At 42.5% G+C, this 57,671-nt stretch carries 50 protein-coding genes and 1 tRNA gene (2 of these 51 only partly in view); 26 read left to right on the top strand and 25 right to left on the bottom strand.

The window, feature by feature from the left end:
• The 3 genes in view from D0T50_RS02610 to D0T50_RS02600 are tightly spaced (at most 10 nt apart) and all read right to left on the bottom strand, a layout consistent with a single transcriptional unit that may run on beyond the window.
• Positions 1 to 137 carry the start of a WxcM-like domain-containing protein gene (locus tag D0T50_RS02610; protein ID WP_163221697.1) on the bottom strand. 274 nt of this gene lie to the left of the window's left edge, so 137 of the gene's 411 nt are visible here — the first part of the coding sequence; its start codon is at positions 135 to 137; its stop codon lies beyond the left edge, outside the window.
• Positions 138 to 147: 10 nt separating this feature from the next.
• Positions 148 to 963, bottom strand: coding sequence for a glucose-1-phosphate cytidylyltransferase (gene rfbF / locus D0T50_RS02605; RefSeq protein WP_163221695.1), 816 nt, complete (start codon positions 961 to 963; stop codon positions 148 to 150).
• On the bottom strand, positions 960 to 2,429 hold the full coding sequence (locus D0T50_RS02600) for an MATE family efflux transporter (RefSeq protein ID WP_163221693.1): 1,470 nt from the start codon (positions 2,427 to 2,429) through the stop codon (positions 960 to 962). Before D0T50_RS02600 ends, rfbF begins: the two co-directional genes overlap by 4 nt.
• Positions 2,430 to 2,887: 458 nt before the next feature.
• Here D0T50_RS02600 and D0T50_RS02595 point away from each other — a divergent pair, with 458 nt between their 5' ends.
• The 5 genes from D0T50_RS02595 to D0T50_RS02575 all read left to right on the top strand — a co-directional run bounded on the left by D0T50_RS02595 (position 2,888) and on the right by D0T50_RS02575 (position 10,340).
• Complete coding sequence (locus D0T50_RS02595; RefSeq protein ID WP_163221691.1) at positions 2,888 to 5,302, top strand: hypothetical protein; 2,415 nt, start codon at positions 2,888 to 2,890, stop codon at positions 5,300 to 5,302.
• A 20-nt stretch (positions 5,303 to 5,322) separates the two neighbouring features.
• Complete coding sequence (locus tag D0T50_RS02590) at positions 5,323 to 5,784, top strand: hypothetical protein (protein WP_163221690.1); 462 nt, start codon at positions 5,323 to 5,325, stop codon at positions 5,782 to 5,784.
• An 861-nt stretch (positions 5,785 to 6,645) separates the two neighbouring features.
• Positions 6,646 to 7,038: a hypothetical protein gene (locus D0T50_RS02585; RefSeq protein WP_163221688.1), complete on the top strand. Its 393-nt coding sequence runs from the start codon at positions 6,646 to 6,648 to the stop codon at positions 7,036 to 7,038.
• Positions 7,039 to 7,157: 119 nt separating this feature from the next.
• Positions 7,158 to 9,353 carry a VapE domain-containing protein gene (locus D0T50_RS02580; RefSeq protein ID WP_163221686.1) on the top strand — a complete coding sequence of 732 codons (2,196 nt, stop codon included), beginning with the start codon at positions 7,158 to 7,160 and terminating at the stop codon, positions 9,351 to 9,353.
• Positions 9,354 to 9,527: 174 nt separating this feature from the next.
• The gene (locus D0T50_RS02575) at positions 9,528 to 10,340 is read left to right on the top strand and encodes a KilA-N domain-containing protein (protein WP_163221684.1); all 813 of its coding nucleotides are present in this window, start codon (positions 9,528 to 9,530) and stop codon (positions 10,338 to 10,340) included.
• A 212-nt stretch (positions 10,341 to 10,552) separates the two neighbouring features.
• Here the strand turns inward: D0T50_RS02575 and D0T50_RS02570 are convergent, their stop codons facing one another.
• On the bottom strand, positions 10,553 to 10,792 hold the full coding sequence (locus D0T50_RS02570) for a DUF4248 domain-containing protein (protein WP_163221682.1): 240 nt from the start codon (positions 10,790 to 10,792) through the stop codon (positions 10,553 to 10,555).
• A 260-nt stretch (positions 10,793 to 11,052) separates the two neighbouring features.
• Here D0T50_RS02570 and D0T50_RS02565 point away from each other — a divergent pair, with 260 nt between their 5' ends.
• The 3 genes from D0T50_RS02565 to D0T50_RS02555 all read left to right on the top strand — a co-directional run bounded on the left by D0T50_RS02565 (position 11,053) and on the right by D0T50_RS02555 (position 12,396).
• The gene (locus tag D0T50_RS02565; RefSeq protein ID WP_163221680.1) at positions 11,053 to 11,556 is read left to right on the top strand and encodes an HU family DNA-binding protein; all 504 of its coding nucleotides are present in this window, start codon (positions 11,053 to 11,055) and stop codon (positions 11,554 to 11,556) included.
• A gap of 31 nt (positions 11,557 to 11,587) precedes the next feature.
• Complete coding sequence (locus D0T50_RS02560) at positions 11,588 to 11,851, top strand: hypothetical protein (RefSeq protein ID WP_370520869.1); 264 nt, start codon at positions 11,588 to 11,590, stop codon at positions 11,849 to 11,851.
• Between the two features lie 104 nt (positions 11,852 to 11,955).
• Complete coding sequence (locus D0T50_RS02555) at positions 11,956 to 12,396, top strand: N-acetylmuramoyl-L-alanine amidase (RefSeq protein ID WP_163221676.1); 441 nt, start codon at positions 11,956 to 11,958, stop codon at positions 12,394 to 12,396.
• A gap of 5 nt (positions 12,397 to 12,401) precedes the next feature.
• On the opposite strand, the gene D0T50_RS02550 is transcribed toward D0T50_RS02555, so the two are convergent.
• Positions 12,402 to 13,301, bottom strand: a complete 900-nt coding sequence (locus D0T50_RS02550; protein WP_163221674.1) for a diaminopimelate dehydrogenase — start codon at positions 13,299 to 13,301, stop codon at positions 12,402 to 12,404.
• Positions 13,302 to 13,500: 199 nt separating this feature from the next.
• Here D0T50_RS02550 and ruvA point away from each other — a divergent pair, with 199 nt between their 5' ends.
• Together ruvA and sprA are read left to right on the top strand one after the other, a co-directional pair.
• A complete protein-coding gene (gene ruvA / locus D0T50_RS02545; RefSeq protein WP_163221672.1) occupies positions 13,501 to 14,088 on the top strand; it encodes a Holliday junction branch migration protein RuvA in 588 nt (195 codons plus the stop codon).
• Entirely contained in the window at positions 14,088 to 21,440 is a 7,353-nt protein-coding gene (sprA, locus tag D0T50_RS02540; protein ID WP_163221666.1) for a cell surface protein SprA, read from the top strand. The genes ruvA and sprA overlap by 1 nt, the downstream gene beginning before the upstream one ends.
• A 13-nt stretch (positions 21,441 to 21,453) precedes the next feature.
• Here the strand turns inward: sprA and D0T50_RS02535 are convergent, their stop codons facing one another.
• The 4 genes from D0T50_RS02535 to D0T50_RS02520 form a co-directional block, all read right to left on the bottom strand.
• Positions 21,454 to 23,259, bottom strand: coding sequence for a fimbrillin family protein (locus tag D0T50_RS02535; RefSeq protein ID WP_163221664.1), 1,806 nt, complete (start codon positions 23,257 to 23,259; stop codon positions 21,454 to 21,456).
• Between the two features lie 29 nt (positions 23,260 to 23,288).
• Positions 23,289 to 24,191 (bottom strand): fimbrillin family protein, encoded by a 903-nt coding sequence (locus D0T50_RS02530; protein ID WP_163221662.1) that lies wholly within the window; start codon positions 24,189 to 24,191, stop codon positions 23,289 to 23,291.
• A gap of 14 nt (positions 24,192 to 24,205) precedes the next feature.
• Entirely contained in the window at positions 24,206 to 25,114 is a 909-nt protein-coding gene (locus D0T50_RS02525; RefSeq protein WP_163221660.1) for a fimbrillin family protein, read from the bottom strand.
• 106 nt (positions 25,115 to 25,220) lie between these two features.
• Complete coding sequence (locus D0T50_RS02520; RefSeq protein ID WP_163221658.1) at positions 25,221 to 26,090, bottom strand: AraC family transcriptional regulator; 870 nt, start codon at positions 26,088 to 26,090, stop codon at positions 25,221 to 25,223.
• A gap of 161 nt (positions 26,091 to 26,251) precedes the next feature.
• On the opposite strand from D0T50_RS02520, the gene D0T50_RS02515 reads away from it, so the two are divergent.
• From D0T50_RS02515 to D0T50_RS02500, 4 genes are all read left to right on the top strand, one after another.
• Positions 26,252 to 26,653 carry an FdtA/QdtA family cupin domain-containing protein gene (locus D0T50_RS02515; RefSeq protein WP_163221656.1) on the top strand — a complete coding sequence of 134 codons (402 nt, stop codon included), beginning with the start codon at positions 26,252 to 26,254 and terminating at the stop codon, positions 26,651 to 26,653.
• Positions 26,650 to 27,063 carry an FdtA/QdtA family cupin domain-containing protein gene (locus D0T50_RS02510; protein WP_163221654.1) on the top strand — a complete coding sequence of 138 codons (414 nt, stop codon included), beginning with the start codon at positions 26,650 to 26,652 and terminating at the stop codon, positions 27,061 to 27,063. Before D0T50_RS02515 ends, D0T50_RS02510 begins: the two co-directional genes overlap by 4 nt.
• A 191-nt stretch (positions 27,064 to 27,254) precedes the next feature.
• Complete coding sequence (locus D0T50_RS02505) at positions 27,255 to 29,255, top strand: DUF3857 domain-containing protein (RefSeq protein ID WP_163221652.1); 2,001 nt, start codon at positions 27,255 to 27,257, stop codon at positions 29,253 to 29,255.
• 11 nt (positions 29,256 to 29,266) lie between these two features.
• Complete coding sequence (locus D0T50_RS02500; RefSeq protein ID WP_163221650.1) at positions 29,267 to 31,150, top strand: DUF3857 domain-containing protein; 1,884 nt, start codon at positions 29,267 to 29,269, stop codon at positions 31,148 to 31,150.
• A gap of 140 nt (positions 31,151 to 31,290) precedes the next feature.
• Here the strand turns inward: D0T50_RS02500 and rseP are convergent, their stop codons facing one another.
• Genes rseP through tsaB form a run of 7 tightly spaced genes read right to left on the bottom strand, consistent with a single transcriptional unit; the run spans position 31,291 to position 37,926 of the window.
• On the bottom strand, positions 31,291 to 32,622 hold the full coding sequence (gene rseP, locus D0T50_RS02495) for an RIP metalloprotease RseP (protein WP_163221648.1): 1,332 nt from the start codon (positions 32,620 to 32,622) through the stop codon (positions 31,291 to 31,293).
• A gap of 13 nt (positions 32,623 to 32,635) precedes the next feature.
• Complete coding sequence (locus D0T50_RS02490; RefSeq protein ID WP_163221646.1) at positions 32,636 to 33,811, bottom strand: 1-deoxy-D-xylulose-5-phosphate reductoisomerase; 1,176 nt, start codon at positions 33,809 to 33,811, stop codon at positions 32,636 to 32,638.
• Positions 33,812 to 33,821: 10 nt separating this feature from the next.
• Positions 33,822 to 34,691 carry a M23 family metallopeptidase gene (locus tag D0T50_RS02485; RefSeq protein ID WP_163221644.1) on the bottom strand — a complete coding sequence of 290 codons (870 nt, stop codon included), beginning with the start codon at positions 34,689 to 34,691 and terminating at the stop codon, positions 33,822 to 33,824.
• Positions 34,692 to 34,720: 29 nt separating this feature from the next.
• Positions 34,721 to 35,263 (bottom strand): ribosome maturation factor RimM, encoded by a 543-nt coding sequence (rimM, locus tag D0T50_RS02480; protein ID WP_163221642.1) that lies wholly within the window; start codon positions 35,261 to 35,263, stop codon positions 34,721 to 34,723.
• On the bottom strand, positions 35,260 to 36,564 hold the full coding sequence (murA, locus tag D0T50_RS02475) for a UDP-N-acetylglucosamine 1-carboxyvinyltransferase (protein WP_163221640.1): 1,305 nt from the start codon (positions 36,562 to 36,564) through the stop codon (positions 35,260 to 35,262). Before murA ends, rimM begins: the two co-directional genes overlap by 4 nt.
• 24 nt (positions 36,565 to 36,588) lie before the next feature.
• The gene (locus D0T50_RS02470) at positions 36,589 to 37,203 is read right to left on the bottom strand and encodes a DUF4290 domain-containing protein (RefSeq protein ID WP_163221638.1); all 615 of its coding nucleotides are present in this window, start codon (positions 37,201 to 37,203) and stop codon (positions 36,589 to 36,591) included.
• A 33-nt stretch (positions 37,204 to 37,236) separates the two neighbouring features.
• Positions 37,237 to 37,926 carry a tRNA (adenosine(37)-N6)-threonylcarbamoyltransferase complex dimerization subunit type 1 TsaB gene (gene tsaB, locus D0T50_RS02465; protein ID WP_163221636.1) on the bottom strand — a complete coding sequence of 230 codons (690 nt, stop codon included), beginning with the start codon at positions 37,924 to 37,926 and terminating at the stop codon, positions 37,237 to 37,239.
• A 101-nt stretch (positions 37,927 to 38,027) separates the two neighbouring features.
• On the opposite strand from tsaB, the gene D0T50_RS02460 reads away from it, so the two are divergent.
• From D0T50_RS02460 to nadD, 3 genes are read left to right on the top strand one after another with little or no spacing between them, the layout of a single operon-like run.
• Positions 38,028 to 38,906, top strand: coding sequence for a YicC/YloC family endoribonuclease (locus D0T50_RS02460; RefSeq protein ID WP_163221634.1), 879 nt, complete (start codon positions 38,028 to 38,030; stop codon positions 38,904 to 38,906).
• Between the two features lie 12 nt (positions 38,907 to 38,918).
• Positions 38,919 to 39,485: a guanylate kinase gene (gene gmk / locus D0T50_RS02455; protein WP_163221632.1), complete on the top strand. Its 567-nt coding sequence runs from the start codon at positions 38,919 to 38,921 to the stop codon at positions 39,483 to 39,485.
• A gap of 2 nt (positions 39,486 to 39,487) precedes the next feature.
• Positions 39,488 to 40,066 carry a nicotinate (nicotinamide) nucleotide adenylyltransferase gene (gene nadD, locus D0T50_RS02450; RefSeq protein ID WP_203558167.1) on the top strand — a complete coding sequence of 193 codons (579 nt, stop codon included), beginning with the start codon at positions 39,488 to 39,490 and terminating at the stop codon, positions 40,064 to 40,066.
• Between the two features lie 142 nt (positions 40,067 to 40,208).
• Here the strand turns inward: nadD and D0T50_RS02445 are convergent, their stop codons facing one another.
• Positions 40,209 to 40,361, bottom strand: a complete 153-nt coding sequence (locus D0T50_RS02445) for a hypothetical protein (RefSeq protein ID WP_163221630.1) — start codon at positions 40,359 to 40,361, stop codon at positions 40,209 to 40,211.
• Between the two features lie 103 nt (positions 40,362 to 40,464).
• On the bottom strand, positions 40,465 to 41,286 hold the full coding sequence (locus D0T50_RS02440) for a metallophosphoesterase (RefSeq protein WP_163221628.1): 822 nt from the start codon (positions 41,284 to 41,286) through the stop codon (positions 40,465 to 40,467).
• 69 nt (positions 41,287 to 41,355) lie between these two features.
• Between D0T50_RS02440 and D0T50_RS02435 the strand changes: the two genes are divergently transcribed.
• On the top strand, positions 41,356 to 42,249 hold the full coding sequence (locus D0T50_RS02435) for a 1,4-dihydroxy-2-naphthoate polyprenyltransferase (RefSeq protein WP_163221626.1): 894 nt from the start codon (positions 41,356 to 41,358) through the stop codon (positions 42,247 to 42,249).
• A 5-nt stretch (positions 42,250 to 42,254) separates the two neighbouring features.
• On the opposite strand, the gene rfbB is transcribed toward D0T50_RS02435, so the two are convergent.
• Positions 42,255 to 43,394: a dTDP-glucose 4,6-dehydratase gene (gene rfbB, locus D0T50_RS02430; RefSeq protein WP_163221624.1), complete on the bottom strand. Its 1,140-nt coding sequence runs from the start codon at positions 43,392 to 43,394 to the stop codon at positions 42,255 to 42,257.
• A gap of 107 nt (positions 43,395 to 43,501) precedes the next feature.
• Entirely contained in the window at positions 43,502 to 43,993 is a 492-nt protein-coding gene (locus D0T50_RS02425) for a metallophosphoesterase (RefSeq protein ID WP_163221622.1), read from the bottom strand.
• A 52-nt stretch (positions 43,994 to 44,045) separates the two neighbouring features.
• Here D0T50_RS02425 and D0T50_RS02420 point away from each other — a divergent pair, with 52 nt between their 5' ends.
• Together D0T50_RS02420 and D0T50_RS02415 are read left to right on the top strand one after the other, a co-directional pair.
• The gene (locus tag D0T50_RS02420) at positions 44,046 to 46,103 is read left to right on the top strand and encodes an RNA degradosome polyphosphate kinase (protein WP_163221620.1); all 2,058 of its coding nucleotides are present in this window, start codon (positions 44,046 to 44,048) and stop codon (positions 46,101 to 46,103) included.
• A 64-nt stretch (positions 46,104 to 46,167) separates the two neighbouring features.
• The gene (locus tag D0T50_RS02415) at positions 46,168 to 48,417 is read left to right on the top strand and encodes an inorganic phosphate transporter (RefSeq protein ID WP_163221618.1); all 2,250 of its coding nucleotides are present in this window, start codon (positions 46,168 to 46,170) and stop codon (positions 48,415 to 48,417) included.
• 76 nt (positions 48,418 to 48,493) lie between these two features.
• Here D0T50_RS02415 and D0T50_RS02410 read toward each other — a convergent pair whose 3' ends face one another.
• A complete protein-coding gene (locus D0T50_RS02410) occupies positions 48,494 to 48,895 on the bottom strand; it encodes a response regulator (protein ID WP_163221615.1) in 402 nt (133 codons plus the stop codon).
• A gap of 99 nt (positions 48,896 to 48,994) precedes the next feature.
• On the opposite strand from D0T50_RS02410, the gene D0T50_RS02405 reads away from it, so the two are divergent.
• The 3 genes from D0T50_RS02405 (at position 48,995) to D0T50_RS02395 (ending at position 52,797) form a co-directional block, all read left to right on the top strand.
• Positions 48,995 to 50,626 carry an ABC-F family ATP-binding cassette domain-containing protein gene (locus D0T50_RS02405; RefSeq protein ID WP_163221613.1) on the top strand — a complete coding sequence of 544 codons (1,632 nt, stop codon included), beginning with the start codon at positions 48,995 to 48,997 and terminating at the stop codon, positions 50,624 to 50,626.
• A gap of 167 nt (positions 50,627 to 50,793) precedes the next feature.
• Complete coding sequence (gene uxuA / locus D0T50_RS02400) at positions 50,794 to 51,975, top strand: mannonate dehydratase (protein ID WP_163221611.1); 1,182 nt, start codon at positions 50,794 to 50,796, stop codon at positions 51,973 to 51,975.
• Positions 51,976 to 51,981: 6 nt separating this feature from the next.
• Entirely contained in the window at positions 51,982 to 52,797 is an 816-nt protein-coding gene (locus tag D0T50_RS02395) for an SDR family oxidoreductase (RefSeq protein WP_163221609.1), read from the top strand.
• 150 nt (positions 52,798 to 52,947) lie between these two features.
• Here the strand turns inward: D0T50_RS02395 and D0T50_RS02385 are convergent, their stop codons facing one another.
• Positions 52,948 to 53,250: a hypothetical protein gene (locus D0T50_RS02385; RefSeq protein ID WP_163221607.1), complete on the bottom strand. Its 303-nt coding sequence runs from the start codon at positions 53,248 to 53,250 to the stop codon at positions 52,948 to 52,950.
• A 468-nt stretch (positions 53,251 to 53,718) separates the two neighbouring features.
• Here D0T50_RS02385 and D0T50_RS02380 point away from each other — a divergent pair, with 468 nt between their 5' ends.
• Positions 53,719 to 54,240 (top strand): murein L,D-transpeptidase family protein, encoded by a 522-nt coding sequence (locus D0T50_RS02380; protein ID WP_163221605.1) that lies wholly within the window; start codon positions 53,719 to 53,721, stop codon positions 54,238 to 54,240.
• Between the two features lie 93 nt (positions 54,241 to 54,333).
• Here the strand turns inward: D0T50_RS02380 and D0T50_RS02375 are convergent, their stop codons facing one another.
• Together D0T50_RS02375 and D0T50_RS02370 are read right to left on the bottom strand one after the other, a co-directional pair.
• Positions 54,334 to 55,008 (bottom strand): hypothetical protein, encoded by a 675-nt coding sequence (locus D0T50_RS02375; protein ID WP_163221603.1) that lies wholly within the window; start codon positions 55,006 to 55,008, stop codon positions 54,334 to 54,336.
• A 99-nt stretch (positions 55,009 to 55,107) separates the two neighbouring features.
• A tRNA-Arg gene (locus D0T50_RS02370) sits at positions 55,108 to 55,180 on the bottom strand.
• A gap of 263 nt (positions 55,181 to 55,443) precedes the next feature.
• Here D0T50_RS02370 and asnA point away from each other — a divergent pair.
• Positions 55,444 to 56,481: an aspartate--ammonia ligase gene (asnA, locus tag D0T50_RS02365; RefSeq protein ID WP_163221601.1), complete on the top strand. Its 1,038-nt coding sequence runs from the start codon at positions 55,444 to 55,446 to the stop codon at positions 56,479 to 56,481.
• Between the two features lie 82 nt (positions 56,482 to 56,563).
• Positions 56,564 to 57,226 carry a uracil-DNA glycosylase gene (ung, locus tag D0T50_RS02360; protein ID WP_163221599.1) on the top strand — a complete coding sequence of 221 codons (663 nt, stop codon included), beginning with the start codon at positions 56,564 to 56,566 and terminating at the stop codon, positions 57,224 to 57,226.
• Between the two features lie 19 nt (positions 57,227 to 57,245).
• Here ung and D0T50_RS02355 read toward each other — a convergent pair whose 3' ends face one another.
• On the bottom strand, positions 57,246 to 57,671 hold the 3' portion of the coding sequence (locus D0T50_RS02355; protein ID WP_163221597.1) for a putative LPS assembly protein LptD. 2,340 nt of this gene lie beyond the right edge of the window; 426 of the gene's 2,766 nt are visible here — the last part of the coding sequence; its start codon lies off the right edge, out of view; its stop codon occupies positions 57,246 to 57,248.

The raw sequence follows: 57,671 nt of genomic DNA, 5'->3' as shown, positions 1-57,671 counted from the left end.
CCCATTGTAATATAAACTTCACCTGTATGAGAAGGTATATTATCTTCTAGACCTGTAATAGCCTTGAGAAACCAGCCACGATCGTCGGAAATAAACCGACGTGGAATAACAGTAACACGTTTTACTAGAGAATCCATAACTACGACCCTATAAGTTGCTTTTATATTGAAGATTAGGAACTTGGCGAGTCCATTTCTTCCAAGGAGCTTTGTTTTCCGCCAATAATTTTTCAAGTAAGTTCTTTTCTCGAACATTATCCATACACTGCCAAAATCCCTCGTGGAGATAAGACATCAACTCACCACGTTCTGCTAGCATACTTAATGGAGCCTTTTCAAATACGGTATCATCTCCTACAAGCAAATCGAATATTTTAGATTCGAGAACCATATAACCTGCATTAATTGGAGCACTATCACTCATATTTTTCTCTCGAAAGGACCTAACTGCATTATCTCCATCAATGTCAAGTATACCTTTCTCCTGAGCTATTTTCACTGCTGTAAGTGTAGCCATCTTACCATGTGATTTATGAAACTCTACAAGCTTATCTATCTCCACATCACAAACGCCATCTCCATAGGTCATAAGAAACGGTTCATCGCCTACATACTTTTGAATGCGCTTAATACGCCCACCGGTCATTGTGTTATAGCCGGTATCAACCACAGTCACTTTCCAGGGCTCTAAATTACTCTGATGTACGGTCATTTCGTTTTTATTATTGCGAAAATCAAAAGTCACATCAGAGTTATGCAAAAAATAGTTAGCAAACCACTCCTTTATATACTCCTGACGGTAACCTGCACATATTATAAACTCCGTATACCCATAATAAGCATACTCTTTCATTATATGCCATAAAATGGGCATACCGCCAATCTCAATCATTGGCTTTGGCTTGAATTGAGATTCCTCAGAAATCCGTGATCCGAAGCCACCAGCAAGTAGTACTACTTTCATTTCGTATTATCGATTTTTAATTTTCTACAAACATATTCTATTAATATATTTTTCTCTTCTTTATCTAATGCAACATTGTAGATTATAAAGGAAGTTACAAGTATAGATGTTAGAACAACAATAATAAATCTTAGCCAACCTGAATTTAAATAGCAATGTAAAAATATAGGTAAAGGTACAATTAATATAAAAATATAAAAGGAGGGAAGGACAACCTTGAAGAAGAATGAAGTTATATCAAAAAAAGGTATTTGCTTTTTTACAATTTTCATCGTAAAAATAGTATGTCCAAAGAATACAAGCAGAATATTCAAAATAAAAGGTGTAGTGGGACCATATCCCATTTTTAGTAAAACATAAGATAAAGGCAACACTAGTATGTAGATAGTTCCATTTATTAAACTAATTGCTTTAACTCTGCCTGTGGCTGATATTGATATGACTATAGGCCTGTATAAAATTGACACCCAGTTGTTTATCAAAGAAAGTTGAACAAATACAACAGCATATTCAGGCACTTTATCAAGCCATACATTTAAAAGGAATTCAGCTTCTATCAATAAGGGTAATGTTGTAAATAAGAGTAATAGAAAAGAATATCTAGAAGAATTAAATATCAATTTCAAAAACGAAGTATAATTCTTAGAAGCATATTGCTTAATTATTTGCGGACGTATTGCGGTAAGAAAATTTTCCGCGAAACCCATTACAGCATTTAAAACTGTATTTGCGATACCTGTAGCCGCATTTACAATGGGGCCAAAGAATATATTTTGAAGTATATTTAACCCATGGCTTCTCACCATTACACTGAAATTTCCATAAAGATCCCATCCTGAGTAGACAAGCATTGGCTTTGCAACACCCTTGTCCACTCTAAAAGAAAACTTACATTCTTCAAAATTATTCAAGCAATAAACTAAATGAATTACAATCGTAAGAAGACTAGCGAGAAAAAGTAAAAAGGCATAAAGAATCAATCTATCACAGGAACTCATAAATAACGAATAAGCAATGATAAGCTTTATCAAAGAATCAAATACACCTATATAAGCGAAAAAAGTCATACGCTCATGAGCTATGATAGAAGCGCTTAATGGCACCTGTAAAATATTAAAAAAAAATGTTACTATAGATAATTGGTATACAACCAACGTCGTATCAAATCTAGAAATCGGCACATTTAGTTTATTATATACAAACCACAAACCAATTGTTTCAGCTAAAACGATGATAAGCAAACCTAAAGCAAAGTGTATCCAAAAAGATGTCCGAAACACATTTGCTAGTTTATCTTTATTCCCAGCGCCAAGTTCATATGTAAGGAATCTCGTAGTAGCTCCCGACAATGTAGAATTAAAAAAAGAAAACATCGCCACAAGACCTCCAACGACGTTATAAATCCCATAATCCATAATGCCCAGAGACTGTAAAACAACACGACTAGTAAAGAATGCTATAAACATATTCAATAGCATTCTAATATACAAATATATTGTATTTTTAACTATACGTTTATTGTCTTGAGATATACTAGACACTAATTCCTTTCTTTTTAATACCTTTATACATATGTAAAAAACTATCTTTTTGAATTGGAACTAATACATCCTTCATTTTTGAAAAACAAATTAGTCCTCCCTCTAAAATACACTTCGTGCCATGTCCCCCACATTCCTATGTAGACACAACACCCTAGAAACTATTTTCAAGCCACAAAAATACCCCCTTTATTCCAAACATCAAAGCGATGTTAAAAATAATTATGGAAATGAGTTGAAATGAACTAAAAAGCACATATGGTATGATGTAGAAAATATGTTTCACAACATCTTAGCAATATTTTAACAAATAAACAACACCTATTCATCTATTTTTTATAGATTTGTAAAACAAATACAAACAAACATAATTTTACAACGCTATGAGAAACCCACAAGAACTAACACACAAGCCTATTGATACTACTATCAAAGCACTTCAACGTATTGAAAAAATCACAGAAAGTCTTAACCCTCATTTGTTTTCTGTTACAGAAAGAATTTCACACATAGAAAGTATCGTAAACAATGTATATACATTAACACACAATGTAGATAGCTGCTGCAAAGCCATTTCTATTTTAGAAAAGCTAACCCAAGCACTTACTCCCATACCTATCATAGGAGAAATAATACTGCCTATATCTAGAATAATTGGTACAGCCGGAGAATTTGCAAAAGCAATGCACAATACATTGAAGAGCTTGGATAATGCGCTGAAAAAGCTACGCCAACTCCTGCAAAAAGTGCACGGAGGGGTAGACGAACTAGCTCAATGCAACAAGATGATACATGACCACATTCCGGAATTTATAAAAACGATCCGTATCATAGAATACCTCATTCAACTAGCCGAAATCGCAGCACCTATATTGATGGGAGATGATATCAACAAACGATTGAACGAGTTGATTGATCACTTAAAAAAGATAGAGAACGCGGCATCAATACCTATCAATGAGTTGGATAAACTACTAAATGAAATAGACAATGTAACAAACGCTATCGAAGAGGAGTGTAACAAAATTAAAGGAAACACGAAAGAACTGGCAAGCGGTATCGAGAAAATAGGAAACGTAATAAAAATCATCGAACCTATTGCTCGGGTGTTAAATACAATCATAGATGCTATAGCGCCCATCAAATGGGTACTAAACGCGATAGGCTGTCTGATTGACAAAATACTTAAACCTATTATCAATGCCATATTGGAAGTTACGGGATTAAATAGATTACTGGATTTTTTTAAAGAAAACCTCATGAAATATTTAGGTATCACGGCCATCATCGACGCGGTAAAAAAGCACCTGACCCCCGAAGACTTTTTAAAGAAACTGGAAAAATTGTCCGCTTCATTTCAGGAAATATCCTCCGGGTGGAATGTGTTATCCGCCTCCTTGGAGGATTTCTCTCCCATGAAGAAAATAGACATGGAGAAGAAAATAACAGAACTATTGTTTTCTGTGCTCAATGGAATAGCAGACCCAACCAAGCCAGCCCCCATACCTATCTGGCCAGATGAACCGGAACTTGCAATCAATTATAAATCAAAGATAGACATACCGAGATTTCAGAAAATAGACTGGACCTTCTACGACCCATCTATCGTTTTTGAACCAAAAACAAGCATATTAAGATTAGAAAAATACACACATCCAGAGGCAAAAAAACTGGAAGATAGAGTTGTTCAAACCAATATGATTGTGTGCGGCATCCACCCCATGCTAAAGACACTTACAGCCCGATTAGACCTTTTCGCTCACACCGCCATACTGCCCGGATACTTTAATAGTGAAATTGAGATGCTGAAAATTTACTTGGTCTTTGTCGACGATCTGGTTTCTTTTCTTTCTCAATTACCCCATATTCCGAAATCTATTCAAGAAATACTCTTTTCTATACATACATTTGTAATAGAACAACTTAACGACTGTTCTACCATTTCTGGAGAGATAAACACCCTACATTGCTGTATTAATGAGGTAGAGCAGCAACTAAACAACACATTAAAAACAATTCCCGAAGAGGAAGAGCTCTCTGCTGTATTGCAACGTATCCAAGCATGGCCCATCAGCCTCGAACATCTATTGGATGGTTTTAAGTTAGCCAAACACCATAAGCCTACCGAAAATCAACTGAAAGAACTAAAGGGGATAAACAACGGACTAAAAAAAGATGCAAAAGATTTATATCTTATTCTTGATGCTATTGATAAATCATCAAAAGGGGTTATCTCCAGTTTGAAAAACTTAGATAATGAAACGAACAAAAACATAAAAGCCCTGGAGCATTTATCGCCCGAAGGATACCTGCTTCCCCAAAAATACATGACAAGCATGTCTGAAATAGCTCGAATTTTACAACAGTTGGACACCATCTTCGAGCCTCTACTTTTATTGCTAGAAGTACTGCAAAAGAAAGAAGCGCACGGTGACAACTCTATTCCAGACCTATTTCGCATGCAAATAGTTCTTTTTTCAGAGAAAATGAAGAAACAGGTTGACAAGAGTGTTTTTATTGAAATACTGGAGTCCCTATTAAAAAGTCTCTCGCCCATAAGTCTCTTATGCAAAAAAATGAAAGAGATAAACAACCAACTACAAAGCAGTGCTCAAGAAGTACTCCTATCAGAATCAAAAATTCTGATAGTGCAAATAAAAGAACTGGTGCAAATATTGAACGAGGGAAAAACGTATGAGTTCAAAGATGAAGAGACATTAGAAATAATAACGAATAGATATTTTTCGCAAGAAGAGGTGGAAAAAGCCAAAGCACTTGCGAAAGAAATTATTAATTAACAATTAAAAACAACAAAATTATGAATGAAGAAAAAATGGTATTACTGTCAATGTATCCTTCTAATGGTCCCATGGATGTTGACAAATGGATTCAGTGGACACATATGTTTTGTTTTGTAGATGGAATAGCAAAAACCGTGCATGCAAAAATAGAGTCGGAAATTGCTAAAAAGGCACTCCTATCTCTACACAAAGCGCTTTTTCATGTAGATAAAGGGTTTATTGATGTTATAGATGCATTAAAAAAAGACCCACCCGAAATTCCACCTGTTCCTATCAATCCTTCGCCAATCATACCCTGGGATGATCCCTCCGCATTGAGAGGAATAATGCAAATAGTAGAAGCCGCATTGAAAGAACTGCTTACTATTCTCTCTAAACACATAGAAAACCCTATCTTATTGAAGCTCGTTCATGCGATAGGCGGATTAATTAACAGTATTGAAGATATTATCAAAATCTTCGAACAAGAGAAAATTTAGCAATAGCAAAATGTGACGAAACGTAAAATCCCCATAGAGGCACAGGCAGAACTCCCCTACCCGTGCCTCTTTTTTCTTCGCAATGCAACCTCCCACCTAACCTCCCCCCTAACCTCTCGGAACCTCCCCACCCTTGTCCTCTTTTTTTACGAAAAATAGCAAAAATACGTTAAAATAACCTCGAAAAATAAATAATTCGGACACGAAAATGGAGGTTCAAGAGGTTAAAAAGAGGTGTTTTGGCACTAAAAAAAAAGAGCACTATATAAGAACGCGCCCGGGCGCCCGCTTTACCCCCTTTAAAGTTTCGTTTTTTGAACCTCTATAGAGGTAGGTAACCACCCTCGGAAAAGAGGCTAAAAAAAGAAATAATATATATATAGTTTAAAGGAAATGCTGTTTTAAACGCTGAGTTACGCGGAGGGGTAGGTGAAATTCAGGTTACCACGGTGTACACAGGGTTACACAGAGTTTTAGTTACGATGCCGCATGGCTAATAACCCTCTGCGAAACTCTGTGAACTCTGTGGTAAAATAAAAACATGGATACCTGCGGCATCGAAAAACTAAAACTCTAAAACTTAAACCCTCCGCGTAACTCGCGCAACTCAGCGTTTAATCTGAATTTAATCCATTGCATTATTCCCATAACTCAATGCATTAGCACCACTAAAGCATTGCATTATCTGCATAACTCAATGCTTTAAGCAGCAAACACCAGGAAGGAAACCAAAGGAGGATACCTGCGGCATCGAAAAACTTTAAAACTTAACCCCTCCGCGCAACTCGCGTAACTCAGCGTTTAACCTGAATTCAATCTGTCAAAAAGAAAACACACAAAACCCACCCAACTTCACTATTTTTGAAACTTTTTTCACTCAAATATTATAATTATGTCAAAAAAACATCTAAAACGGTAGAAATCGTACAGACAGAAGATGCGAATTGCATCATTGTGGTAAACAAGCAAACAGAAGAGGTAAAGAGAATACTTCGGATGGTAGAACATGGTAGCCAACGGATAGTGGTAAGTGCTGATAGAGAGTTGGTTATCGAACTGTTCCTGCTACTGACACAAAACGAACCGGGCAGGGAAAAACCACGAAGCGTAAGGGAGATAACACGGATCATAGAGCTGGTATTCGACCTGAGGGTACGAAACGCACCCCAACAGAGCCTCGGAACGCAATCGCTTGAAACCATGATACATAACTACATCAGGGAAAAGGCGGAGAGAGAGCAAGACGCTCAGTAACAACACCTTAGACAAACAACGGCAAATATCTCTATTTGAATATGTCAATTCTAAAGGGGATATTTGCCGTCGCATTTGGTAGAGCGTTTCTGCCAAACTAGAAAAACATATAAATTGAGATGACACAAGAAACTAAAAATGAGGTTCAAGTAACTTCCTATCGTGGTTTTACAAAGGTAAATGGGTATCTATCCATCAAAGAGCTGGCAGAGATGATTAAGTCCGAAAAGTATGCCAAGAACGTCGAGAAAATAAACCGGCTGATGGCACTCGGGAAAAAAGAAGAGGCAAACAGGGTGAAGAGACAACTAAGCTTTTTTACAGTCACCACCACGTACCGCGAAGAAAGGCTGCCGCACAGCATAACTGCCTACAATGACTTGATAACAATAGACATTGACGGACTGAGCGACGAGGATGTCCTACGCCTACGCCCTATCATAGAACAGGACGAAGCCACCCTCCTCGGCTTCCTCACGGTGAAAAGGCATGGTTTCAAAATCATAGCATACCTGCGCACACCTGCCGCCAGCAGACTAAGGGATATGTACCTCAACGGCACAGAAATTGGTTACAGCGAGCTGGAGAGGTATCACTACGAAATGTACCAACTCACGCGCCAATACTACGAGCAGATAACGGGTGTAAAGGTAGATACCTCGGGCAAAGACATCTCCAGAGGGACGTTCGCCTCTTACGACCCGCAGGTATTCTTCTCGCCGGAACGACTGCAACAGGCTACCTTACGCAGAATACCTACCGTAACAGAGCTGCCGGCACGCAATAAAAGCAAGAACAACGAAGATGTATCGGGAATTATGCCCAGCAGCGTGCCGCAAACAACCGACTACATAGATCCTGCCATACGAATGGCTTACAAAAAATGCGTGAAAGCCATTCAGAAGGAATACAGCTACACCGAAGGAGAATACAACACGTTTCTCTTTGCACTGGGCAACAAATGTATGTCGCGCAAACTGCCCATAGCAGCCGTATTGCAGCTTGCCGCCGAAGAGTTTGGCGAAGGAGGACGATGGAACACGCACGACCCCATACGCAACGCCTATACCTACAACGACAAAACCGAAAAGGCCGAAAAAGAGAAGTTACCACCCACGCAACGAACAATTCAGTACCTGGACAACCATTTCTCTTTCCGCAGAAACTCCATTATGGAACGGCTGGAAATGAAAGAAAAAGCACAGGAGCACGAACCTTACAGAATCATGCGGACGAAAGATTTCAACAGTATCTACCTGCACATCTGCCAAGCGGGAATCTCGCTTTCGCAGCAAAACCTCAAAGCCATCATCGACTCGGAATACACAGCCGACTATAACCCGATTACCGACTACTTCGCCGCCCTGCCGCCTTGGGATGGAGAGACGGACTACATAGGCGAACTGGCAAAAACCATCGAGACGGACGACCCCGACTTCTGGGACGACGCGCTACGCCGCTGGATTACCGCCATGACAGCCTGCGCCATGGGGATACAAGAAGCCAATCAGCAGGTGTTGCTACTGCATGGCGGACAGGGCAAAGGAAAAAGTACATGGATACGGCATCTGCTGCCACCCACACTCAAAGAATACTACCGCAACGGCATGGTAGACCCACACAACAAGGACGACATGATGATGCTCGCCACCCGCCTGCTCATCAACATGGAAGAGTTTGAAGGGGCGAAGCAAAGCGATGTGGCAGAGCTTAAACGCATCATCGCACTGGAAAGCATCAGCCTGCGCAAGCCCTACGACATACAGGCACACTCCTACCCGCGCAAAGCATCGTTCATAGGAAGCACCAACAACCTGCAGTTCCTCAAGGACAATACCGGCTCCAGACGTTTTCTGGTGGTTTCGGTGAAGAATATTGACTACAAATCGCCCATCAACCACACGGGGATATTCAGTCAGGCACGCGCATTGGCACAAAGCGATTATCAATACTGGTACGAAGGCAACGAGGTAGATAACATCAACGCCCGCAACGAAAAGCACCGCATCAAAGACCCGTTGGAAGAGAACCTTTACATCTACTTCCGAAAGGCAACAAACAAATCAATAGAGATTAAATGGAAAGCGGCAGCAGCCATCCTCGCCACACTAAGTATGTACGGACGCACACAGGCCAATGCCCAAACCCAACAAATACTGGTGCACATACTGGAAAAAGAGAAGTTCAGGAAAAGAAAAAACGCGCAGGGAATTACCGAATACGCGGTCGTTGTCCTCACCTCCGAAGAGATAGAGATGAACGCGCGAAGAGCAGAAGAAAAGCCGGTTGAGAGAATGGGGGAATTGCCGTTCTAGGTTAATTTAATTAAACGCGAGTTACGCAAAGTTACGCGGAGGATTATTATCCATATCGATTGAGACACAGCGCAGGCTTCAATTGTATTACATATAATGGATATCAATAATTTAAACTAAATTTGCAGAACCAAATTGCGGTTTATTTGCCACAATAGAAAAACGGCGATAATAATGGCTAAGATAAAAGTACAAGAAACAGACATCACAATTGTTCGTGTAAATAATGGCGACTATATATCTTTGACTGACATGGCGAATGCCAAAGAAAGTGGAAGCCGGGCAGCCGATATTATTAAGAACTGGCTAAGAAACAGATATACTCTCGAATTTCTCGGTACTTGGGAGATTATAAATAATCCCAATTTTAAAGTGGTCGAATTTGACCACTTTAAGTCACAAGCCGGATTACCCAGTTTTGTAATGAGCGTTTCAGAGTGGATTCAGAAAACAGATGCAATAGGTATTGTAGTCCAAAAAGGAAAATACGGTGGGACTTTCGCCCACAAAGATATTGCATTTGAATTTGGATCTGCCATCAGCGTACAATTCAAGCTCTATTTGATTACCGAGTTCCAACGCCTCAAAGAGCATGAGCAGCAACAACTTGGTTGGTCTGCTAAACGAGAACTGTCGAAAATCAATTATCACATCCATACAGATGCAGTAAAGCATAATCTTATACCGGAGGCACTCACGGCTCAACAAGTATCAATTGTATATGCCAGCGAAGCGGATGTGCTAAATATGGCTCTCTTTGGTATAACTGCAAAGCAATGGCGTGATACTAATCCTGACCTGAAAGGTAATATCCGGGATTATGCTACCATTAACGAGCTGATATGCTTGTCGAATATGGAGAACATTAATGCGGTTTTAATAAATGAGCAAATTCCACAATCTGACCGCTTACTAAAACTCAATCAGATAGCGATCCAACAGATGCGAGTATTGCAGGAAGTTGAAAATCGTAAATTATTGAAATAAATCAATATTAAACGCGAGTTACGCGGAGTTACGCGGAGGATTATTAGCCATATAGATTGAGACATAACACAGCATCATTGCAAAATGTCCTCCTCCGCCCTTTGGGCACCTCCTCCCAAAGGAGGATACCTGCGGCATCGAAAAAGTAAAAAAAATAAAACCTAAACCCTCCGCGTAACTCGCGTAACTCAGCGTTTAACCTGAATTTAATTCTATGGTTCTCCCAAATACCTCACAATAATCGCTACTTCCTTAGGTGTAAACGTTCGTCGGTATTTATTGTAGCAGATGGCATCGAGCTCAGCCGACAGTTGTTCATTTTCTTTAATCCAGCGCGAAAGAGTTTTCAGGGCTACGGTAACACAAGAGGTGGGGTTATAGAGAATGGCCAATTCTACCTTTGTATAGGCTTTGGACTGGAAAGGATTTTCGTCGGTTGGGAGTTGTTTCATTGCTACATTTCTGATTTTTCTACCCATAAAGATACTAAAAATCGACATAAAAACAGCAAAAAAACTTCCGTAAACTCCCGTATCTTCCCGTATCTTTCCAACAACTCCCGTAAACTCCCGTAACCCGACCGGGACGAAAATCAAGTAGCTACTTTTGTAAAGAGAAAAGGAAATAACATAGAAGAAGCTGTTCTTGTTTTCCTACTCCTAATTATTAATTAAGAAACTGTTTTGAAACAGTCTCTAAAAACTTACAAAACATGCCAGTACCTTACAAAAAAATTAAGCGCAAGGATCCTCGCAACGTAGCATCCGTAGCCAAGTATTATCCGCAGTTAGTAACCCTGGGAAACAGTGCCGACCTCGACGATGTGGCCTACCTGATGAAAGAGGCCAGTTCCCTCTCCCTGGGAGACATTAAGAGTGTATTGACCAATTTCTCGGAGTCTATGCGCACACTGCTCTACAGCGGTCAGTCGGTCAACATCAAAGACTTCGGTGTGTTCAGCCTGGGTGCCCGCACATTCGGTTCCGAAGTAGAAAAAGAGTGTGGTGTAAAGAACATCAAAGCGGTAAGAATAAACTTCCGCGCGTCCAACACCGTTAAGCCCAATCTGGGTGCCACCCGCGCAGGAGAGCGCATCAAGTTTTACGATGTTGCAATCGGAGTTACCGGAGAGGTAAAAGACGAAGAAAACAACAGTGGTGGTGACGAAACCCCAGGTGGAGATGGAGATGGTGGATTTACCGACCCTACCACATAATAATTAAAAATTACATTGCCCTATGAAATCTATTATTCAAAAATTGTTGGATTTTATCCTTGCCGTGCTTCCCTTCCTGAAGAAGAAGGATGCCAAAAAGCTCAAAGAATTCAGTGACTTGGTTATGAGTCAATACAGCTTTTTGATGGAGCAGGTAGAAAAAGTGTTGAAAGATTACTTTGAGCTAAGCGACAAGGTAACAGAGATGCACAGTGAAGTATTCAGACTCAGACAGGAACTGAAAAGAGCCTTGTTGGAGAAGTGCGAGGCTGCTGAGTGCAAGGAAAGAATTTAGTTTTCACCACAGAGTAACACAGAGTTTCGCAGAGGATAATATTAAAAAAAATAAAAACTCCATGTAACTCTGTGTACTCTGTGGTAAAATAAACCATGAATTATATGAGAAAAATAGATCTTATTGTCATTCACTGCTCCGCCACTCGTGAAGGAAATAGTTATACAGCACACGACCTTGAGCGCGACCACCGCCTACGTGGTTTCAGTGGCATCGGTTACCATTACTACATCCGCATAAACGGAGAAATAATCAACACACGCCCCATAGAGAAGATGGGGGCACATGCCAAAGGATACAACCAGCACTCTATTGGTATTTGCTACGAAGGTGGATTGGATACTTATGGAAAGCCCAAAGACACACGCACCGCACCACAGAAACATTCCTTGCAGGTGGTTATATCCGAGTTGCTCGCACGATTTGCCCAGTGCCGCGTATGTGGTCATCGCGACCTTAGCCCCGACCTGAATGGCAATGGCGAGATCGAAGAGAAAGAGTGGGTTAAAGTGTGTCCGTGTTTTGAGGTACAGCGCAGCCGGTAACTTCTTTACACCAAATGCGCAATCAGCTCCTCGCGACTACCATGCAGCAGGTCAATTACCGGTACTTCGATCATGGTGTAGCAGCCGGGTTGCTGTTTCATAGAGGCACGTGCTACACACAATAATACTTGTGCTGTAAGCGCCGGATTGTTTATTTTCATGTTGAACTCAAAGAGTTGGTTTTGTGTTTTGCCCGACACACCTTTGCGGGTAAGGCTTACGCCATGTCCCATGTCGAGTAGGTCGTCTACACAGGGAACTTCCTTTACATGAGTTTCGTCGTTTACAAAGTAAGCGTCGGCTTTAATGGCGGCGGCTACCTCTTCAAACTTATATCCTTCTTTCACTTCTATGTACACCATGCGGCGGTGTATGCCCGTTCCGGTAGGGATGGTCATAGAGAGCGCGGCTTTCACACCTTCAATGGCTTTTACTGCTACGGTATGCCCCATACTCATGCCGGGACCGAAGTTTGTGTAGGTAATTCCTTTGGGAGCAATGGCTTCGAACATGGCGCGAACCACCGAGTCGCTACCCGGATCCCAACCAGCCGAGATGATAGAAACAGCATTGTGTGCTTTGGCCACTCCGTTGAGCTCGCGACGCAGATCTACAATGCCGGTATGGATGTCAAAACTATCTACGGTATTAATGCCCATAGCTAAGTATTCTTTCGCATATTTTTCTACGCTGCGGGTAGGTGTACAAAGAATAGCTACGTTTACATCTGTCAAATCTTTCATATCTTTAACCACGGTGTAGTCATTTAACTCAACCGGTTTGTTATCGCTACCACTACGACGAACAACACCGGCTACCTCAAAATCGGGTGATGCTTCAATGGCTTCTAACACATATTTTCCGATGTTACCATACCCTACTATGGCTGCTCTAAGTTTCTTCATGTTGTTATCTTTTTGTTAGTATGTTTATATTATTGGTTGCAAAAGTAACGATATTATTTTGTTTTTATGGATAGATGGCAAGGTTACAAGGCGTTTTTTAGGAATTCTTTTTATAGGCAAAGAGAAAAACTAATAAATTGAAATACTATAATCATCGCGCGTACGTTATAATAGTGAATTTAATAAATACGGTTATAATATGATAGAATATATAAAAGGAAATGTAGAGGAGCTTACACCTGCAGTTGCAGTGATTGACTGTAATGGCGTGGGGTATGCTGCAAATATCTCTCTGAATACCTATTCGGCCATTCAAGGAAAGAGTAGTTGTAAGTTGTTTATCCACGAAGCCATTCGCGAGGATGCTTATGTGCTTTATGGTTTTGCAAGCAAGCAAGAACGCGAGCAGTTTCTTTTACTCATCTCCGTATCGGGCATTGGTGGCAATACGGCACGGATGATACTTTCGGCTATGTCGCCTTCCGAACTATCCAACGCCATAAGCAGCGGCAACGTTGCCATGCTGAGAATGATCAAAGGCATCGGACTCAAAACTGCCGAGCGCATGATTGTGGAGTTGAAAGACAAGATGAAGATTGCCGCAGGTGGTGCAGGCGAAGAAATAGCAGTGGCTACCAGTAGTGTGATACAAGAAGAGGCGGTCTCCGCACTTACCATGCTCGGCTTCCCTGCCGCCGCTTCGCAAAAGGTAGTGCTTGCCGTACTGAAGGAAGACCCGCAAGCATCGGTCGAAGGCGTTATCAAACAAGCCTTGAAGCGATTCTGATGCAGAGTTGGCTGTTACGAAGTTTACTGATATTGCTGTTTGCCTTTGGGGTGAACAGCTTTTCTGCTATTGCACAAACCGTTCAGCCCAAAGACTCGATACCTGCCCGTTTCCCTGTTAGCAAAACAGTTCCTTCGCAGCTCGAAGACCTTAACCGTGCGCCAGCCGATTTCAAAACACCCGAAAATGTGCGCACCGTGGTGGAGTACGACGCAGAGAATAACATGTATCGCGTATGTACCAAAATAGGCGATGTAAATCTTGCAGCACCTATCCTGTTAACCCCTGAGGAGTATGCCAACTGGAAGTTTCAACAACAAATGAACGATTACTTCCGACGTGCCAACAGCGAGCAGCGCGAAAAAGGAAAAGATGCTTTTGACTTTACAGACATGAACTTCAACCTCGGACCTGCCGAAAAAATATTCGGTCCCGGTGGTGTACAAATCCAAATGCAGGGAAGCGCCGAACTTAGTTTTGGTATGAACTACCGGAAAGTAGATAACCCCACATTGTCGTCGAGTGCGCGCAAGTCCATCGGTTTCGATTTTGAAGAGAAAATAAACACAAGCATCACCGGTAAGGTGGGCGATAAGGTAAACTTAGACCTCAACTACAACACCGATGCCACCTTCGACTTCGATACCAAAAAGATAAAGTTAAGTTATGAGGGTAAGGAAGACGAAATAATCAAACTATTGGAAGGTGGTAACGTAAGTATGCCTACCAACGGAACGTTGATTCGTGGTGCCAGTTCGCTGTTTGGTATTCGTGCCGACCTGCAATTCGGTAAACTGAAGCTACAAACGGTAGTGAGCCAACAAGAGTCCGAGTCCAAGACGGTGACCAGTAAAGGTGGGTCGCAAACTACACCTTTTGAGTTCTCTGCCGATAAGTACGATGAGAATCGCCACTTCTTTCTGGCGCATTACTTCCGCGATAATTATGATAATAACATGTCCAAACTACCCACAGTACTATCGGGGGTAAGCATTAGCCGTGTAGAAGTTTGGGTAACCAATAAGCGAAGCAATTATGATAATCCGCGAAACGTTGTCGCATTGGTAGATTTGGGCGAGGGTAGTCATATCAGTAATAGCTTCTGGCACTCTACCGGTGGTTTGGTTGCCGCACCTTTCAACGATGCCAACAACCTTTACCAACAAATGGTAAGCACCTATGCCGAAGCGCGAGACATCAGCAAGGTAACCGGAGTAATGACTGCCATACCCGGTATTGAGAATGGCAATGATTTTGAGAAAATAGAAAGCGCCCGCCTGCTTACCTCTTCAGAGTACACGCTTAACACTCAAATAGGTTACCTCTCGCTGAAGCAATCTTTACAGCCCGACGAAGTGCTTGCCGTAGCTTTTGAATATACATTGAATGGCAAGCGCTATCAGGTTGGGGAGTTTTCTTCCGATATTAAGGATACTAAGTCTTCTCTTTACGTTAAACTGTTGAAAAACACCTCCAACTCTCCTGATGCCGGCTGCTGGGATTTGATGATGAAAAACGTTTATGCGCTCGGTGCCAATCAGATACAAAGAGATAAGTTCCGTCTGGACATTACCTACCAAAGCGATACGGCAGGTGTTTATCTCAAATACATTCCGGAGGGGGCAATAGATCGTTTGCCACTACTTCGCGTGATGAACCTCGACCGCCTCAACTCCAGCAACCAATCGGGTTCCGATGGTCTTTTCGACTTTGTAGAAGGCTATACAGTCCTGGCACAAAATGGTCGTATTTATTTTCCTGTTGTCGAACCTTTCGGCTCGCACTTGCGCAAGATGATTGGTAACGATGCCATTGCCGATAAATACGTCTTCGAAGAGCTTTACGATTCTACGCTGACCGTGGCACGACAGATTGCCGAAAAGAACAAATTCCGCTTACAGGGGGAATACCGTGGAAGTTCGGGTTCGGAAATACGCCTGGGTTCTATGAATATTCCCGCAGGGTCGGTGGTGGTAACTGCGGGCGGAGTTACTTTAACCGAGAATAGTGACTATACCATAGATTATAATCTCGGTGTAGTAACCATCATCAATCAGAATATCATCGACGCGGGCACAGCAGTAAGTGTAAATCTGGAAAGTAACACCCTGTTCAATATGCAGCGCAAAACAATGATGGGATTGAACTTTACCTACGACTACAGCAAAGACTTCCAGTTTGGAGGTACCATACTACACCTCAAAGAGAAACCACTTGTGAGTAAAGTGGCTATGGGCGACGAACCCATATCCAATACGTTGTGGGGCGTAAATTTCTCATGGAAGAAAGAGTCGCAGTGGCTTACAAATATGCTCGACAAGTTGCCGTTCGTCAATGCCACACAACCCTCGCAGATTAATCTTACAGGAGAATTTGCCCACCTGATGCCCGGAACAAGCAGTGATATACAAAGTAACGCTTCGTACATCGACGATTTTGAAACCACCCAATCGGGTATCGACCTGCGGCAGCCTTCGTACTGGATGTTGGCAAGCACACCATACAGTAAAACAAACCCACTCTTCCCGGAAGCGGAGAAATTTAATGATATAGAATATGGCAAAAACCGCGCATTGCTGGCATGGTACTATATCGACCGGCTGTTTACCCGTCGCAACTCATCACTTACACCCACACATATCAAGAATGATGTGGAGCAACTTTCCAATCATTACGTGCGCGAAGTATATGAACAAGAGGTGTTCCCCAATAAAGAAATTACGAATCAGGAATCTTCAACAATCTCTATTCTGAACCTCGCTTACTATCCCGAAGAGCGTGGGCCCTACAACTTGGATACTCATCTTACTTCGGATGGAAAACTGCTCAACCCCGATAAACGTTGGGGTGGAATGATGCGTAAGTTAGACACAAGTGACTTTGAATCTTCCAATATTGAATACATCGAGTTTTGGCTGCTCGACCCGTTTCTTTACGAAAACGAAACGACCAAGCGTCGTGGTGGCGACCTGTACATCAACCTTGGCGAAATATCTGAAGATATACTTAAAGATGGCAAGAAATTCTTTGAAAACGGATTGCCTACCGATGGCGATGTCAGCAAAGTAGAAGAAACCGTATGGGGGCGCGTACCCAAGGAGCGTAGCATTGTTTATGCTTTTGACAATAGTACCGGCTCGCGCAGGACGCAAGATGTGGGACTCAATGGTCTTTCTACCGAAGACGAACGCAACTTCCCAACTTACAACAACTACCTGAGTCAGGTAAGCAGCGTTGTGACCCAACCCGAAGCTTACCAACGTTTCTACGAAGACCCTGCCGCCGATAACTATCATTATTTCCGCGGTTCGGACTACGACCAGGAAGAACGCAGCATCCTGGAACGCTACAAATATTATAACAACACAGAGGGAAATTCCATCGCTTCCGAAGACTCGCCCGAACGTTACGATACCTCGGCGAAGACTGTTCCCGATGTAGAAGATATCAACCAAGACAATACGTTGAACGAAACGGAGAAATATTTCCAATACCAAGTGAGTATTCGCCCCGAAGATATGCGGGTGGGTAGCAACTATATCAGCGACGTGCGCAAATCGAGCGTGAAGCTACGCAACGGAAATACGGAAGAGGTAAGCTGGTACCAGTTTAAGATTCCCGTGAAATCGGGTACGCCACATGGTAGCATCAAGGATTTTAAGTCTATCCGCTTTATGCGTATGTTTATGACAGACTTTGAGCAACCTGTTGTGCTTCGCTTCGCTACATTGGAGCTGGTACGTGGCGAGTGGCGCTCCTATACCGAAGCGCTGTACAACCTGCAAAATCCGGCACCAACCATTACCGGCACATTAGGGGTATCGACCGTGAATATTGAAGAAAACGGCGACCGCACTCCGGTAAACTATGTGCTTCCTCCGGGCATTTCGCGTGTTATTGATCCGGGACAGCCACAGCTTCGCCAACAAAACGAGCAAGCCCTTAGCTTGAAAGTAACCGACTTGGCAGGTGGAGACGCGCGTGCCGTATATAAAAATACAGGTATGGATATGCGGCAATACAAACGATTGCAAATGTTTGTACACGCCGAAGAAGTGCTGGACGATATGACCAACCCCGAAGATGGCGAACTTGCCATGTTTATTCGTCTTGGTTCCGATTATCGCAGCAATTACTACGAATATGAAATTCCGTTGAAACTTACTCCACACGGTTCGTACAGCGATCAAACACTCGAAGGCAGGTTGGCGGTATGGCCGGAGGATAATATGCTCGACATTCCCTTCACGGTTTTTACTAACTTGAAGAAGGCGCGCAACGCGGATAAAAATGATAAACTTTCGGATGTGAGCTTTGCCACACTCTATTACGATTACGATCCCGACAAACCCGCCAACAGGGTAAGTGTGATTGGTAACCCTTCGCTTGCCGAAGTGAAAACCATTATGGTTGGAGTACGTAATAATGCCCGTTCCAAGAAATCGGTGGAGATTTGGCTTAATGAACTCAGGCTCACGGAGTTCAACGAAGAGGGCGGTTGGGCTGCGCGTGGCAACTTGAATGTACAGCTTTCGGACTTAGGGTCGGTAAACCTGGCAGGGCATGTAGAAACGGCGGGCTTTGGCGGACTGGAGCAGAGTGTGAGTGAACGTCGTCTGGACGATTACTACCAATATAACTTTACCACAAGCATGGAACTTGGACGATTCCTTCCTGCCAAAGCGAAGATATCCGCACCAATCTATTACTCCTATTCGAGGGAAATAACCTCACCGAAATATAATCCGTTGGACAAAGATATGCTCTTGGATGATGCACTCGACGCATTGGATACGAAACACGAAAAAGACTCTTTGAAGAGTTTGGCACGCGAACTGGCTACCTACAAAAACTTTAGTTTAAGTAATATGAAGGTAAACGTTGCCAGTAAAAACCCTATGCCCTACGACCCTGCCAACTTTACGCTAAGCTATGCCTATACACAGCGTTACAATGAGGGAAGCACCACCGCCTACGAAAACGAAGTGGATTGGAGAGCCAGCTTGTCATACAACTACTCGCCCACATTCAAGGCGTGGGAACCCATGAAGAATATGAAGAGTAAATCGCCATGGTTAAAGTTCTTCAAAGAATTTAATCTGAACTGGATTCCGCAAAGCATATCTTTCAACACAGACCTCACGAGGCATTATTATGAGTTGCAAACACGCGAAGTAGAAAGTACGGATGTAGCTACCGAGATACCCGTTTCTTTTGCTAAGGAGTTCTTCTGGAACAGGGATTTGGCCATCCGGTGGGATTTGAGTAAAAATCTTCAAATGAACTATACCTCGGCTACCCGCGCAGAGATTGAAGAGCCTTATGTGCCGGTGAATAAAGACCTGTATCCCAACGAATACGAGATATGGAAAGACTCGGTAAAGCGTAGCTTGGCATCGCTGGGTCGCCCGTTGGACTATAAGCAAACGTTTAATCTGAATTATAAACTCCCGTTCGACAAGTTCCCGCTGACCGACTGGATTACAGCCGATACCCGTTTCTCATCTTCCTATAACTGGGATAGAGGAGTCTCTTATACGGATATGCCCTTCTTAGGAAATACCATTGCTAACCAACGCTCGCTGGATTTAAATACGAGCTTTAAGTTAGAGAACTTATATAATAAGGTACCATTCCTGAAAGAGGTGAATCGTAAGTTTGCTTCGACCAGTCGTACACCGGCTCGTCCTACCAAACCCACAGCTCCTAAAAAGATAGAACGGGAGATAGAGCTGAAACCAGATACCACCGTGCTATTGGAACATAAACTTGCTACGAAGAATCCCAAAATAGTAGCTTTAACCACCAGTGGAAGACGTTATCCTGTGAGATACAAAGTACTCAATCCTAATGCGATACGTATAGAGAACCGCGATTCTATCCGCATCAAGGTTACGGTGGTGCCCGGCCCCAGGAAAGAAGACCAGACCTGGTATAAAACGGCACAGTCTGTTTCGCGCTTTGCCATGATGGTGCGTAGCATCAGCGCAACGTATAAGAATACCTTTGCTATGACGCTGCCCGGATTTATCCCCGAGGTAGGCGATGCCTTTGGGCAAACAAAGAATTATGGCGTCATGGCTCCCGGCCTTGATTTCGCCTTCGGACTAACGGGTAACGACTACATTGAAAAAGCCATCGACAAAGGTTGGCTCATGCAGAACGACTCGGTAACTTCGCCCGCCACTACCAATGCCATGCAGGATTTGCAGTTGCGCATGACGCTGGAACCTTTCCGCGATATGAAGATAGATCTCAATGCAGGCTGGACACGCAATAAATCGCGCGAAGTACAATTTATGTACGAGGACTCGCCCGAGCTACGTAGCGGTAGCCTTAATATGACGGTGCTTACCATTGGAAGTGCTTTCGAAAGTAGCAAAGCATCCAACGGGTATAGTTCCAAAACATTCGACCGCTTCCTTAAAAATCTTGATGTCATTCAGCAGCGGGTGGAAGCCAAGTACATAGGGGCTACCTATCCCGCGGGAACTTCTTTGGCAGGGCAACCCTTCGACCCCGCCAATGGCACTGTCAATAAATACTCTCCCGAAGTTATGATGCCCGCTTTCCTTGCTGCTTACACCGGACGAAGTGGTAAGAGCGCCTCACTCGATATCTTCCCCGATATTCTTTCGATAATGCCCAACTGGCGTGTTACGTACAGCGGACTCAGCAAGCTCGCCTTCTTCAAAAAGCACTTCAAAAGCGTTAACATCAACCATGCGTACCGCAGCACTTACAGCATTGGTTCGTATAGTACTTTCCAAAGTTTTATGAGCTACATGGGCGATATCGGCTTTATTGAAGACGTACAAACGGGCGACCCGATGCCTTCCAGCATGTACGATGTGAGCATGGTGTCTATCAACGAGCAGTTCTCGCCGCTTCTGGGTGTGGACCTGACGTTACATAGTGGCATCAACTTCAAGGCGGAATATAAAACTACGCGTGTAGTCAACCTCAGTATGGCGGCCTATCAGTTGAGCGAGAGTAGCTCCAACGACTTAGTGTTTGGCATGGGCTATAAAATACTTAATTTCCAACTCTTTAAGGGACGCAACACCCGCAACAGCAAGAAAGTTGTCAGCAATGACCTCACCCTTCGCGCCGATATATCTTTCCGCAACCAGTCGGCACTAAGTCGAAACATACAGATGGAAAGCACCCAAGCCACAAGCGGAAACGAAGCCTTTAAGTTATCCTGCACTGCCGACTATGTGTTGAGTAAGATGCTTACTCTACGTGTGTTTTATGATATGCAGCGGAACAAGCCACTGGTTTCGGCTACTTCGTATCCTGTTACCACTGCCGACTTTGGAGTTAGTATGAGGTTCTCGCTGACGAGGTAAAATTACACGAATACTATATATCCCTTATCAGTCGGATAGATTCGGCATATTTCTTATTGAGGTTACTATTGCCGATGACACCATCCGTGCCGAAGTAGACACGCCATCCATCCAGCGTGGTGCGTATGGCAGAAGACCACCATTGCCCCCAGTAATAGATTTCATTGAAAGTACCGGTAGAGAGCCTGCGTCCACCGGGCAAAGCAGAGAAACCGGTTACATTATCCGTATCGCCGAATGTGCTCCACAATTCCCTCTTTTTCAATTTATAAGAAGGATAAGGATATAGATAATCACGCAAAGCCCACCATTCGGGTTCTGTGGGCACATGCCATCCTTCTGGTGCTATGCCACGTTCGTCCATCATAGCATCCCAGGTATAGAGTCCGCCAAAAACATCCCGGTAGGTATCCCTTTCGTTGTTGTAATAATAGGTCTCCACCGATGAGCCGTCGCGGTAATGTTCCGTCTTCAGGTTCTCACGCGTCCAGTACTGCGCGGCTATCTTAACGATTGGATAACTATTTTCGTCCACATCGTTCAACTGATAAGGACGCGCCTCCAACCATGCCTTGTATAAATCGTTCGCCCCTAAAACTTCTCCCGAAGAAAGAAATTCTACCTTATGGTTGACAGGAAGCGAACCCGCAACAAACTTGGCTATTTCATTCTTTTCTGTGTTGAACTCTACCGACCCTCCATGTACCGCCCCGCTATTGATATCAAAATCAAAACTCGCATTCATCTTCCTGTTCAACACTTGGGCAATGAAGCCTTTCGTTAAGTCTATCTTACTATTTTCGGCGACAGGGTAGACTACGATAGCCGGAAAATCCAGATTCGAAATGGTACGGGAAAACAGATATTCTTTTGCCGCCATCCCTATCAGGCTATCTCCTTCATATATATGATATACATTGGATTGTGTCCAGTCCAGAGAAGAAATATCCAGTATCTTGGGCAATCGCATAAGTTCTCCGCCATAAGTTCCGCCATCACTCCATTCGTTGACGGAATTTACTGTTACGTACAAGGCATTACTTCTGATGAGGATATGAAAAGTATAGGTAAATCCACTCTCAAGGCGGATGTATTCTTCCATTTTATACGCGTAGTTAATGCCTTTGTGATGAATGGTCAGAAAAATATCTCCCGGGGCAAGTAACTGCGGAACAACGATTGCCTGAAAAGCCTGCTTCGAAAATTCTTCTTCCAGCAAACTACCCTGTAGTTGCATGGAAACATCAGAAACGACCGTATTCGGAGCTACCGATACGGTGCCATCCTCAAGGTCTATGCGCGCATCCAAGCTCATGCCCGAAAGGTACACGTCTATTTCGTCTTCCCAAAAGCCTTCTTCCTCGGACATTACAATGGCAACTATCTTACTCATGCGATGCTGAAAACTCAATCGCACAGTTTCTACAGGCTCCGTTTCCGCAACTTTCGCCCAAAGAAAATCACTGGCTGTATAACCTGCAACAGCTTCCTGATTGCTATTTATTGAAAATAAATGAGAACGGGCGTCTGTCAAAGAGGCATCATACGGATAATAGGCATATATATCTGTTTTGTTCTTTCCCGGCCAACAAGCAGGGTTGTTCGTTATGGGACTCCACTTATTGCTATTATATACATACCCCACGTTGTACGCGTCGCCGGGAGTCAAAAACAAACCTATCTTATCATTTGATTCGAAATGGGTTCCCGTCATACGCCCGGTAGGATGTGTTGAAATAACAGAGGTTAGATTCAACTCACCTCCGGGCAATGACGCATCCTGCACCTGTTCATCCGAACAAGCGTGGATAAAAAGCATCAGAATCAATATATATATGAAATGCCGCATTATAAGTACTTAACTTCTTTGACTATTTTAATGACCGCATCAGGTGCGATTCGCCTTATATTTTTATTTTCTTTCGCTGTTCCAATCACAATGTTAAAGACATAATTATATTGCGATTCAAACAAGATATCCTCCGGTAAAACAAAATACATTGTTTCTCCTTCATAACTCACGGATAAGAAAGGAGTATCCTTGGTTACCCGCTGAGGAGCTATGATTGCTTCGTACGCAAACTCTTTATCGCCCGATATACCCGATCTCCACTTCGGGCGGATAGTTCTTTTTATACCTTCGCGATAACCGGCAGTTCCCCGGCTTATATCAATCTGTGCTTGGGTGAAAGTACCCAGTAACTTTATCTCAGGGAGTTCCTGAGGCTCTTCATAACAGAGGTTAATATCTATACGGCTCAATAAGTGTTGGAAAATAAGTCCTGCCGTATTGTGTTTCTCGGATATATTCTCTGCTTTTGCCCATAGAAAATCCACCTCTTTTTCGTTCTGATCGCCCGACAAATCGAACGGAAAGGCATACGGATCTGTTGCCTTATCTATCGCACGATAGGGCCAATAGGCATACACATCCACCGCGACATCCTCTAAATAAAGGGTGTTGTTTACATCTGCCAGCCATATCCGCCCGTTGTACGTATAGGGAATATGCAGATAGTCCTCGGTGTCTCCTAATGTTCCAGCTACTCCTTCGCTTTGGTAATACACCGGAAAAACTCCGATTTTATCTCCCAGCTCAAAGCCTTTGGGTTGAATGCCCGATATGCTGGCTACAATTCTGGGTTGTACCTTGGATGCTTCAGGCGTTAAAGCATCCATAGGTGAGCAACCCAGAACTAACAAACTTCCCAAAGCCGCAACTATAAAATTCAGACAATATTTTACTTGCATGGCTGTTTAGAGAATTATTCCGCTTCGCCTTCTCCGATAATCGTATCACCTTCGCCCCATGCCTCAATCACTGATTCCAGTTCTATTCCGGTTTGATTGATGGTGAGCTGCAGATTGTACTTCTTACCGTTTTCGAAGGTTAAAGGAGAGGTGGTTGTGTAAAAATAATCAATACCTCCTATACCTATTTTGAACAGTTTCACACCGGTAGCAACTGTTTGAGGTACAACAATGGCTGTAATACCCGAAACTTCTGTTTCGCCCTCTTCGGTTCCGTGCACACCGTTTGCCTGAATACTAACCGCACTACCCGTTGCTTCTCCCAAGGCACCTGTAGGCACAGTTATCGTTGTACTTCCTTTCATCCCGTTGATAGTAACGGTCTGTAAGTTTGTAAGATCCGAGCCGGTGCTCTTTTTAATTGTAAACTCCAATTGAGTCAGCTTGTGCGCAAATGTCAACGGAATAGCATTGGCATTTCTTGCCACATTAGTCTGGGTGGCATACAAGAGGTCGGAAGCCAGATAACCTGCTGTTGTTGTTTGGTCTTCTTGTACAGAGAAAGGTATCGCCGCACTCAACGAAGCCGAAGAAGAGTATGGATGCACGGCATATATATCGATGTTACTGCCATCCATTGGGTAATACAACGGCGTATGTGTAAAACCACCGCTTCCGTTGGCTGTTATCTCTATATTCTCGTACATGTTTACTCCCGACGCTTTATTGATAAACAAACTCAATTTCTCGTTGAGCGCGATTTGAGTTTCCTGCATAGCCCTTGTCGGAGCTATACCCATATCAATACCACTACTCAAGGCGATTGGTGTTTGTTCCGGCAGATTGCTGTCTTCTTTGCTGCAGGATGAAAACACGACACTTGTTGTAACTAACCCTACTAAAAATAATTTATTAATTTTCATTGCTTTTTTCTTTTTGTTATTAGTTCATTAAAAATTCGCAATGCAAAATTAGATACAAAAAACCTCCGGATTTTTACTCCGAAGGTTACTTGTTTTTTCTCGTTAGCTACTTTTTATCTTTTTCTTCCTCATTCGTTGTTTTCTGACGAATTTTGCCGGGTGGTTTACCAAATTTTGCCAGACAGAAATTGTTGAATGACGAAACAGAAGAGAACCCATATTTATCGGCAAGCTCTTTGAAACTTAGCGGAGAGTTGTTTAAGTCCTGAAAGATTAATGCCGCCTTTTGGTCGCTCAACCATTCGGAAGCCGATGTGCCAAACACCTTGCTGAATTGCTTTTTAAACCCCGAGGGGCTATACATAGAGAGGCTTGCCAGCTCCTGCACGCTCTTTACATTTCGGTAATTCTGATACATCAGGTTCATGAACTGTGAGTCTTTGCCAAGAATGGGTGCGAAGAAAGCAGCCAACTCTTCTTTGGTATAATAGGCACGCAACAGAAAGAATAACTCTTTCATTTTCGTGGCAAAATAATAGGAACACTTCAAACCATCGTCTACACAATCTACAAAATGTTCTATATAACTATAGACGCGTTCCTTAATATCCAGCATGTGGAAATCATGCCCTTTTTTCGTTCCATACTCCCGGTAGAGCTGTTCCAAATTCAAACATTCGCACAACTGCAATACACCCCGCACGCGGCAAATGATGATGTGCGTATCCTCCAACACCTTTGCTTCGACATGACTTCCCGGAGGGAAAAAGAGTATTTTCCCCTTTGTAACATCCAAATCAATAAACTTTGCATGAGATAAAGTAAAATGACCGTCGATGACGAACACAATCTCCGTATCTATTAAATCGCGCACAATCTTACTGCCCGCCTCTCTCTTCAGAATCTCCAGCCGGGCGTTCTGTCCTTTTTCGTAGTTATAACACGAAAAGTGCTCTTGTGGATACAAAATTTTCATTCTCTACTTTCTTTTGCGGTCAAACATATATAAAGTTTATCACAAAACAAAGATTGGTTACACATTGTTTTTTACCTCCCCCCTTACTTTGCTGTTCCAAATAAAGAAGGTATTTTTGTGGGCACATGAAGCCCCCTTTACAAAGAAATGAACTCTATATAATGGATAAAGCTTTAATAATTCAATTACCCAAGTTCTTGGACAGGCGAGGAAACCTCTCTTTTATTGAGGGTAATCATCATATACCTTTTCTTATAAAGCGTTCTTTCTGGATATACGATGTTCCGGGTGGCGAAAGTCGCGGAGGATATGCACCCCAAAACACCGAGGAGTTTATCGTAGCACTATCGGGTAGTTTTGATGTGCTGCTGGATGATGGCGTAAATAAAACTACCTTCTCGCTGAACCGCTCTTACTACGGGCTTTATGTTCCTAAAGGTATGTGGCGGCAATTAGAGAATTTCTCGACCAACTCCTTGGCACTTGTCTTGGCTTCGGCTCCATTCAACGAATCGGAGTATATATACGATTACGAACAATTCAAAACTCACACCTCCTTATGAAAGAAAGCAACGTATATGATTGTTCCATGATTGAAATGGATAGGCGTTTTCATGAAAAAGGAAATATGACTGTTGTAGAAAACAACGGTGCTCTTCCATACGAGGTAAAGCGTGTGTATTATCTTTACGATGTTCCGGGAGGCGAAAGCCGCGGTGGTCATGCCCACAAAGAGCTTTATCAGTTGATAGTGGCGGCAAGCGGTAGCTTTAATGTATTGCTCGATGATGGTGTAAACAAACGAACGGTTACACTAAACAGGCCCCATCAGGGACTTCTGCTTGTGCCGGGTATCTGGCGCGAATTAAATGACTTCTCTTCGGGCTCTGTTTGTTTGGTATTAGCCTCGCACGAGTACGACGAAGATGATTATATACGAGAGTATGAGGAGTACCTGAAGTATAAAAAGTAAAACAGGCTCTCCATCACCTCAAAACACAGAAACACCTTAAACCTCTCTTTCTCTTCTATCCATCGGATGTACCAAAAACGGTTCATTTTTTTTACTTTATTTTCAGTTCCTTAGCATTTTTCGATTATTATCTTTACATTTAGCAACTGTATACTATAATCAACAAAGAAACACTAAAAAACGAACGTTTTATGAAAACACAAAAACTTCAACGCCTACTCTGTTTAGTAGTGTTGACATTGAGCTTTAGCGCTCACGCATTTTCTCAAGAGACCAGTACAAAGTATGGAAAAGTAACCGATGACGAGGTTTCCATGACTACCTTCGCACAAGACACGGCAGCCGTTGCCGCTGTTATCTACAAAAGAGGATGGGCGTATTATGAATTCATCAGAGACGACTTTAAGGTTAACTACGTGATGGAAAAGAAAATAAAAATCCTCAAACCCGAAGGAACACACCATGCCGACATAACAATTGCTTATTATAATTCGGAAAAGAACCGCTCACAAGAAGAAAGCGTGACACAAATAGATGCCACTGCCTACAATCTTGAAAATGGAAAGATTGTAAAAACAAAAATAAAGAAAGAGCAAATCTTCCGTGAACGAATAAATGACAGCTACATGCAAGTGAAGTTGGCTATTCCTGCCGTAAAAGAAGGAACGGTTATTGAATTCAAATACAAAATCACTTCCGATTTTTATTACAAGCTCAACGATTGGCACATGCAGGAAGAAATACCGGTAATGTATGCTGAATATGAGCTTACCATACCCGAATATTTTATGTTTAACAAAGAAATGAGAGGTGCTTACTCCATTAAGTTGAAAGAAGAGAGTTCTCCTTTCACCATCAATTTCCCCAATGGACAAGTACTACGTGCCAATGCAGACAAGTTCTCGTTTACCGGAAGTAATTTTCCTGCCTTAAAAGGCGACTCTTATGTGTGGTATCCCAGAGATTATATATCGAAGATAACATTTGAGTTGAGAGGGATTAACTATCCGGGAAGTGTCTATAAATCATTTACCACCACATGGGAAAAGATTGACGAACTGCTGCTGCAAGACAGCGACTTTGGCAGTCAGCTTAAAATGCGCAATCCATTCAAAGAAGAAATGGCTACACTGAACTTGAATGAGCTAAGCATAGAGAACAAAGCTGCGAAGATATTCTGTTTCCTCCGACAAAAAATGAATTGGAACGAAAGCTATGCGCTTTGGGGGCAGGATATAAAAAAGGCAATCAAAGAAGGAACCGGCAATAACGCACAATTCAACTTTGTACTCATCAGCATGCTGAAAGATGCAGGAATCACCGCTTATCCGGTTGTAATGAGCCGACGAAACCGGGGAATCATTCCATACACGCATCCTTCGCTCGATGCTATCAACACGTTTGTTGTGGCAGTAAGAGGAACTGAAGATAAATTGTTCTTCCTGGATGGGTCTATTGTAGATGGGTTTGTGAATATACTTCCAGCTGTACTGCTTACCAACCGGGCAAGAATTGTAAATGCAGAGCCGGGCGAGAAGTGGATTGACCTATCTGATCTGGGCAACAACCAACTACTTTCATTAATCACCGTGAAGCTAAACGAGGATGGAAAGTTGGAAGGCGAACGCTCTAATGTGTACAGAGGACAATTTGCCGCCGAGTATCGCAAAGAATACAAAGCAGCCAAAGACAGTACAGAATACATAGAGAAGATAGGAGAAGATGAAAACATTAGTGTAACAAGCTACACAAGCGAAGGAGTACAAGCCTTCTCGGCAGAGGTAAAAGAGACAATTTCATTTACCAAAGAAACAGACTCCGGTGGAGATTACCTCTACATCAATCCAATGATATTTACACATATCGAAAAAAATCCCTTTACTCAGGAAAGCCGAATACTTCCGGTGGAATTTCCTCACCGATACTCCATACGCAAGTCGGTAGCCTTTACCATCCCCGAAGGATATCAGGTAGAAGAACTTCCTAAGCATGGCATTATTGGCATGGAAGGCGAAGGTGGCAACTGTAAGTTCCTTATTCAGCAGGCAGGCAATGTGATAAGTCTGACCTACACATTTACCATCAAGACGTCTATGTTTAGTAAAGACGAGTATGCTGGTCTGAAAGCATTCTTCGAAAATGTGACCGAGAAGAATAATCAAATGATTGTACTCAAGAAGATAATTCAATAACTCAACGCATTATGAGAATAACATATCCACTTATACTGGCTATTGCAATAAGTTATTCCGCCAAAGGGCAGAACATTAGCGCTATTCCCGAAGAGTTGAAAAAAGACGCGTTCAGTGTAGTTGTGAATAATCAAATTGAATATACGTGCGAATCGAACAAAAACGCCGTAAGGAAAGAAAGTATTACCATTACGATTCTTGATGAGAAAGGAAAAGACAAGGCTGATTTCTTCCAATCCTGCGATAAGTTCCGTTCACTTCAAAAATTCTCGGGAGAGATATTCGACCGCACAGGGCGTTCTGTGCGGAAGATTAAGAAATCGGATTTAACAATGAGCGAGTACTCGTCGGGGCTTTTTACAGACGATTATTTTTACCATTACAGTTGCAACGGCCCTTCGTATCCTTTTACCGTAAAATATGAATGGGAGATGAAACAAAAAGACGGCATTATTAGCTATCCTGTTTTCATGCCGCAATCCTCCTTCAACCAATCCGTACAAGAAGCAACCTACATACTGCACACCGTCAAGGGTATAGAACCCAGATACCGGTTGTTCAATACCGAAAATAAACCTAAAGTAACAGATACGGCAACAGGGAAAACACTAAAAATAACTTTCAGCAACCTGAAGGCACAAGAGCCCGAACGTTTTGGTCCTGCCATTGGAGCACTTGTTCCTTATATATACTTCAACCCGACCGACTTTTTCTTCGACGGAACAGAAGGTAGTTTGGCTTCGTGGGAAAGTTACGGACTTTGGGTAAACAAGTTGTTGAATGGCAGAGATGAACTTCCGCCCGCCTTTGTAGATAAGCTTAAAGAAATGACCGCGAGCTGTACTACCGAGAAGGAGAAAGTAAAAGTCCTATACGAGATATTGGAAACAAGCACCCGCTACGTAAGTATTCAGTTGGGCATCGGAGGTTTTCAACCTATGCCTGCCATGCAAGTAAATAAAACAGGATTTGGAGATTGCAAGGCTTTGTCCAATTACATGAAAGCAATGCTTAAAGCAATCGGGATAAAATCTTATTACTCCGAGATTAGCACCAGTCGCGCGCGTATATTGAAAGATTACGTAAGCCTCAACCAAACCAACCACGCTGTGTTGCAAGTGCCTTTGGCAAAAGATACCCTCTGGCTGGAGTGTACCAATGCGCAAATACCTTTTGGCTACCTGCATCAAGACATTGCCGGACATGACGCGGTGGTAATGAAAGAGAATGGCGGAGAGGTGCAGAAACTTCCATCGTATGCCGACACACTAAACCTGCAAACAAACGCCGCATCGATAACACTGGATGCCGAAGGAAGAGCAGCAATTGATGTTACAACAAAGTCGCACCTGTTTCAATACGAAGACGAAATTGGCATCACCAAGTTAGAACCCAAGAAGCAAATAGACCGGCTACGTTCCGAAATTAGTTTAGCCAAAGCCACCGTAGAGAATGTAGAGTTTAAGGAGGTAAAAGAGGAGAATCCTTATCTGGAAACCAAGTATCGCATAACAAGCGAACAATATGGCAGTCGCACAGGCAATCGCTTATTCATTCCGGTCAATATCTTCCGCAGGAGTTTCAGAAACATGCCCAAGAAAGAGCGCAAACATAACATCTATATAAAGTATGGTTACAAAGACACAGACAGCTTTGTTATTAACAAGCCAGACGGTTATGTAGTGGAAGCTGCGCCCAAACCGGAAGTTATAGAAGGGAAATTCGGCTCTTTCAAAAGCCTTATTCTCTCTACCGATAAGCAGATTGTAGTTATGCACGAGCTAATCTTCAAGACGGGCGTTTACTCTAAAGAGGAATACGAGGAGTTCAGTGCGTTTATTCAAGCAATATCCAGTCAATACAACGGTAAGATTATATTGAGGAAAGAGAACTAAATGCGGTTAAAAATGAAGCCTCAATTGATGGTCTGACTTACAATTTTGTTACTAATAATACAAAAAAGTGAACTGCATCTTGTGATAAGATGCAGTTCACTTTCTATTATTATGAAGTTCAAAAAAGAGTTATCCTCTGGTTAGAACAAGAACCGCAACACATCGTTAAAGTTTGCCCAGATAAGCAAGCCAAATAGCAACAACATACCCGTAACTTGTGCATATTCCATGAATTTATCGCTTGGTTTGCGACGTGCAACTATTTCGTAAAGCAAGAACAACACATGTCCGCCATCGAGTGCCGGAATAGGTAGAATATTCATGAAGGCAAGGATGATAGAGAGAAAAGCAGTCATGTACCAAAATTTGTGCCAGTCCCACTTTGCAGGAAAGATACTACCGATAGTAGCAAATCCACCCAATTGCTTAGCGCCTTCCTTTGTAAATACATGACGCATATCGCTCACATAACCTTTTAGTGTATTGACCCCAAGCATTATACCCGCCGGAAAAGACTCGAAGAAACCATAAGAGACTTTCACTAATGGCATACGTTTAGATACACTGGCATTGGTTATATAGGTTCCTATGATATAAGCAGAATCGGCAAAAGCAGTGGTTTGATGTAGTTCGCCACCCCTATAATAACTTAACAAAAGCTCGCGCGAAGCATTCTCTTTCTTCATGCGCGCTATTTCATTGGTATAATCGGAGTAGGCCACTATCTCCTTATCGTTAAGCCCCACAATACTGTCGCCCGAAAGGAGTCCGGCAACCATCGCTGGAGAACCGGGCGCAACACTATCTACTACATACGAGAAACGATAATCTGCCAACCATTTTTCATTCGATGCCATTAACAGCTGCATCATATCTTCGGGAATATAAACCGACATTTCCTTGCCGTCGCGACGTACTGTTACCTCACGAGAGTCTATCAACTTACGTGGTTCGTAACGATCAAAAGGCACGCCATCTGCCAAGAGTAAGATATCTCCATCTTGGAATCCTGCTTTTTTTGCCGTTTCACTAAATTCCATACCCAACGGAAGATCTTTCACAGATATGTACGAATCTCCCCAAGTAAATAAAATCATGGAATAGATAAAGAGCGCCAATAAGAAATTGAATAACACCCCACCCACCATTACTAAAAGACGTTGTCCGGCTGGTTTGGAACGGAATTCCCACGGTTGCGCCGGTTGTTTCATTTGTTCGGTATCCATTGATTCATCAATCATACCCGATATTTTAACGTAGCCACCCAACGGCAACCACCCTACTGCATATTCTGTATCACTTTTCTTGGGTTTGAACTTAAAGAGTGTAAACCATGGGTCGAAGAATAAACAAAACTTCTCTACTCTGATTTTGAAAAGACGAGCAAACAAAAAATGCCCTCCTTCATGGATGATAACAAGCAAAGATAAACTCATTATCAGCTGAAGGGCACGGATCAAAAATACTTCCATTAAACTATCTATATTACTTATTTATACTCTTAATTAACTCATAAGCCACGCGACGCGCTTCTTCGTCGGTAGCCACGTATTCTTCATAGGTGGGTGTTGCAATGAAAGACAAACGGTTCATGGCTGTCTCTATCACGTCACTCATGCCAAAGAATGATATATTATCTTGTAAGAAAGCCTCTACTACGACTTCGTTCGCCGCATTTAATACACAAGGCATATTTCCTCCTTTATGCATAGCTTCATACGCCAGTCCTAAATTTCTGAAACGAACCGCATCGGGGGTTTCAAAGGTAAGCGCTGCTATTTTCGTAAAATCCAACCGTTCGCAGGTAGAAGTCAATCGTTCGGGATACGAAAAAGCGTATTGAATAGGCAAACGCATATCAGGAATACCCATCTGCGCTTTTATTGAACCATCCTTAAACTGCACCATGGAGTGTATAATAGATTGTGGATGCACCACCACATCTATCTGCTCCGGCGCTACACCAAAGAGCCATTTCGCTTCAATCATCTCAAAGCCTTTGTTCATCATGGTTGCCGAGTCGATAGTTATCTTCGCACCCATGTTCCAGGTAGGATGAAGCAAAGCCTGCTCCGGGGTTACCGTTTCCAACTGTTTCATGGAGTAGTTCCTGAAGGGACCTCCCGAAGCTGTTAGTATCACCTTTTCTATTTCGTTCTGTTCGCCCGTTAAGCACTGAAACACAGCCGAGTGCTCGGAGTCTACCGGAAGAATTGGTGTGCGATATTGCTGCACCAGTTTATTAATCAACTCTCCGGCAACAACCAACGTTTCTTTATTGGCGAGTGCTATGACTTTTCCGGATTTTATGGCATGTATAGTAGGTTTCAAGCCCGAGTAGCCAACCATAGCAGTCAGCACAATGTCTACCGGCTCGGCCGCAGCTACTTCGCAAATGGCTTCGGCGCCGGCATACACTTTAATAGGAAGATCGTCGAGCGCTTCTTTTAGTCGCGAGTAGTTATTCTCATTGGCTACCACTACCACATCGGGCATAAACTTGCGTGCCTGGGCAATGAGTTTATCCACATTATTGTTGGAAGTCAGCGCATATACTTCGTATTTATCGGCATGTTCTTCGATAACCTGCAATGCTTGTGTACCAATAGATCCGGTCGATCCTAATACTGCGATTTGTTTTTTATATACTTGTTCGCTCATCAGTAACTCGTTAATATATAATATACTTTTGCGAATCAACAGCTCTGTCTTTCAGCCATAATTCAAAGTGAAGGTGCGGATCCTCGGCAATAGTACCGGTTTTCCCCAATAGTGCAATAACCTCTCCACCCTTCACGTAATCTCCTTTTTCTTTCAGTAACAATCCACAATGTTTGTACACTGAGATAAAGTTCTGGTTATGTTGTACTACCAACACATGTCCCGAATTAACTGTATAGAGACTGAGTATAACCACACCATCCAAAGCTGCCAACACACTTTCGTTAGGGCTGGCTACGATATCCGTTCCCCAGTGTCCTGCTTCGAGATTAAAGCTATTAATGATATGCCCGCGTATAGGTGCATAGAATATCATTCCGTCTTTTTCTGCTTGCAAGTTCAGTGCCATAAGATTGTACTTCTCGGCCTCTTCGTACTGACGACGAAATTCTTCTTCACGTTCGGTACGCTCCATCAATGAATCTTTCCGGATAGTGGTAAGCTCCTCCATCGTATTGGTTGTGTCTACCCTAACTGTACCACTAAAAATATCCTGGATATTCATAATATACATACTCTGCCTATGCAGTACATCTTCAATAGAATCTACCAGTAATGCGTTTCGCACTATCTGTGCACGCACTTCGCTATTCATATAACCGGGAAGGTAGTTGCGTAGTGGTGTAAAGACCATAATTAATGAGGTAACAATGAAGATGATAAGAACCGTAGCAAGCAACACCGAAAGTCCGTTTAGTTTGGATATACGAATCCCTCCGACCTCTTCCAGTGTGTTTTCATTAAAAATGGAGATCTTATACTTAAACTTAAAATTATGCCACAGGGCTTTATTCAGAAGTTTCCTTTTTTTCGAAGGCATTGTTTTGTATGTATATTATTTATTCTATGTTAACGAATTTCGTCGGCATCGTCGAGCGTAAGCAGTCCTGTAGGAATACGCATGGCTATAACTTTGTGCATCTGGTCTATTTCTACCATCAGTTCCTCACTGGCAGGAATTAGAACTTCCTCGCCGGCATGGTCTACTACAAAAAGCACATTGACGGTTGTATCATCCACATCAACAATCTCGCCTATGTCTCCGGTTTCTACATCACGCAATGTAAAACCTATAAAGAAAGTCCACGAAGCATCTTCCACTTCCTCATCGGTAACGTATTTCACAGGGAAATACACCTCTACATTCGTAAATTTCCGCGCAGCCTCCGTAGAGTTAATATCTTCCAACTTAATCAGCGCGGTAGAGTCCGACCGGAAACGATATTCCTCTATAAAGAAAGGAACATAGATACCATCGAGCAAGCAGATAAGATAATCGCATTCCTCTACACGATCAAAGATATCGTCTGTAAAAGTAAACGACAGCTCGCCATGAATACCATGCGGCTTATTAAACTGCCCGATTTTATAAACTTCCTCTTCCTTTATCATAGACGGGTAATCTTTGCTCCGATAGCATTTAAGCGTCCTTCTATATTCTGGTAACCGCGGTCTATCTGTTCTATATTCTGAATACGGCTCACACCATCGGCACTCATTGCTGCGATAAGCAACGCAATTCCTGCACGAATATCGGGCGAAGTCATGTTACCCGCACGGAGTGTAAATTGATGTCCATGTCCAATAACAACAGCACGGTGTGGGTCACAAAGAATAATCTGCGCACCCATATCAATCAATTTATCGACAAAGAACAAGCGACTCTCAAACATTTTCTGATGTATCAACACACTTCCTTTGGCTTGCGTGGCAACTACAAGAATCACACTAAGCAAGTCGGGTGTTAAACCCGGCCAAGGAGCATCGGCTATACTCATAATAGAGCCGTCGATAAAAGATTCTATCTGATAAAATTCCTGTGCAGGAACAAAGATATCATCTCCCCGCTGTTCTATTTTAATACCCAAGCGGCGAAAGCTATCGGGTATAATCCCTAAGTTTTCGTAAGACACATTCTTGATGGTTATTTCACTTTGCGTCATGGCAGCCATACCGATGAAACTACCTACCTCAATCATATCGGGAAGCACCGTATGCTCTGTTCCACCCAAAGACTCTACACCTTCTATGGTTAGCAGGTTAGATGCAATGCCGCTTATCTTTGCACCCATGCGATTGAGCATTTTACAAAGTTGTTGTAAGTAGGGTTCGCAAGCTGCATTGTAAATGGTTGTTTTTCCTTTTGCCAGTACTGCCGCCATCACGATATTGGCTGTTCCGGTAACAGAAGCCTCGTCGAGCAGCATATACGTACCTTTCAGCTCCTTGGCTGTTACTTCGTACACTTCTTGCTTCTCGTTATAGTGGAAGTCGGCTCCCAGATTCTGAATACCTACAAAGTGTGTATCCAAGCGGCGACGACCAATCTTATCGCCCCCGGGCTTTGATATTAACGCTTTACCAAAACGGGCTACCAACGGACCAATAAGCATAACCGAGCCACGCAGGCTGGAGCATTTCTTAAGAAAATCCTCACTTTCCAAATACTTCAAATCCACATTGTTTGCCTGGAAAGTATACGAATCGCAACTGTTTTTAGCTACTGCAACTCCCATATCGCGCAACAACTGAATAAGATTGTTCACATCTAATATATCAGGAATGTTATGAACCGTGATTGCTTCGGAGGTAAGCAGTGTGGCACAAAGTATTTGTAACACTTCGTTTTTTGCGCCTTGCGGATGTATATCTCCTTTAAGTTTGTGTCCTCCTTCTATTATAAATGATCCCATAGTGTATAGTATTAAGTGAAAATATTACTTGTGGTATCTCCTTTGATTGGAACGTTGTTGGTTTTGTTGTGGTTGACGACGATTCTGCATTGTCTGACGCACCTCCATAAGGCGAAGAACCTCATCGGTTAGCCAAAGCTTACCACCCGAAAGTTCCATCAGGTCTTCGTTTATCTTACCGTCATCTATCGTGTCTTTGTTCCAGGCAATATAATCTTTCTTCATGTGGTTGGCTATTAATGCCAACAGATTATTTTTTTCGTCGCCTTCGGGAAACTCCATGGCCTTCTTTATAAGTACTTCGAGTGTACGGCCATAGTGACGATAGCGTATGCGAGTGCTTGGATAAGGTATTTGATCGGGTTTGGTATCGAGGTTATCTTTCGCGATAATTTCATACGGATAATCAATATCCAGCTTGAAATTGGCCATAATAGCCAAGTGATCCCAAAGCTTATGCTTAAAATCGGGTACATCGCGCAGGTGTGGAAACATACCTCCCATGATATTGATAATGGTATTGGCACAACGCTGCCGTTCGGAACGTTCTTCGAGCGTCAAAGCGTAATCTACCATATTCTGAATACTTCTTCCATATTCCGGAAGGGGTAATTTTTTTCGTTGTGTATTATACTGCATATAGTTATTTATTTTTTCGGCTAACACCGAAAATTAGAGTTGTTTCTTGGGTTGGGTTGCTACAAACTCCTTCAGGTAGAAGGGTTCGAAGTAAGCAACATCTTTAAAATTCTTATTCGCCATTTCTTTCTCGGCAAGCGGGAACATCATTTTGGCAAGCGGATGTATATCATCAATAAAGTGAGCATTGGCATGGGTTATTTTCTCTTTGCACTTAGCGGCTCCATTGCCAAAGAAATAGACCGGCTGATGTTCTAAGAACTCCAAATAGGAATTCTCATCTATTATATCGGCGGCTGTTTCGCGTTTTACTTGTAACGCGCGATCGTATATTGCTGCATAAACTTCCATACGCCGGGCATCAAGCATGGGGCAGAGCAACGCATCTTCGGGTAATTCGTGTTGCAACAAAACAGGCACACAAAGAACTTCGAGCGTGGGCAACCCAATTAAAGGAACTTCACGACCGTAGCAAATTCCTTTCGCCATAGATACTCCAATGCGCAAGCCTGTATACGAACCGGGGCCACAGCTTACTGCAACGGCATCCAACGGAATAGCATGACTGTCAATCAGGGAAAGTGCTTCATCAACAAAGGAACCTAAAACCACTGCGTGAGACGGTCCTTGATAATCTTCTTTGGTGAATATAGTATGCCCGTCTTCGCTCACAGCAACCGAACAAACAGGCGTAGAAGTCTCAATATGTAATATACACGACATAATTATCCTTTAATACCCCGCAAAGCTAACGAAAAGAAATGAGAATGGAGAATGGAGTATGGATATTTTTATGTAGTTTTGCAGCAAACTGATACAGAATTATGATACAATCAATGACTGGCTACGGCAAAGCCACAGCCGAATTACCCGACAAAAAGATAAATGTAGAAATCAAATCGCTCAATAGCAAAGCACTTGATTTATCCACCCGCATAGCTCCCATATATCGCGAAAAAGAGATAGAAATACGTACCGAATTGTCTAAACAGTTAGAGCGAGGTAAGGTAGACTTCAGCCTTTGGATAGAAAAGAAAGATACTGCTGAAGCTGTGACAACTATCAATATGGCTTTGGTAGAGGGTTATTATAAACAAATAAACGCCATATCGGACACATTGAGTATTCCAGTTCCTTCGGATTGGTTTCAAACATTGCTGCGTATGCCGGATGTAATGTCTAAGGCAGAGATTCAGGAATTAAGTGAGGAGGAGTGGCAAGTGGTGCACGAAGCCATTAAAACAGCAGTTAGTCAGTTGGTGGAGTTTCGCAAACAAGAGGGACTGGCACTGGTAGATAAACTCAATCATAATATACAAACCATTTACAGCTTGCTCGAAGCAGTGGTTCCTTACGAAAAAGAGCGCGTAGAGAAAGTAAGAGAACGCATTACCGAAGCTTTAGAGAAGACTCTCAGCGTAGATTATGACAAAAATAGACTGGAGCAGGAACTCATTTTTTACATTGAGCGACTGGACATAAACGAAGAGAAACAACGCCTCACCAATCATCTGAAATATTTCATCGACACCATGGAGGGTAATAGCGGACAAGGAAAGAAACTTGGATTCATCGCACAGGAAATGGGACGCGAAATAAACACCTTAGGCAGCAAATCCAATCACTCCGAGATGCAAAAAATCGTAGTGCAGATGAAGGATGAACTGGAACAAATAAAGGAGCAGGTATTAAACTTATTATAAGAGCTTTAGGCTATGAGTGGCAAACTAATTATATTTTCGGCACCTTCGGGATCGGGCAAATCAACCATCATCAATGAGTTATTGACTAAAGACCTGAATCTGGCTTTTTCCGTATCGGCAACCAGCCGTGCCCCTCGTGGAAAAGAAAAACATGGCGTAGAATATTATTTCTTATCACCCGAGAAGTTTCAAGAGCACATTAGCAAGGACGAATTCCTTGAGTACGAAGAGGTTTATCAGGGATGCTACTACGGCACACTCAAAGCTCCCATCGAAGAGTTACTTCAAGAGGGCAAAAACGTGGTGTTCGACGTAGATGTAGTAGGCGGTGTGAACATAAAGAAATACTATGGCAACAGGGCCTTATCCATCTTTATACAGCCCCCTTCCATCGAAGAATTGCGCAAACGACTCACCGCGCGCAGCACCGATGCTCCCGAAGTTATAGAGAAACGCATAGCCAAAGCCGAGTACGAACTTGGTTTTGCCAACCAGTTTGATACAATCGTTGTTAACGACGACCTGGAGAAAGCAGTACAAGAAACACACACGCTTGTAAAGGAATTTATCAGCAAATAGCCATGCTAAAAACCGGAATCTTCGGCGGCTCATTCAACCCCATCCATAAAGCACACTTGGCTATTGCCAACTATTTGTGCGAGTTTGCCGGACTGGATGAGTTGTGGTTCCTGGTTTCTCCACAAAATCCATTAAAACAACAAGAGGAACTATTGCCCGATGCATTTCGGCTACAACTGGTGCAAACCGCTATAAGAAACCACCCCAAACTCAAAGCATCAGATTTTGAGTTCGCACTGCCTCGTCCTTCCTATACCATAAATACACTAGATGCGCTGAAAGCGGCCTATCCCAATCGCGAATTCTACTTAATAATAGGCGGAGATAACTGGGTTAATTTCCACCGTTGGTACCAAAGCGAAAGAGTTATTGAGGAAAACAAAATCATTATTTATCCACGACCGGGATTTGTTATTGACGAAGCAACGCTACCGCAAACCGTTACACTATCGGATGCACCGGTTATGGACATTAGCTCCACCTACATAAGAAATGCGATAAAAGAAGGAAAGGATGTGAGCTCCTTCCTACACCCTGAAGTGTATAGATTATTGGTTGATTATCTACACGCATCTTCTTAATCAATATATCTTAATGAGTTAGCGGCGTAATGCAATAAGTTATGCTCATAATGCAATGAGTTATGGTCATAACTCGTTGAGTTATTGGCGTAACTCAATGGATTAGTATTATTTGCGAAGCTGCCTCAATTATTTTTTAGTATCAGTTGCCAGCTGCTTTTAGCTGTTCTTTAGTATCAGTTGCCGGCTGCTTTAGCTGTTCTTCAGGATCAATTGCCGGCTGCTTTAGCTGCCGGATCTGTAAGGTATTTTTTGAATTGGCTTTAGCCAAATCTTTTCTTTTGGCTAAAGCCATTGCTCATTATAATCCTCTCATCCGTCGGTTAAAACCGACGGCAATTGATGCTGCGCTGTGTATCTATTGTTGACAGCTAAAGTACAGACAATTAGTGCTATCTCTATTTGCGAAGCTGCCTCAATGTAATCAAAACAACTTCGGTAGGCGCAAACATCCGTATTTTCTTTCGTGAGGTTCCCAACCCATTCGTAGTATAAACAGACATGCCGTCAGAGTTCCGGTTCATTCCGGTGCGAAATCGCTGCCCATAGTGCGAATTGGTTTGAGGGGCATACAATCCAAATAACGTAACCTGTCCACCATGCGTATGTCCTGCCAGAGCAAGGTCGGCTCCTGCCACGGAAACATCTTCTACATAATCGGGCGTATGCACCAGCAGGATAACAAAATCTTCGGGAGCAAGCCCAAGCGTAGGCGACACCCCATTCTTCTGCAAATCGAAAGGATTCTTTATGCCTGCAATAATAATCTGTTCGCCATCCTTATATAGTGTATCGAGTTGCTGCTCGAGCAGACGAATTTGCTGTGACTCCATCTGGGCGAGAATCGTTTCATAGCACACTCCTGTATCGTGATTTCCCATAACAGCAACCGTGCCGCAGGTAGTGCGAATGGTTCCCAATGCAGCAAAAAGTTCGGGCATATATTGGCAACCATTGTGATAATCGCCACCAAGCAAAAGCACATCTGCCCGAAGCGAATTAACGGTCTTCACGAGTTGTCGCAAGCGTTTGGGAGTAAACAAACTGGGATAATGCAAGTCCGAGATAAAGACCAATCGAAAGCCACCGAATGCTGCCGGAACATCCTCATGAGCAAACGTTAACTTCTTTACCCGCCCAATGCCCGGATGCGACACATTCAGCGTGGCACAGGAGCAAAGCAGATAGAAGACGGAAAAAAGCAAAAGAAGTTTTCGCATGAGATTTCTACGTTTGTGCAGCAAATATAACTATTGTATCTTTGCCAAACAATTCTAAATAAATGAAGAATGAACCCCATTACTATAAACTCGCCCAAAGCATGGTTGCTCGCCGCCCGCCCCAAGACACTGACCGGTGCACTGATACCCGTCATGGTGGGTAGTGCATTGGCTTTTTCGGACGGTTTGTTCAACTGGTTTCCAGCATTGGTCTGCGCGCTTTTCGCCTGTCTGATGCAGATTGCCGCCAATTTCATCAACGACCTCTTCGACTTCTTGAAAGGAGCCGACCGCAGCGACCGGCTGGGTCCCGAGCGTGCTTGTGCACAAGGCTGGATTACGGCAAATGCTATGAAAACAGGCATTTTCCTTACCGTTTCCCTTGCCTGTGCCCTGGGCTGCACGCTGCTTTTCTATGGAGGTTGGGAGCTGATAATTGTAGGTGTGGTGTGCGTGGTGTTTGCTTTTTTATATACGGCTGGTCCATATCCGCTTTCATACAATGGCTGGGGAGATGTGTTGGTTTTGCTCTTTTTCGGATTTATTCCTGTGGGTGGCACGTACCATGTACAGGCGCTTACCATAACTCCGCAGGTATTGGTTGCATCGCTTATTTGCGGCATCACTATTGATACATTGCTGGTGGTAAATAACTATCGGGACCGTGAGGCCGACAAGGAAAGTGGGAAACGCACCATCATTGTTCGTTTGGGAGAACCGTTTGGCAGATATTTGTACTTGGCATTGGGTTTAGCGGCTGCAGGTTGCTGCTTGTTATTTCTTATCTGGGGATATCATTACGCGGCATGGCTACCACAACTATATATTATTCCGCACATCCTTACCTGGCAGAAAATGTCGAAGATACGTAGTGGTAAAAAACTAAACAGCATATTGGGCGAAACTTCGCGCAATATGCTGCTCATTGGACTTTTACTAACTATTGGGTTAGCGCTAAACTAAGAAACTCAGCGCTTGTCGTACATATTTTCGTAATATTTTTGGTAATCGCCCGATGTCACTTCCTTCACCCATGCCTGATTGTTAAGATACCACTCGATGGTTCTTACAATGCCAACTTCAAAACTTGTTTCGGGCACCCAGCCCAATTCATTGGTAATTTTAGTGGGGTCTATGGCGTAACGCTGGTCGTGTCCGAGCCTGTCTTTCACAAAGGTTATCAGGTCGTTGTTTATCCATTCGATGCTGATTTCCCCTTTCTCATTCAAGTCCTTCTTTTTAAGAATTTCGCGATACTCGGGTTTCTCGGTCATCAGACGATGCACGGTCGAGATGGTTAATTTTACGATATCAATATTTGTCTTCTCATTATGTCCGCCTACGTTGTAGACCTGTCCTTCGGTACCCTTGCGAACTACCAAGTCGATGGCTTTGCAATGGTCTTCTACATAGAGCCAGTCGCGCACGTTCATACCATCTCCATAAACGGGAAGCTTCTTACCTTCTAGAATATTCTTAATAATAAGCGGAATCAGCTTTTCAGGGAAATGATACGGACCATAATTATTTGAGCAACGGGTTATGGTAACCGGCATTTTAAACGTGTCGTGATACGCCTGCACAAAGAAGTCGGCACTTGCTTTTGATGCACTGTAAGGGCTATGAGGATCTATTGGAGTTGTTTCGGTAAAGTAACCTTCTGCTCCAAGCGAGCCATATACCTCATCGGTCGATACCTGATGAAAGCGTACACCTTTGCGCCAGGTAGGATAACCGTTTGCATCTTTGCCCATCACCCAGGCACGGGTAGCCGCATCGAGTAGGTTTTGTGTTCCCAAGATATTGGTAATAAGAAACAACTGTGGGTTTTCAATACTCCTGTCTACATGGCTCTCGGCGGCAAAGTTTACTACGTAATCAAATTTATATTTGCTAAACAAATCATCGGCCAATTCGCGGCTACAGATATCTCCTTTCACAAACACGCAGTGCTCATCGTCAATATCACTTATGATGGTTCCTAAATTGCCGGCATAGGTCAAAGCATCGAGCACAACAACTTTTACATCATCGTGTTTAGACAACAAATATTTCAAATAATTAGCGCCGATAAACCCGGCTGCCCCTGTAACTAAATAAGTTTTCATTATATCTTGGTGTTATTTTGTTTAAACGTAAAATCGCATCTATATCGCAAAGAAAGGGAAGTTTTCTGAGCTTACAAAACAATTGTATGAAAAGTTAGAGCACCCCTCTACCCGGCAAGTTCTACTACTTCCAAATCCTTAAACGAGCCATTATCTATTGTAAACCGCACGAGCGTGCGCACCTTGTGAAATCCCGAAAGACCGGCAGCACCCGGATTGATATGTAACATATCGAGTGTTTTATCATATTTCACTTTCAGGATATGCGAATGTCCGCTAATAAATAGTTTGGGTGGTTTAGCCAGAATACTTCCCACGATAGAAGAATCGTAATTGCCGGGATAGCCACCGATGTGCTTAATCAGCACCTCTGCGCTATCAATAACAAACCGGTTCCGCTCCGGAAAGAGTTTGCGAATGTCTTGTCCGTCAATATTTCCGTACACAGCGCGCAACGGACGAAAAGCATTCAGTTTATCCACTACCTCCATCGAACCAATGTCTCCGGCATGCCATATTTCGTCACAACCTTCAAAATAGTGCAGGTATTTCTCATCCCAATAAGCATGTGTATCCGACAAGAGTCCTATTTTTGTCATAATTTCTTTGTTTATTACGGCAAAGGTAGTATTTTTGAGCAAAAGAGTTTTTATGCAAACCACATATAATTATTTCAAAAGAGATATAAGTTGGCTGTCATTCAACTACCGGGTACTGCTCGAAGCCGATGATGACAAGCTACCGTTATATGAACGCATAAACTTCATTTCCATTTACTCTTCCAATCTCGAAGAATTCTACAAGGTACGAGTTGCCGACCACCGTGCCGCAGCTTCGGGTATAGCAAGAAACAGCGACGAAGATGTACAATCATCCAAAGACCTGCTTACCGACATCAGTAATGAGGTAAACAGGCAACTGGAAAAACGTATTCAAATTTACGAGAGGAAGATACTGCCCGCTTTACGCAAGAACAACATCATTTTTTATCAAAGCCAAAAAGAGCTCGAACCATTTCATCAGGAATACATAAAAGATTTTTTCAGAGAGGAAGTCTTTCCGTTCCTGCAACCAGTGCCCATTGGCAAGGATAAAGTGATATCCTTTCTGCGAGACGAGCGATTGTACCTTGCCGTACGATTAATTAGTGTGGCTACAAAAGAGACTGCATACTACGTACTAAAAATACCACACAGCAAAGTACCTCGTTTTATAGAGCTACCACGCATAAAAAACGATTACTACATCATGTTTATCGAGGATATCATTAAAGCTAATCTGGCCATGATATTCCCCGGCTACAAAGTAGATTGCAGTTACAGTATTAAGATATCGAGAGATGCGGATATTGTTATTGACGATGCGCTTCAGGCAGGTATCATAGAACAAGTGAAGAAGAAAGTGAAGAAAAGAAAGATTGGAGCTGTCAGCCGTTTTGTGTACGACCGTAACATGCCCGATGATTTTCTTTCCTTTCTGATAGAAGCTTTCAACATAAACAGGCATGAGTTAGTGCCGGGCGAGAAACACCTGAACCTGGAAGATTTAAGAACACTCCCCTGCCCCAACAAGCAAATGCAACTCGAGAAGCCCGAGCCTATGCTATTGAATTGCTTGAATGGAAAAGAGTCTATCTTCCAGTATGTAGCACACAAAGATTTGATGTTGCACTATCCATACCACTCTTTCGACCATTTCATTCATTTCTTATACGAAGCTGGAAACGACGCAAGGGTAAGCGAGATTATGGTGACTCAATATCGTGTTGCCGAAAACTCAGCCGTTATCAACTCATTGATTGCCGCCGCGCGAAGTGGAAAGAAAGTAACCGTTTTTGTTGAACTGAAGGCTCGCTTCGACGAAGAGAATAACCTCGCAACCGCCGAAATGATGAAAGCTGCCGGAATCAATATTATATATAGCATACCGGGACTGAAAGTTCACGCCAAGGTAGCCTTGGTACTACGTCGTAACACTCAAGGAAAACCCATCCGAAGCTATGCGTACATCAGCACAGGCAACTTCAACGAAAAAACCGCCAAGCAATATTCGGACGTAGGCCTGTTTACAACCAATAAAACAATTGTAAACGACTTACACAACTTGTTCTTAACACTCGAAGGGCAAAAAGGAACCCAGTTTCGCAAACTACTTGTGGCACAGTTCAATCTTATACCTCAAATTAATGAGCTTATCGACACCGAAATTAAGCTGGTTGAAGAAGGAAAAGAGGGACGAATTATTTTGAAGTTAAATGCGCTACAAGACCCCACCATGATTGATCGTCTGTACGAAGCCTCACAAAAAGGGGTACAAATCGATTTGATTATTCGTGGTATTTGTTGCCTTATTCCCAATCAGCCCTACAGCCAGAACATACGCATTACCCGCATTGTAGATACATTCCTGGAACATACAAGAATTGTTTACTTCGGCAACAATGGAGATCCTAAAGTCTATCTGGGTTCGCCCGACTGGATGAAGCGCAATCTTTATCGCCGCATTGAGGCTGTTGCACCCGTGCTTGACAAGGAGTTGCGGCAAGAAATTATCGAATTACTTACCATTCAGCTCTGCGATAATCAAAAAGCTTGCTTTATCGATGAAAATTTAGAAAACATCTTCAAAAAAAATAACGCGGCACAGCCCGTTCGCGCGCAATATTCGTTCTACGAGTATCTTAAAAAGAAGAATGACACAACACTGTAATACGATTGAAATCCATCTGCAATAATTTTATCGTTTCTTTGCCAACATATATTATAATATGTATATGGAAACACTCTACTTAGGTTTGATAATTTTCATTTTCGTATTAGCGATTTATGATATTATTGTTGGGGTAAGCAATGACGCAGTAAATTTTCTAAATTCGGCAGTAGGTGCAAAAGCAGCACCTTTCAAAGTGGTACTTATTATTGCCGCTATAGGTGTCTTTGCAGGAGCAACGCTCTCTAATGGCATGATGGATATTGCCCGTCATGGCATTTACCAACCCCAATTCTTCTACTTTTCGGAAATCATGTGCATACTGCTTACGGTTATGCTTACCGACGTGGTTCTTCTTGATTTGTTCAATTCGATGGGCATGCCCACATCGACCACCGTATCTATGGTGTTTGAGCTACTGGGAGCTACTTTTGCCATCGCACTGATTAAGGTGGCAAACAGCGACACCTTAGAACTTGGAAACCTTATCAACACCGACAAAGCGCTTTCCGTCATCATGGCCATTTTCTTATCGGTTGCTATCGCATTCCTCTTCGGTATGATTGTTCAGTACATAGCCCGCCTCGTCTTTACCTTTAATTACAAGAAGAAGATGAAATATAGTATCGCAATTTTCGGGGGTATTGCTACCACAGCCATTATTTACTTTATGCTGATTAAGGGACTAAAAGACAGTTCGTTCATGACTGCGGAAAACAAGCTGTGGGTGCAAGACAACAGTTGGCTAATCGTGTGTTACTCTTTTGTGTTCTTCACGATATTCATGCAACTATTGCATTGGATGAAGGTTAATGTGTTCAAAATCATCGTATTGCTCGGCACCTTTGCTTTGGCTTTGGCTTTCGCCGGAAACGACTTAGTGAATTTTATCGGTGTACCACTTGCCGGTTATTCCGCCTTCCTCGATTTTACAACCAATGGCGCAGGAGCTACACCAGATAGTTTCTTGATGGATTCATTGCTGGATTCGGCGCAAACGCCCTGGTATTTCCTATTGGGAGCGGGGTTCATCATGGTTTACGCGCTGTTTACTTCAAAGAAAGCACACAATGTTATTAAAACCTCGGTCGATCTCTCTCGTCAGGATGAAGGAGAAGAATCATTCGGCAGCACACCCATTGCTCGTAAATTTGTTCGATTAGCATTAAATTTCTCTACTGTTGTTACTAAATCAGTACCCGACAAAACAAAGGTTTGGATAGATTCCCGATTTCGCAAGAGTGAAATAATCCTGGAGGATGGTGCCTCTTTCGACTTGGTTCGCGCTTCGGTCAACTTGGTATTGGCAGGTCTGCTCATTGCTGTTGGTACTTCACTAAAGCTACCGCTGTCTACCACCTATGTAACCTTTATGGTAGCTATGGGGTCGTCACTGTCCGACCGTGCATGGGGTAGAGACTCTGCGGTATTTCGCATAACAGGTGTGCTTTCCGTTATTGGTGGCTGGTTTCTTACCGCGGGAGCCGCCTTTACCATCAGTTTTGTAGTAGCACTGATTATTTATTATGGTGGAGTTGTCGCTATACTCGCCATGGCTGGTCTTGCCGCGCTTTCTTTAATTCGTAGCCAGGTATTATATAAAAAGAAGAAAGCAAGAGAGGCAAAAAGCGAAACCGTTACGCAGTTGTTTAAAAGTGCTGACTCCGAAGAAACTCTTTCGTTACTGCGCATGTATACCCGCGAAGAAATAGGAAAGATACTCGATTTCACAGCTAACACCTTTCAACTAACTGTAGGCTCCTTCTTCGAAGAGAATCTGCGTGGCTTGCGCAAAGCGTCGGGTAGCATCAAGTTCGAGAAGCAACTTATTAAGCAGATGAAAAGAACCGGCGCGCTTGCCGTTTCTCGCCTCGACAACCAAACGCTTATCAATAAAGGACTCTACTATTATCAAGGGAATGACTTTGCCGCCGAGTTGGCCTATAGCTTAGACCGTATGTGCGAACCCATTCTTGAGCATATTGATAACAACTTCACCCCATTGGAAGTGGCGCAAAAAGAAGAGTTTGGAGTTATTGCCGAAGAAATTGTTGGGCTCGTTAACTCATGTAGCGACAAGTTAAAGAAGAACGATTATAGCGACTTTAATCACGATATTCAAGTTTCCAACAAAGTCAACAATCAGCTCTCCGGTCTTAAACGCATTGAGTTGCAACGTATCCAGAATCAGTCCGGTAGCATTAAAATGAGCCTCGTGTATCTTGCCTTGTTGCAAGAGGCACAGAATCTGGTTACCTATTCGATAAACCTGATGAAGGTTAATCTGAAATTCCAACAGGAAGATTACTTCTAAAAATCCACACAATAAAAAAGCCGCAGTCGAAAATCGAATGCGGCTCACACTTATCTTAAGTTTTACTTTCCTCTATTTACCAGGTAACTTCGGGGAAGTATTTACTCAAACAACCTCTCAAAGCAGCAAGTGTAATTGGCTTCACCAGTACTTCGGTTGCACCAGCTTTCATGGCATTTTCCTTATCGGTATTAAATGCGTAGGCTGTTTGCATAATGATTGGAATATCGGGCTCCATTTCGCGGATAATCTTGGTTGCTTCCAATCCATTCATAATGGGCATCTTTATATCCATTAGCATCGCTTTAGTCTTTCCGCGATACTCGTTAAAGTTATCTACCATTTCTTGTCCGTTCTTCGCCCAAACAATATCGTATTTCTTTCCGATAATCGCCTTTATCAACTTGAAGTTACTATCATCGTCTTCTGCTACCAGAATCAATGGGCGTTCTTCTAGATTCATTTGTCCGTTCTCCATATCTCTATATTGAAGTTTGTTATTCTACTAATTGAGGGCGCAATTTAGGAAAAAAATCCATATTAATACCTATCTTTGCGCCACAAAAATAAATATTTTATGATTTCGATTGATGGATTGACCGTTGAGTTTGGCGGAACCACCTTATTCTCAGATATTTCATTTGTTATTAACGAAAAAGACCGTATCGCCCTGATGGGTAAAAACGGAGCGGGGAAAAGTACTTTACTCAAAATACTGGGTGGAGAGAGGCAAGCCACACGTGGAAAAATATCTACACCCAAAGATGCTGTCATAGCTTATCTTCCACAACATTTAATGACCGAAGATGGTCGCACCGTATTTGAAGAAACCGCACAAGCATTCAGCCATCTGCATAAAATGGAGGAGGAAATCAATTCGTTAAACAAAGAGTTGGAAACGCGGACAGATTATGAGAGCGACAGCTACATGGAGCTTATCGAAAAGGTATCTGCCATCAGTGAAAAATTTTACGCTATAGATGCCACTAATTACGAGGAGGATGTAGAGAAAATCCTACTGGGACTTGGTTTTAATCGCAATGACTTCCACAGACCAACCAGCGAATTTAGTGGTGGTTGGCGCATGCGCATCGAGCTGGCTAAGCTACTGTTGCAAAAGCCGGATGTGTTACTGCTCGATGAACCTACAAACCATCTTGATATTGAATCAATTGAGTGGCTCGAAGAGTTCTTAATTAATAGTGCCAAGGCGGTTATCGTTATTAGCCACGACCGTAAATTCGTAGACAACATCACAACACGTACCATAGAAATTACCATGGGACGTATATACGATTATAAGGTAAACTACTCCAAATATCTGGAGCTTCGTCAAGACCGGTGTCGCCAACAACAGAAAGCGTTTGAAGAGCAACAAAAATTCATTGCAGACACCCAAGAGTTTATCGAACGATTTAAGGGTACTTACTCCAAAACACTACAAGTGCAAAGCCGTGTGAAGATGCTCGAGAAGTTAGAGATTCTGGAAGTAGATGAAGAAGACACCTCCGCGTTGCGCCTGAAATTCCCACCTTCTCCACGTTCGGGCAATTATCCTGTTACGATGGATGGCGTAGGCAAAATATACGGAAATCATACCGTATTCAAAAATGCTTCGTTGATGATTGAACGTGGCGATAAAGTTGCTTTTGTGGGAAAAAACGGTGAAGGAAAATCCACACTCGTGAAGTGCATCATGAACGAAATAGAACATGAAGGTACATTAACCTTAGGACACAACGTTCAGATAGGTTATTTTGCACAGAACCAGGCATCACTGCTCGATGAAAATCTGAGTGTCTTCCAAACAATCGACGATGTAGCCAAGGGAGACATCCGTACCAAGATACGCGATTTGCTGGGAGCATTTATGTTTGGTGGCGAGGAGTCTACAAAGAAAGTAAAAGTACTGTCGGGTGGTGAGCGTACCCGCTTGGCTATGATAAAATTATTGCTCGAACCGGTGAATCTACTTATCCTCGATGAGCCAACCAATCACTTGGACATTCGCACCAAAGACATCCTCAAACAAGCGTTGGTAGATTTCGACGGAACATTAATAGTCGTATCGCACGACCGTGATTTCTTGGATGGACTAGTTACCAAGGTGTACGAGTTTGGCAACAAAAAAGTAACCGAACACCTAAGTGGCATCTACGAGTTTCTGGAAAAGAAAAAGATGGATTCTTTGCGGGAACTGGAAAAATAGCCAATCATATCTTTATATTACCGAAGCACTCGCCAATAGTTAGCATAGCTTAGTTTGCAAAAACCGTAATACCTTTCGCAAAAATAGATGCATTTCCATATTCTTTATTGCTCTAATTTTGCAAGATATATACATACTCAATACTGTAAACATAAAAAAGCAATTGTATGGAAAAGACATGGCGCTGGTTTGGTAAAAAAGACAAAATCACACTCGATATGCTCAGACAAATCGGAGTGGAAGGAATTGTAACCGCACTACACGATATTCCTAATGGAGAGGTGTGGTCGTTGGAGGCTATTAACGACATGAAATCGTACATCGAGAGCTACGGACTCAGATGGTCGGTGGTAGAAAGTCTTCCGGTTAGTGAATCTATTAAGTACGCAGGCAAAGACCGTGACGAACTTATAGACAAGTACATCATTAGTTTAGAGAACTTAGGAAAAGCAGGGGTAACCACTGTGTGCTACAATTTTATGCCGGTACTGGACTGGGCTCGCACCGACTTAGAGCACAAATGGGAAGATGGCGCCACCTCGCTTTACTTTGACAAAGTAAAATTTGCCTACTTTGAGATTTACATCCTGGAACGCGAAGGCGCGGAAAAAGATTACTCGCCCGAGATTCTTGAAAAAGTAGAAGCATTCAAGGCAACCGTTACCGACGACGACAAACAAGATTTGGTAAATTCCATTATCGTGAAAACTCAAGGTTTTGTAAATGGAAATATCAAAGAAAGCGATAACAATCCGGTAGCACTCTTCAAACAGCTATTGGCTCTTTACGATGGCATAGACAGAGATCAGCTACGTGCCAATATGAAGTATTTCTTAGAAAGAATCATGCCGGTTTGTGAGCAGTATAATATAGGAATGTGCGTACACCCCGACGATCCTCCATGCCAACTATTGGGACTGCCACGTATTGTAACCAACGAAGAAGACATCGAGTGGTTCCTCAACGCGGTAAATCATCCATGCAACGGACTTACTTTCTGCGCCGGTTCGCTTAGCGCGGGTATCCATAATGATGTACCTGCATTGGCAAAGAAATTCGCGTCGCGTACTAAATTCGTACACCTCAGAAGCACCAATGTTTTCCCCGACGGCAACTTCATCGAAGCACTGCACTTAGGTGGAAGAGCTAACCTGATAGAGGTAATCCGTATCTTCGAAAAAGAAAATCCAGCGTTGCCGATGCGCGTAGATCATGGTCGCACTATTCTTGGCGACGAGGACAAAGGCTACAATGCCGGATACTCATTCCATGGTAGAATGTTGGCACTGGGACAAGTAGAAGGTGTAATTGCCACCGTACAAGATGAAATCAAAAAACATATAAGCTAACAAATTATGAACGAACAATTTAGCATTAAAGACAAGGTAGCTGTTATTACAGGTGCCGGAGGTGTATTGGGCGGAAGCATTGCCAAGAGTTTTATTGAAGCCGGAGCAAAAGTAGTTGCTATCGACATCAGACAAGAGCAGCTTGATGCCCGTGTAAAAGAACTTACCGTAAACGGTGGCGAAGCGATTGGTATTGTAGGTAATGTACTGGATATGGCAAGTCTCGAAAACGTAGCCAATGAAGTTGTTGCCAAATGGGGACAGGTAGATATCCTATTGAACATTGCCGGAGGAAACACCCCAAAAGGAACCTTAGCACCCGATCAGGAATTCTATGACATGCCTGTTGAAGAATGGGAAAAAGTTACCAACCTCAACATGAACGGAACGGTATACCCCTCTATGGTATTCAGCAAAGTAATGGCAAAGCAAAAACACGGTTGCATCATCAACGTATCTTCTATGGCTGCTTACTCGGCATTGACAAGAGTACCGGGTTACTCGGCTGCAAAAACAGCAGTTAGCAACTTCACACAATGGCTTGCTACCGAAATGGCATTAAAGCATGGCGACGGAATTCGTGTAAACGCAATTGCTCCGGGCTTCTTCATCGGTGACCAAAACCGCGCGGTACTCATCAATCCTGATGGAACGCTAACCGACAGAAGCAAAAAAGTATTAGCCAAAACCCCCATGGGTCGCTTTGGCGATATCAGCGAACTAAACGGAGCTGTACAATTCCTTTGCAGTGACGCAGCACGCTTTATTACTGGAGTAGTATTGCCTATTGATGGTGGGTTTAGTGCGTTTAGTGGGGTGTAAATTAATCGTAAGGGGGGCTATTATTGCTCCCCTTTCAATTTTTTCACTTCTTTATCGAAATCCGAAAGATAGTATTGATCTTGAACTTTCCGAAACACCTCATATTCTTGTTCAGCCTTTAGTTTTGCTTCCAATGCAGAGATTTTTCCTTTATCTTGCAATATAGGGTATTGAGATAGTTCCAGGAACTGTATCCAAATGATAGAAGTCCAGCTCTCGCGACACTTCTCTGGAGCCCTCTTGCTGAACTATCCGGATTTTCCGGATAGTTGTCTCTTTAATTAGCTCTTTGGATTTAAAAATATTTTGTAGATGCTCATTAACTGTTCTAACATCTACCCCAAAGAGTTCTGCCATACGTTTTTGTGTAAGCCAGAATGTGCCATCTTCAAACTGAACCTGCACACTGACGTTCCCTCCAGGTGTAGAGTAAAAAATTATATTATTCTCCATGCTTATTTCAATAGTAGTATTTCATTGCTTTCTTTTACGCTCACATCCCTTTGTAATCGTATTTGTGAATGAGAGAACAAAACTAATCATCTCAATCAATATAAGCAATGCTTCACTCGTATTTGTTTTTCAATTTTCCGAGCCAACATACATGAACGGCACGGTATATCCCTTCATGGAGGAGCTGGTCTATAGACCGGCTTTTATTATACAATTTACCAGTGGAAAAACATCACTTTTCTTGTCGTCAAAGAATAAGACAATATCAATAACACCATTCGTAAAATGAACTCCGCCTTAACGCATTAAGTTTTGAAATTCGGTGACAAAAATAGCGAAAGGTGTTATGTTTTACGAAATACTGAATAAATAATACTTTTTCTGGGTTATAATTGGTGTTTTACTATTTAGTATAAACTCACTTTATATACTACCTTTGCTCTACATACATTTTGAGGATATAGAAATATGAAGAAAAGAAAGGTTACATACTTTACTGTTTCCATCATTCTGGTCGGATTGTTGGTTTATTGCGTTTATCCCGAGAGCAAACTACCAAAGGATGTTCGAATAGATAGTATTGTTGTGTATAAGTCGAAAAGGGAGATGTTGGTGTACTCGAATGGGGAGCTACAAAAAAAATATAAGATATCATTGGGCAGACAGCCTATTGGAGACAAAGAAGTTGAAGGAGATAAAAAGACACCGGAAGGCATTTATTCCATCAACGACAAAAACCCCAACAGTGGCTATCATAAGAACTTGGGTATTTCTTATCCCAATAAAGATGACTTGGAGAACGCCCAACGGATAGGGAAATCAGCCGGCGGAAATATTAAAATACACGGACTTAGAAATAGAATAGGTTTTATTGGGAAGTTCCATCGTTGGTTCGACTGGACTTTAGGTTGCATTGCTGTCACCAATGAAGAAATTGATGAGCTCTACAAAGCGGTAGCAATTGGAACACGCATTGAGATAAAGCCGTGAGAAAGGAACGGTTATTGTTAGCCGTTCTTTTTTGTTCCGGTTATACATATCTAAGGGGTTGCTCAAAATTGAGCAAGGGTTCAATATCAGACATTACAAAACACGCCCGTACTTACTTTTCTCATCTTCAGGCAAAGCAACTAATCTATCCTTCTCAATTCCCCATTGTCTAACGATAATAATCAAAGCCTTTGACACTTCTAACATAGACCTGGAGAATTTCAATTTTTCATCTCCACTATACACATCATACGAACCAATCCTAACTTCAATAGTCCTCTTTGTCCCTTTTTTAATTTGTGCAATAGGAGAAAAGTATTTATTACTTAAATGTATAAAAGCACATGTATCTCTGTACAATTTTAATATACCGGGAAAGGTTTCATCTATTTTTTTAGCTAAATAATTATTGCTCAAATTCTTGCCCTCAAAGCTTTTATAATCTTTTATATCCTTACCGTCTAAAAAATGCCGTGCAAAATTCCCCGAATCTTTCACAAGCATAGAGGCATAAAAAGACAACACATTGTCTACTTGCAATCTAATAAGAGGAACGGCAGATAAATAATTATTATCTTTCGCCAAACAGACATAGGCATTAATCAATGAAATAGCCCTATTCATTATTGCTGATACAAGAAAATCCAATAAATATAAAGATGAATTCCCTGCCTTCAATATTTCCGTGGAGCAGTCTATGAATTCTTTTTTTAATTCACTTATTTCGTTTAAGACTAAATCTAATTCTCTGTTGTATGATTCTTCCATATCATCTAAGTAAATATTCAAGTTGTGCAAATGTTGTGCAAATGGCACAAAGAAAAAACGCTAAATGCCTACATATTAGACGTTTAGCGTTTCCCTAAGTGACCCCGGTGCGATTCAAACGCACGACCTTCAGAACCGGAATCTGACGCTCTATTCACTAAGCTACGGAGCCAAAACCGGGTGCAAAAATAAGCAAAAGAGAAGCAACTGCCTAACGATTTCTTCCTTTTATTTACATTCGTCAGATATCAATGAACATATAGTTTACAAAGAAGGCGTATCAAAAGCATATCAAGAAACACAAATGATATGTTATTTTGAAACCAAACAAAGCAAAAACACAAACATTTTGACAATAATTTAACCAAAGATGAGTACAATATACAAAATAACTACTATATTTGCCAACAAATATACATAATCAACTGATAATATATGAGCTACTTAATAAAGCCGGAGGGATACAAACCGACGCTTGATTTGAAACAAACAGAACTTGGGATCAAACAGATAAAAGATTTCTTCCAAACAAATCTATCGTCGGAACTGCGGTTAAGACGTGTTACAGCACCACTATTCGTACTCAAAGGAATGGGTATTAACGACGACTTGAATGGTGTGGAACGTGCTGTTGCATTTCCAATAAAAGACATGAACGACGTACAAGCCGAAGTGGTACACTCATTGGCTAAGTGGAAAAGAATGACGCTTGGAGATTATAATATCGAACCGGGTTATGGCATCTATACAGATATGAACGCCATACGCGCTGATGAAGAACTGGGAAACTTGCACTCGCTATATGTTGACCAGTGGGACTGGGAACGGGTAATGACTGCCGAAGAGCGGAATGCGGATTTTCTTATCGAAATCGTATCACGTATATTTGCAGCTATGGTGCGCACGGAGTATATGGTATACGAGATGTATCCGCATATAAAGCCACAACTGCCCGAGAAATTACACTTCATACATTCCGAAGAGCTACGTCTGCAATACCCCGACCTGGATAGCAAAGGCAGAGAAGATGCTATTTGTAGAAAATACGGAGCGGTATTTATCATTGGTATTGGTGGTAAATTGGGGGATGGAAAAAAACATGATGGTCGCGCACCCGACTACGATGATTACACCACTCCCGGATTAAAAAACTTACCTGGTCTTAATGGCGACTTATTGGTATGGAATGATATTCTGCAACGCTCTTGCGAACTTTCATCTATGGGTATTCGCGTAGACAAGAAAACTCTTTTGAAGCAGTTAGAGCAAGAAGGAGAAGAGAAAAGGCTCGAACTTTTGTTTCACAAACGCCTGATAGAGGGTAAACTTCCGCTTTCGATTGGTGGAGGTATCGGACAGTCAAGACTTTGTATGTACTACCTGCGCAAGGCGCACATTGGCGAAATACAAGCAAGTATCTGGCCCGAAAAGATGAGAGAAGAATGTGCGGCACACAATATGCCTCTTATTTAATAGTTCGACATAAATATTTTAACGACGCGGAAAGAATACTCTTTCTGCGTCGTTTTGTTTTTATTTATCTTATTTTTGCCTTATGAATGTACAAATAGAAGAAAGCTGGAAAACACAGCTACAACCGGAATTTGAGAAAGATTATTTCTGTGCACTAACAAATTTTGTCAGAACCGAATACGGGCAACACCCCATTTACCCACCCGGTAAACTAATATTCAATGCCTTTAACCTGTGTCCTTTTAACAAAGTAAAGGTAGTTATAATAGGACAAGACCCATATCACGGACCGGGACAAGCACACGGGCTGTGTTTCTCGGTCAACGATGGAGTAAAGTTTCCACCGTCTTTGGTCAACATCTTTAAGGAAATAAAAAGCGATATAGGGATTGACCCACCCGCATCGGGCAATCTTACCCGCTGGGCAGAACAGGGAGTGCTATTGCTCAACGCTACCCTTACAGTACGGGCACACCAAGCCGGTTCGCATCAAAATAAAGGTTGGGAAGCATTTACCGACGCTGCCATACATGCGCTGGCATCACAGCGCGAACATCTCGTGTTTATTCTTTGGGGATCCTACGCACAACGCAAAGGAGCATTTATTGACCGGAGCAAACACCTTGTATTGGCATCGGCACATCCATCACCTCTTTCGGCATATAACGGTTTCTTTGGGAATAAGCACTTTAGTCGCACAAACGAATACTTAAAAGAGCACGGAGAAGAGGAAATTTGTTGGTAGAACAGCAATACAAAACGGTTTAATACCACCGTATATTACTCTGTGTCTGGCTTCTTTGCTCCCACTTCAAGTCTTGTAGGATACTGGCACTGGCACGAATCGTGAAGTTATAAGATTTGTACACACCAAAAGGAGTTAAGCTGGCAGACATATTCCAACAGTGCAAGTCCCGGCTGATGCTAAATGTGGTTTGCGTTATCTTTTTGTATTCAAAATCGTAACCGGAATTAAAGGTTACAGACCATTTATTAGATAGCTTTATATTACCGCCACAGTTCAGATTATGTGTTACCTTGTATGGATAGCGCATAGACTTGGGGTTAATATCCGCTTTCCTGTTTTCGGTAATATTAATTCGATAGTTGATATTAAACGACCACGGCATCTTAAACTCCTGATAGCCATCTGCTCCTGCCTGTGCTTTCTCTACTTTCTTCTCGGGGGT

The sequence above is a fragment of the Bacteroides sp. 214 genome, from assembly GCF_010501015.1.
In the GTDB taxonomy this organism is placed as follows: Bacteria; Bacteroidota; Bacteroidia; order Bacteroidales; family Bacteroidaceae; genus Bacteroides.
The sequence above is the reverse complement of the archived record's forward strand: the minus strand, read 5'-3'. Positions and strand labels throughout refer to the sequence as shown.

What these genes read in the sequence shown, in the direction of transcription:
- rfbF (WP_163221695.1), bottom strand. Translation starts at nt 963, where the DNA reads ATGAAAGTAGTACTACTTGCTGGTGGCTTCGGATCACGGATTTCTGAG.
- D0T50_RS02600 (WP_163221693.1), bottom strand. Translation starts at nt 2,429, where the DNA reads ATGTTTATAGCATTCTTTACTAGTCGTGTTGTTTTACAGTCTCTGGGC.
- D0T50_RS02595 (WP_163221691.1), top strand. Translation starts at nt 2,888, where the DNA reads ATGAGAAACCCACAAGAACTAACACACAAGCCTATTGATACTACTATC.
- D0T50_RS02590 (WP_163221690.1), top strand. Translation starts at nt 5,323, where the DNA reads ATGAATGAAGAAAAAATGGTATTACTGTCAATGTATCCTTCTAATGGT.
- D0T50_RS02580 (WP_163221686.1), top strand. Translation starts at nt 7,158, where the DNA reads ATGACACAAGAAACTAAAAATGAGGTTCAAGTAACTTCCTATCGTGGT.
- D0T50_RS02575 (WP_163221684.1), top strand. Translation starts at nt 9,528, where the DNA reads ATGGCTAAGATAAAAGTACAAGAAACAGACATCACAATTGTTCGTGTA.
- D0T50_RS02570 (WP_163221682.1), bottom strand. Translation starts at nt 10,792, where the DNA reads ATGAAACAACTCCCAACCGACGAAAATCCTTTCCAGTCCAAAGCCTAT.
- D0T50_RS02565 (WP_163221680.1), top strand. Translation starts at nt 11,053, where the DNA reads ATGCCAGTACCTTACAAAAAAATTAAGCGCAAGGATCCTCGCAACGTA.
- D0T50_RS02555 (WP_163221676.1), top strand. Translation starts at nt 11,956, where the DNA reads ATGAGAAAAATAGATCTTATTGTCATTCACTGCTCCGCCACTCGTGAA.
- D0T50_RS02550 (WP_163221674.1), bottom strand. Translation starts at nt 13,301, where the DNA reads ATGAAGAAACTTAGAGCAGCCATAGTAGGGTATGGTAACATCGGAAAA.
- ruvA (WP_163221672.1), top strand. Translation starts at nt 13,501, where the DNA reads ATGATAGAATATATAAAAGGAAATGTAGAGGAGCTTACACCTGCAGTT.
- sprA (WP_163221666.1), top strand. Translation starts at nt 14,088, where the DNA reads ATGCAGAGTTGGCTGTTACGAAGTTTACTGATATTGCTGTTTGCCTTT.
- D0T50_RS02535 (WP_163221664.1), bottom strand. Translation starts at nt 23,259, where the DNA reads ATGCTTTTTATCCACGCTTGTTCGGATGAACAGGTGCAGGATGCGTCA.
- D0T50_RS02530 (WP_163221662.1), bottom strand. Translation starts at nt 24,191, where the DNA reads ATGCAAGTAAAATATTGTCTGAATTTTATAGTTGCGGCTTTGGGAAGT.
- D0T50_RS02525 (WP_163221660.1), bottom strand. Translation starts at nt 25,114, where the DNA reads ATGAAAATTAATAAATTATTTTTAGTAGGGTTAGTTACAACAAGTGTC.
- D0T50_RS02520 (WP_163221658.1), bottom strand. Translation starts at nt 26,090, where the DNA reads ATGAAAATTTTGTATCCACAAGAGCACTTTTCGTGTTATAACTACGAA.
- D0T50_RS02515 (WP_163221656.1), top strand. Translation starts at nt 26,252, where the DNA reads ATGGATAAAGCTTTAATAATTCAATTACCCAAGTTCTTGGACAGGCGA.
- D0T50_RS02510 (WP_163221654.1), top strand. Translation starts at nt 26,650, where the DNA reads ATGAAAGAAAGCAACGTATATGATTGTTCCATGATTGAAATGGATAGG.
- D0T50_RS02505 (WP_163221652.1), top strand. Translation starts at nt 27,255, where the DNA reads ATGAAAACACAAAAACTTCAACGCCTACTCTGTTTAGTAGTGTTGACA.
- D0T50_RS02500 (WP_163221650.1), top strand. Translation starts at nt 29,267, where the DNA reads ATGAGAATAACATATCCACTTATACTGGCTATTGCAATAAGTTATTCC.
- rseP (WP_163221648.1), bottom strand. Translation starts at nt 32,622, where the DNA reads ATGGAAGTATTTTTGATCCGTGCCCTTCAGCTGATAATGAGTTTATCT.
- D0T50_RS02490 (WP_163221646.1), bottom strand. Translation starts at nt 33,811, where the DNA reads ATGAGCGAACAAGTATATAAAAAACAAATCGCAGTATTAGGATCGACC.
- D0T50_RS02485 (WP_163221644.1), bottom strand. Translation starts at nt 34,691, where the DNA reads ATGCCTTCGAAAAAAAGGAAACTTCTGAATAAAGCCCTGTGGCATAAT.
- rimM (WP_163221642.1), bottom strand. Translation starts at nt 35,263, where the DNA reads ATGATAAAGGAAGAGGAAGTTTATAAAATCGGGCAGTTTAATAAGCCG.
- murA (WP_163221640.1), bottom strand. Translation starts at nt 36,564, where the DNA reads ATGGGATCATTTATAATAGAAGGAGGACACAAACTTAAAGGAGATATA.
- D0T50_RS02470 (WP_163221638.1), bottom strand. Translation starts at nt 37,203, where the DNA reads ATGCAGTATAATACACAACGAAAAAAATTACCCCTTCCGGAATATGGA.
- tsaB (WP_163221636.1), bottom strand. Translation starts at nt 37,926, where the DNA reads ATGTCGTGTATATTACATATTGAGACTTCTACGCCTGTTTGTTCGGTT.
- D0T50_RS02460 (WP_163221634.1), top strand. Translation starts at nt 38,028, where the DNA reads ATGATACAATCAATGACTGGCTACGGCAAAGCCACAGCCGAATTACCC.
- gmk (WP_163221632.1), top strand. Translation starts at nt 38,919, where the DNA reads ATGAGTGGCAAACTAATTATATTTTCGGCACCTTCGGGATCGGGCAAA.
- nadD (WP_203558167.1), top strand. Translation starts at nt 39,488, where the DNA reads ATGCTAAAAACCGGAATCTTCGGCGGCTCATTCAACCCCATCCATAAA.
- D0T50_RS02445 (WP_163221630.1), bottom strand. Translation starts at nt 40,361, where the DNA reads ATGGCTTTAGCCAAAAGAAAAGATTTGGCTAAAGCCAATTCAAAAAAT.
- D0T50_RS02440 (WP_163221628.1), bottom strand. Translation starts at nt 41,286, where the DNA reads ATGCGAAAACTTCTTTTGCTTTTTTCCGTCTTCTATCTGCTTTGCTCC.
- D0T50_RS02435 (WP_163221626.1), top strand. Translation starts at nt 41,356, where the DNA reads ATGAACCCCATTACTATAAACTCGCCCAAAGCATGGTTGCTCGCCGCC.
- rfbB (WP_163221624.1), bottom strand. Translation starts at nt 43,394, where the DNA reads ATGAAAACTTATTTAGTTACAGGGGCAGCCGGGTTTATCGGCGCTAAT.
- D0T50_RS02425 (WP_163221622.1), bottom strand. Translation starts at nt 43,993, where the DNA reads ATGACAAAAATAGGACTCTTGTCGGATACACATGCTTATTGGGATGAG.
- D0T50_RS02420 (WP_163221620.1), top strand. Translation starts at nt 44,046, where the DNA reads ATGCAAACCACATATAATTATTTCAAAAGAGATATAAGTTGGCTGTCA.
- D0T50_RS02415 (WP_163221618.1), top strand. Translation starts at nt 46,168, where the DNA reads ATGGAAACACTCTACTTAGGTTTGATAATTTTCATTTTCGTATTAGCG.
- D0T50_RS02410 (WP_163221615.1), bottom strand. Translation starts at nt 48,895, where the DNA reads ATGGAGAACGGACAAATGAATCTAGAAGAACGCCCATTGATTCTGGTA.
- D0T50_RS02405 (WP_163221613.1), top strand. Translation starts at nt 48,995, where the DNA reads ATGATTTCGATTGATGGATTGACCGTTGAGTTTGGCGGAACCACCTTA.
- uxuA (WP_163221611.1), top strand. Translation starts at nt 50,794, where the DNA reads ATGGAAAAGACATGGCGCTGGTTTGGTAAAAAAGACAAAATCACACTC.
- D0T50_RS02395 (WP_163221609.1), top strand. Translation starts at nt 51,982, where the DNA reads ATGAACGAACAATTTAGCATTAAAGACAAGGTAGCTGTTATTACAGGT.
- D0T50_RS02385 (WP_163221607.1), bottom strand. Translation starts at nt 53,250, where the DNA reads ATGGAGAATAATATAATTTTTTACTCTACACCTGGAGGGAACGTCAGT.
- D0T50_RS02380 (WP_163221605.1), top strand. Translation starts at nt 53,719, where the DNA reads ATGAAGAAAAGAAAGGTTACATACTTTACTGTTTCCATCATTCTGGTC.
- D0T50_RS02375 (WP_163221603.1), bottom strand. Translation starts at nt 55,008, where the DNA reads ATGGAAGAATCATACAACAGAGAATTAGATTTAGTCTTAAACGAAATA.
- asnA (WP_163221601.1), top strand. Translation starts at nt 55,444, where the DNA reads ATGAGCTACTTAATAAAGCCGGAGGGATACAAACCGACGCTTGATTTG.
- ung (WP_163221599.1), top strand. Translation starts at nt 56,564, where the DNA reads ATGAATGTACAAATAGAAGAAAGCTGGAAAACACAGCTACAACCGGAA.